Source organism: Paenibacillus sp. VCA1, from assembly GCF_031583795.1.
Taxonomy (GTDB): domain Bacteria; phylum Bacillota; class Bacilli; order Paenibacillales; family Paenibacillaceae; genus Paenibacillus_AQ; species Paenibacillus_AQ albilobatus.
The window spans coordinates 1-57,514 of the sequence record NZ_JAVLSX010000023.1 but is presented as its reverse complement, the minus strand read 5'-3'; the positions used below and the strand labels follow the sequence as shown (position 1 = coordinate 57,514).

Below are 57,514 nucleotides of genomic sequence, written 5' to 3'. Positions count from 1 at the left end.
ACCCATCCCGAACACGACCGTTAAGCCCTCCAGCGCCGATGGTACTTGGACCGAAGGGTCCTGGGAGAGTAGGACGCCGCCAAGCGAAGGACCACTGTTGATGTATAATCGACGGTGGTTTTTTTATCCCTATTTGTGGATATCTTTTTGAATCCGGAAAATTTCATCCACAATTCTCTCTCTTTTTATATTGGAAAATAGAGTTATGCACAGAAAAAACAATCGATTTTTGTAATTTTGTAGATTTTCACAAAAAGTTCTCCACAAATTCACAAAATAATCCCCATAATACACAGAATGACTTTTAATACGTAATTTGAAGGATCGTATCGTTCCCTGTCTAATATGATATCCACATTGTGAGTAACTTTAGTTGAAAGCGTTTGATGATACACTTCAGCGATGTTTCATGATGTATGGATGATCTGAACCGCTAACTTTACGGACACTTCTCCTCGAATAGATTCCATCCAGGCTACTAGCCTCTGATGACACCTTCTCTCCAATTCCTTGTACTTTTTTAGCAACTACAGCTGTTGTTTCAGATAACAACGATTCTCAGCCTTTACTTGTTCGAGTTCTGAGGCGTACTCAGGACCTTTTCCAAAGCTGTACTGCTAAACTACAGGCTGCTCAAGCCGATGAAGTTCCCTATTACGATACCACGACATCCAAACTTAAAGTTGAGTTACATTCCTGATCCCTAGCTCGTCCATGACCTTCTTCACCGGAATACCTGCTAATCTCATTTTAATCGTCTGCATTTTCACTTCTACAGGGTAACTAACTCGTGTCACCAAAGCAAAAACACCTCCAAGTTGTCCTCCACATCTTACGACATGGTTCCTTTCACTTGAAGGTGTTTTTAATTTGTCTCACATTACGAGGTCAGTCCATTAATGCTGCGACGGGCTTTTTCCATGACTACGATATGGGCAGAAACAGCAGAGTAAACGGCAGGTTGCTGCCAGAGGCCGGGGACAGCCAGATTTCCACCTTTTCCTCCTGGTCCTTCGTTCGGTACAGCACGGTGGCGTTGTTCTGGGAGGGGTCGTTATGCTTGATATCGACGACCCGGTCATTCACCCTCGCTGAGCCCAAGTACCTTCCGCCGCGCGGATTGAAGGCGATGAGCGTGTTCGGCTCGACATGGTTCAGGATGATTTTATACAGGACGCCGTAATTGCCGGAGTTGATGGCAACGCTGTTCAGTATCCCATCCATTCCCTGCTGAAAAGGATCCGTGGTGTTATCGGTGAGCGGCAGGCGCTCCGGCTCTTGTCCAACTTTACCGTCAAACGTGAACACACGGGTAGAATCCGCGAATGTTCCCCGGACGATCGACTCGAATGGGTTCAAGTCAGGCAGGGAGGGCAAAACCGCAATCGGGTCTTGATCCGCCCGGACCATCACCATGGTGTATTCAATCGGCCCGTCACTGGTCAGATCGGCGTTCATCGAGACGATGTCTCCGGGAGGAGCGGCATTGGCATTTAGCTCAGGGAAAAGGGCCACGCTTTCACCAGGTGCAATTTGCTGACTTGGCCGGGCGTTTTCGGTCAGTGTGGACTCCAAATACCTTGATCCGGCCAGCCGCCCGGACAACTCAGGGTATGGTGATGGTCCGGCGAAGCCAACATGCTCAACCTGAATCGATACATCCGTGTCATTCCGATTGGTGGCAATCAGGTAAAATCGCGCTTTGGTGCTGAGGTTGTTTTTGTGATGCACCATCAGGCGGGTCGGCCCGGAAATGGTATCCCGATACAGAATTCCTTCCTGATTGACCGTTTCCGGTCCGCTGGTGCGGAACAAAGTATACGGCTCAGTCTTGTAAGCATACGGCAGTGCCTTATAGGATAAAATCGCCTTGCCGCCAATTTCGAAAGTACTGCCTGGTGGGCCGAAGCGCTTGGCGTATTCTTCCTTGCTGTACATCACGTCGTTTGTAATTTCAATCCGTTTGCTGTATGTCGAGGTTAGCCCGTGTTTGTCGGTCACCGTGAGCTTGATGTCAACCATGCCTGCTTCGAAGAAGGCGGGTTCGTTGTTCACCCATTCGCGGCTGGTAATCGCATCTTCGTCATCGGTACTCTCATCATAGAAGGTCACCGGTTCGCCGATCCGGTATTGATCTTTATCCGTTCTAAAATAAGCATTCGGTGCTTCGTTTTTAGGTGTTTCTGTCGGCGTTTCCGCGCCGGATCCGGAACCCGAGCCTGAATTCAAGCCGCCGGGATACAGTGTGATTTGGTTTCCCGCGAGCGTATATGGGATCTTAAAAGCGGCCGTCAGCGAGGTGAGCGGAACCATCAGGACACCGCGGTCCTCGTAGGCTTCGCCACTCATCATTTGCCGGCTTCCGTTGACATCGTACGTTTTCGTATGTATCCGGTACTGGGCTTCCGTACCGTTTGCGGAGACGCTGATTTTTTTGTCGGCAGCTTGATAGGTGACCTTAAAACCCAGGAACCCGGCGAGGGAGCGGAGGCTGACATAGGTAACCCCTCGCTTCACCACCGAGGAGCGGCTTAAGGTATAGGTAGCCCCGTTATTTTGGATCCGGTTGCTGTTTAGATAGATAACCGTTGCGGGGTTCTGGTTCGCAAGTGAGGCGGAGGCAGACTCTTCTTGTGAGACTTCTGCGAAAACTGGAGATACCTCGTCGGAGGCCAGCAAAATTGAGGCGGTAAGTAGAACGGCTTTTTGGATCTTCATGTTAGTATATAACTCCTTTATGAATTGTAATTGGACAAAATTCAAAAAATACTCCGAGAATACCAAGCGATGGCCTTCATTTTGCGGCGATAATCACCGCTCCCAGCACAATAACGGCGGCCCCGATCCAGCGGTTCAGCGGGACGCTCTCGCCGAAGATATACCAGGCGGCAAAAATGCCGACCGCGTAAGCCAGGCTCTGCAAAGGGTAGGCCAGACTTAAAGGCAGACGTGACAACACGACGAACCACAGCCCTGTGGCCAAGGCGTAAAGCGCAATTCCGAGCAGGATCCATGGCGAGAACAGGACTGAAAAAAAATTGCCGATGTGGATGCCCCCCTGCTGCTGCAGACCGATTTTCCAAACAATCTGCCCGGCGACGAGGAGGATGATGTTGAGCAAAACCATCAGGTAGGCCATGTTAACGAATCACCTCCGCCATCCGGTCGTCGGAGGAAATCTGAGAAGGCTGAACAGACCGGCTATAAGCCTGATCATCGGACCGGTAACGTAACTGCCTGAGTGACGGTTCCGCTGCTTGGTTTGTAACTTTAAGAAGAAGCTCATGGTTTGTATCGAGCGGATCGGTCGAAGCACAATGAAGTCGATTCTCAACAGGATTTTCGATAGACAGCAGCTCATGCTTATTGGTAAAATCATCATCTCGATTAAGAGGTGCCGGATTAGAACCCTCCATCCCCTCGTCCGGATTACCGGCCTTATCTATCGGCATCGCTGCGGCCTCAGCTTCGAGCTTCTTGATGCGCTGCTCTTGCAGCGCTAACGTTTGGGTCAGCACAATAACCCGGTGCGTGAGGGAAGAGACGGCCATCGTCAAATGGAGCAGAATGAACAGCACGGCCACCACGCATAGAAAATAAAGCAGGGACGGGGGATAATAAATATGAATCCACTGCGCGACTACGTCGAGCAAGGACGGAAACAGGGACAGCGCCATCATGATGGCGCTCATCAGGAGCCAAAGCAGCGCGTACTGCTCCCGCAGCTTGCGCTTGCGGATCAAAACCAGGATCGTGCCGGCAAACGCCAGGCTGATGCAAAAACTGATGAAGTAAATATTAAGATTCATAGAGGTTTTCCCACGCTTTCCTTTTCATCGTTTTCATGAGCAGGACGGACAGGATGACCTTGGACATGTAATACACGGACTTTAGCGCCGATATGCTAGACACGCCGCCCTGCCGCTCATTCATGACGACCGGGATTTCGGCAAAGGACAGCTCCCGGTTGTAGAGCAGCATCAGCGCCTCCACCTCGGGATAGTCGGCCGGATATTCCCTTGCAAACAGGGAGATGGCCCTTCTTCCGCACAAGCGGTAACCTGAGGTAGGGTCGGTAACGGTCCTTCCGGTCAACCGGCTCAGAAGGGCTGACAGCAGACCGATGCCCATTTTGCGGGCAAAGGTGGATTGAAAGCCTTGCTTGGTAATAAAACGGGAGCCGATCACCATGTCGGCATCCGTATCGTGCATGGCGGACAGAAGCCGGCTCAGATCGCGCGGATTATGCTGCCCGTCGCCGTCAATCTGCGCGGCGAAGTCGTAATGATGCTCCGCCGCGTAGCGGTAGCCGGTTTGCACCGCGCCCCCGATGCCTAGGTTGCAGGTCAGGTCGATGACATTGGCGCCGGCCGCCCGGGCAATCTGTCCGGTGGCGTCGCTTGACCCGTCGTTGATGACGAGCACATCCGCGTAGGGCGTGTCCTCGTGAAGCCGCTTGATCACCTGTGCGATACCCTCGGCTTCGTTATAGGCAGGCACGATGACGAGAATCTTGAGGGATGGTTTATGAATTTCCGTTCGTCTCGGCATGGGAAACGTCCCCTTTCTGCGAATTGGATGATGGTTGGTCTAGCTTAGTCCATAGCCAGCGGAGGATTGCGGCTCCGATCACCGCATCTATCGTAATAATCAGCGGCATGGCGGTGTAGTTGTAGCGGTACTCGGGCACAAAAGCCAGGCGAGTGACCGTCATGACCGCCAAGATCAGCGTAAGCAGCGTCAACGGCTGCCTCCACTTCCTGAGTGAAGCGATCAAAGCCAGCGGACAGAACCAAACGACCGCCACATGCAGCAGGCTGCCCAGCGGGCTCGGAAGCACGCGGTATAACGGTTTATGGCCGCTGCCGAAGTACATATTAGAATAGATGTACTTGAGCTTGCCGACGGTGTACCATTTCACGAACTGCCACGTGTGCTGCGTAAAGCCGACTTTCAACCGCTCCTTGGCGACTTCCATCTGGGTTTTCCCATGGCGGTCCACCAGGCCGTCTTCGTAGTTTTTATTCGGATAAGTTCCGGCTGCAAACGGATTGACCTGGGTCGAAGCAATGACAACCTCGTGCAGGGATACCATGTTGCGGATCACCCAAGGCGAGAGGACGATGCCCATTCCGATACAGGTGAACAGAAGCAGCTTTATCGTGAGACGGAGTTCTTTTTTCCATAGAAAATGAAACACATACACCGGCGCGATCAGGATCAGAAACTCCGACCGGGTCAGTACCAGCAAGCCCAGGGCGATTCCGCTAAGCAGAGCGAGGGTTCGCGTCTTTTTCTCAAAGGCAGTGAGCTGCAGGCGGATATAGAGAACGAGAAAGAAGCAGGCCAGCGTTTCGGTCAGGACAGCACCGTTGCTCCAGATAAACGGCGGATATACGCTGCTGACGAGCAATACGATCACGGATACCGTTGAACCGGCCAGCTTGCGTGCAGTTGCATACATTAGCCACAACGTCGCCAGACTAAGACCGACCTGGATATACCGAATGTATGGGAACGGGTCATGGTGCTGATAATCCACAAGCTTGTACACAGCTGCCATGAACAGCGGGTACCCCGGGGTAACCTGGGCGTTCGGCTGGGTGTCCTTGTAGGCGTAAATGCCTTTTTCCAGAAGCTGCCGGACCGTGGCATCGTAATTTATGGTGTCGTGCGAAACATGGTGGTTCACCGAGACCAGGAAATCGAGCCGCAAGTACGTTGCCAGTGCAAAAATCAGAAGAACCAGCATCATAAACAGCGGCTTTTTATAAGTGGGTGAAAGCTTCGAAATATTCGTGTTCATTCGGGATTTCTTACTCCTTCCTGGATGGACATGTTATGTACAGGGGATGCGTCCGATACTTAATGTCCTTTTGCTGAATCCAAGAATACCGGAGACTTCTTAATGGGAGCCTACCCAAATGCTTAACAAACGCTTAAGTTTTTCTGTTAAAAATGTGTCTTCGTTCAACTCTTACGGACAGGTTCCGGAAAATCGCCAAAGGGTTTGCCGGCTAAACCGGAGGAATAGTGTTGTGTCAAAAAATCGATATAAACGAAAAAAACTCCCGCCTGACGGCGGGAACGGCTTTTGAGCTTGCTTAGCCCGAACGGAAAGCTCGGGAGAACTCGTTCCAATCCGCTACAAGCAGATCTATCTTTCTGCCGGCAGGGGGATGTATCCTAGAGTCGGTGTATTCCTGCCGGTTGACGAACCGGCCCGCAGCACTTAAGGTGCTCTGTCGACTAGTTCCATGTTATGCATGGTTTAATCATCAGAAAAAAGCGAATGCGTTCAGAGAAACGTAAGGAAGAGAAAGAGAAGGAAGCGAAAAAGGAAAGAAAATAGGAAAGAAAATAGCCGCACTCCTCACACGGGGAGGCGGCTATTTGCCTTGTAACGTATGGAAAAAACCGCTAAGCAGACGCAGCCGGAACGGGGAAACGGGTTTCAAATACGGTTTGCTTGGTAGAACTTTCCACGGAGATTTGTCCTCCGTGTACCTCGATGATGCTTTTCGTGATGGCCAGCCCGAGCCCGGTGCCGCCGGTGGCTTTGGAACGCGATTTTTCGACGCGGTAGAAGCGTTCGAATATATACGGAAGATCCCGTTTTGGAATCGGTTCTCCATAGTTGCAGATGCGCACGCTGACTTGCCCGTCCTCTTGAGCAATGTAAATGTCGATATACTTGCCGCTGTTTCCGTATTTGATCGCATTGGAAATCAGGTTTTCGTAAGCCCGCACCAAATGATCCCCGTCGGCTCGTATCGTCACCGGCTGCTCCGGTGCATGGAGTTGAAGCGTCATGCCCGCCTTATCCAAACTGGGAACGAACTCCTCGGCCAGCTGCCGGAAGAACCCGACCACATCCAGTTCACGCAGATGAAGGGGCAAGCCGTTGTTGATCCGGGTGTATTCGAAAAGATCGTCGACGAGTTTTTTGAGGCTGAGCGATTTTTCATAAGCTATATTCATGTAGTAACGGAGCTCCACCTCATCGGTATAACGATCCTTATCGATGATTTCCAGAAAACCGAGAATGGAGGTCAGCGGGGTTCGCAGGTCATGGGAAACGCCTGTAATCAGATCGTTTTTCGTTTTTTCGGCGTTTCGCTCTTCCTGAATCGAATGGTTTAGCTGTTCGCTCATCGCATTGATGCTGTCCGCAATCCGGCCGAGATCATGATTCTCCCTGACCGGGATTTGATAATCAAAATGCCCCTGAGCGATTTCGGTCAACCCGTGATTTATTTCATCGAGATAGGAGTGCACCTGTTCGGATAAGCTGTTGATGTTTCCTGCGATGGTACCAAGCTCATCGGCGGTTTTTACATCAGTGGAAGCGTGAAATCTGCCGCTTGCCATGTCCTTCAGGACAGCGGCAAGTTCCTTCGCGTAACGAACGAGCGGCCGGGTGGCTGTTATATAGAGAAACGCAAAAAAGCTAACCCCGAATACGACGCCTGTGGTCTTGGAACCGATATGGTTGATCACCCAGATGAGGGGTCGGTTATAGGGCGAATACGTGATCAAATAGGAGGCAAGCAGCCAACCGAGCAGCACGAACAGCAGCGTCAGTCCGGTACAACCGATGAAAATCGCAAGGAACTTCCAACGTATGCCGATATATACCTTGGTGTTCATGGCGTTACACCTCCTTCGCCGATTTCATTTTATAGCCGATGCCCCAGACGGTTTTAATGTAAGCGGGATGCTGGGAGTCTTTTTCGATCTTTTCGCGGAGCTTGCGAATATGGACCATCACTGTGTTTTTTGATTCCATGAACGGTTCGTTCCACACTTCTTCGTAAATTTTATCCATGCTGAGCACGATTCCCTGATTGATCGCAAGCAGTTTCAAAATTTCAAATTCGCGGGGCGTCAGCTTCACCTCCTGGTCATCCACCGTCACGGTATGCGTTGCGATGTTGATCACCAAGTCGTCGATGACGATCTCGTCTTCGGCGGGAGTGCCGCGGTAGTTTAAATGCTTGTACCTGCGGAGCTGCGATTTGACCCTTGCGACCAGTTCCAGCGGATTAAACGGCTTGGTCACATAATCGTCGGCACCGATGCTGAGGCCGGAAATTTTGTCGATATCCTGGCTTTTCGCCGACAGCATAATGATCGGCGTATTGTTCTCCTCGCGGATTTTCATGCATGCTTGAATTCCGTCCATTCGGGGCATCATGACATCGAGAATGATCAGATCCACCGGATGGCTGCGCAGAATGTCCAAGGCTTCCAAGCCGTTGGACGCTTTATATAGAACATACCCTTCATTTTTAAGATAAATTTCAATGAGCTCAATGATTTCTTTTTCATCATCAACAAGCAGGATGGATTCTCTGGACATGCGGTATTTACACCTCTTTGAATAATATAAAGACTAGGAGTATGCTGTATGTATAGAATTATAAACCGGAACCCTTAACATAGAGGGCATGAATTTCTTAACATTTGCTTAATTTCCCGGTTGTTGATGTGGCTTTAGGATAAGCATTCCAATGCTTATTATACATAAAGAAGACTTGAGTCAGGCCGTAATCATGAGGGGAAATTCCGAAAACGAAAAAGGTACGCGCAGGTGTACATGCAATTTTTACTCAAAAGGGAGAGAAAACCATGGGCAACAAGTGGACGGAAACCTATCTGATTCATTCCAACGACATCGATTACAAATCCGAGGCAAGACTGTCAGTGCTCCTGTCATTAGCACAGAGAACAGCCGATGCCGATCTGGAGCAGCTAGGGGCGACGAGAGACCAGATGATCGAAGCGGGCATGGGCTGGATGCTGATAACCATGGATTTGCGCATCGGCCGGATGCCGAAGGCGCTGGAGGAGATCGCGATCGAGACCTGGAATAAAGGACCGAAGGGGGCGCTGTGGCAGCGGGATTTCCGGATCTATGCCGGCGGTGAGATCATTGCTGAAGCATGCAGCATCTGGGCGCTGGTCGACATTCAAAAGCGGAGAATGCTGAGACCTTCCAAATTCCCGTTTGACGTCTATATCAATGAAGAGGACTCTGCCGGTGAAACACCGGATAAAGTCGCCATTCCGGAGGATATCGCCCTTCGGGACGCGTACCGGGCCGTGGTCCGTTACAGCGGGATTGACGCCAATCTGCATTTGAACAACGCCCGTTATGCCGATCTGTGCATGGACACGTTAACCAAGGATGAGCTTGCCGGCCTCACGTGCGCGGGATTCCGAATCACGTATCATCACGAAGCCCGTTTGGGCGATGAAATTCAGGTCAAGAGGTCCGAGGTGGCGGACGGCCGCCTATATGTAAGCGGACAAGCAGCGGACGGAACGCATTATTTTGACGCATACCTTCTATTAAAAGAAACGGACCGCAGCGATGGATAATTCGGCTTGGATCAGGGGATGGCTAAACGGTAAGGGGGGATAAGCATGCCGCATCGTAAACCGCTCAAAATCAACAACCAGCAAAATCGAGCGAGCAGGAAAGAGGAAAACGTAACGCTGCATCCGGATAAAGCTGCTAAATTTCCGCCGAGCCTGAACGAGATTCCGAAGCAGGAACAGGATTAGGCGCACACTGCACCACCCTAAATCCCTTCAGAAAGGTACCGTCACCGGACGTGATGCCCACTGAGGGGATTTTTGTTGTTTTCACGATTTGAACCGAATCGATCAGGAATCGTCCCCTTTGCATTCGCAGCCGCAATCAATGTTATAATAGGACGGAAGAAAGGGTGGATACATAATGAAATCGCTCGTATTAGCCGAAAAACCGTCCGTGGCTCGCGAAATTGCGCGGGTGATGGGCAGCAGGGAAAAGCATAAGGGATATTTTGAAGGCCCACAATATATCGTGACTTGGGCGCTGGGGCATTTGGTCGGCCTTGCCGAACCCGAAGATTACGACCATAAGTACGCAACTTGGAACCTGGAGGATTTGCCGATTTTGCCGAAAACGATGAAGCTGAAGGTGCTTCGTGAAACCAGCCATCAGTTCAAGATCGTGCAGTCGCTGACCAAACGCCAGGACGTGAACAAGCTGATCATCGCCACCGACGCGGCGCGCGAAGGAGAGCTTTTGGCCCGGTGGATCATGAAAATGTCCCACTGGAACAAACCGTTCCAGCGCCTGTGGATTTCCTCGCAAACCGATAAAGCGATCAAGGAGGGGTTTGCTTCGCTGCGTCCGGGCAACCAGTTCGACCGTTTGTACGAGTCGGCGCGCTGCCGGGCCGAAGCGGACTGGATGATCGGGCTGAACGTCACGCGCGCATTGACCGTCAAATTCGGGGCGCAGCTGTCCGCAGGGCGGGTGCAGACCCCGACGCTGGGAATGATCATGAACCGGGAAAATGAAATCGTGAACTTCCGTTCGGAGGAATACGATACGCTGAAGGCGGATTTTGGCAGCTTCACGGCAACCTGGCGCGGCAAAAACGGAGACGCCCGCATCTTCGAACGCCAGCAGACCGATACGATCAAAAAGAAGCTCGAAGGACAATACGGCAAAGTAACCCAAGTAAAAAAATCGGAAAAGGTCGAGCCGCATCCGCTTGCTTACGACCTCACCGAACTTCAGCGGGACGCGAACCGCAAATACGGCTTTTCCGCGAAACAGACGTCCAACGTGCTGCAGCGCCTGTACGAGCAGCATAAGCTGGTCACCTACCCGCGAACGGACAGCCGGTATTTAACGTCGGATATGGTTCACACGCTGAAGGAACGCCTGGAAAGCGTGGCCGTCGGCCCGTATGCGCAGCTGGCCCGTCCGCTTTTGCGCAAAAACCTGCCAACGTCCAAACGGATCGTCGACGATTCCAAGGTCAGCGATCACCATGCCATCATTCCGACGGAAGAGACGGTGCTGCTGAACCAGTTAAGCACGGAAGAGCGCAAGCTGTACGATTTGATCGTGCGCCGGTTTATCAGCCTGTTTTATCCGCCTGCGCGTTATGACAACGTCAGCGTGGTCGTGCAGGTCGAAGGAGAGCAACTTCACGTCAAAGGCACCACAATCAAGGATGCCGGTTGGCGCGAAGTGTACGGCGCGGATGCGGATGATTTGTCCGACGACGACAACGACGGGGATGACGACGACAGTCCGGTATTGCTCCCCGAGCTTCGCGAGGGCGATTCGGTGAAAGTGCAGCGCGTGCACGTCCAGAAAGGAAGAACGCTTCCGCCGAAGCGTTACACCGAAGCCAGCCTCCTCTCGCAGATGGAAAAGCATGGACTTGGAACGCCTGCAACGCGGGCCGACATCATCGAGAAGCTGATCAACTCCGACACGATCGAACGCCAAGGCAACCTGCTGCATCCAACGGGAAAAGGAAAACAGCTGATCGAGCTGGTGGCGCCCGAGCTGCGCACGCCGGAACTGACCGCCCGCTGGGAAGCCGAGCTTGAAAAAATCGCCCGCGGCCAAGGCAAACCCGACCCGTTTATCGAGGGCATTCGCAAAATGTCCAAGGAATTGGTGTCCGAAGTCAAAAACAGCTCTGCAGGCTATAAGCCGCATAACGTCTCGAACAGCCACTGTCCGCAGTGCGGAACCCGGTTGCTCGAGAAAAAAGGCAAACGCGGCAAAATGTTGGTATGCCCGAGCGAGGACTGCGGCTACCGCCGTTCGGACGAAAAAAGGCTGTCGAACCGCCGCTGCCCGACATGCCACAAAAAAATGGAGCTCAAGGAAGGCAAGGCCGGCATGTACGTGCAGTGTCTGCCCTGCGGCTTTACGGAAACGCTCAATAAGGACCATAACCATGTCAACAAAAAAGAAGCGCGCAAGCTTGTTGAAAAATACGCCAAACAAGAATCTGCGGCCGTATCCAATCTGGGTGAGCTGCTGAAGGCCGCCATGGAGCAGAAAGACGGCAAATAAGGAAGGTTTTTGATCCATAATGGCTGTATGCGACAAGGGAACACGGAATCGTTTGGAGTTTGTCCATTGTTTCCGCCCGAACGCGGATTTATAATGGAAGTAGGCAGTAAGAACGGAGGTGGTTGCCCGGGTGAGAACAGCCCTTTGGGTATGGTTTATTTTCATCAATGCAGTGGGCTACCTGGTCATGTCGGAAGACAAGAAAAGGGCAAGAAACAGGCGCGACCGCGTGCCGGAAAAAACGCTGTTTTTGCTGGCGGCCATCGGCGGGGCGCTTGGCGTATGGATCGCCATGTACCGCAAACGCCATAAAACCCGCCATTTAAGCTTCCGAATCGGCATCCCTCTGCTGCTGTTTATCAATGCCGTTCTTTACGCCTACTTTTTAAGGTGAGTTTTGGCTTCAATGGAGGCAACAGCATTTTGCCGGGCATCATCGCATTTTCTTTCTGTTATAACGGTAGCGGAGTTTTATGACTCGTAACGCTTGCGCTAAAGTTTACTCTTTCGTCTAAAGGTTTAATAAAAAGGGACGGTACTTAAGCTTTAGCCAAAGTTGCGGCGGTTCTACAAAAAGAGAAAGAAGAGGTGGGTTCACATGTTATTCTCCAAAATCCTTCTGGCATACGACGGTTCCAAAGCTTCCAACCGGGCGCTCGACCGCGCGGCGGAACTCGCGCAAGCGGTTCCCGGCTCGGTTATCCAAGTCGTGCATGTGTTCGATTTTCCGCGCGTGTTTATCGGCGAGGGGCTCGCTCCGATTCCCGCCTCCGTGAACAAGGATTATTACGACCTTGCGGAACAGACGATCGAGGAAGCGAAGAAGCGGCTGAACGACGCGGGCGTCAATTACAGCACGGAGCTCATTCAGGGCGCGCCTGCGGAAACGATTTTGAAATATGCCGGAGATCATGATTCGGACGTAATCGTCATCGGCAGCCGGGGACTTGGCGGAATCCGTGAATTCGTGCTCGGCAGCGTCAGCCATAACGTGGTGCAGCATGCGCGCATACCTGTTCTTGTGGTCAAATAAAGTGAAAATATGAAAAATGTAAGCCAGTGTGCCGGATTCGAACGGTATGCTGGCTTGCTTTTTAGATGGATGGACGAAAAAACGAACATTATAATCGTTATTGATTCAATTGTTCGTGTTTGAGTTGACATGTGATGTAGGGGATTGTTAAACTGTAGGTGTAAGCCGCCTCATTCGGTGGACTTCGACAATCATCAACCATTTTCAACTAAAAATGACTCGTATAACGCCGGGGATAAGGCCCGGAAGTTTCTACCCGGAAACCGTAAATTTCCGGACTACGAGGGAATACCGCTAGGAGAGGCTGAAGGCCTTTTTTCGGTCTTGGCGTCTGTCTTTTTGCCCGCGAGTTTTTCGGCGCGCCTTGCGTATTCCTGACATGGTCCGGTATCCTGAAAATCGACATTTTCCTGGGACCGGGCCTTTCGTTCTTTTCCGGCTTTCACTAGATCAAACGCTTCACTTTAAAGACACACGCGCTTTGGCAAAAACCACAAAGAAAGTAGGTCGAAAACATGTCAGCATCGGTTGCAGTGATCATGGGCAGCAAATCGGATTGGGAAACGATGCAGCACGCTTGCATGGTGCTCGATGAATTAAACATTCCATATGAGAAAAAGGTCGTTTCCGCGCATCGCACGCCGGATTTGATGTTTTCCTATGCGGAGGAGGCCGCGCAGCGCGGGATTAAAGTCATTATCGCCGGGGCAGGCGGAGCCGCGCATTTGCCGGGGATGGTCGCTTCCAAAACGGTGCTGCCGGTGATCGGCGTGCCGGTGCAGACGAAAGCGCTGAACGGCTTGGATTCGCTGCTGTCGATCGTGCAGATGCCTGGTGGCATTCCGGTGGCGACGGTAGCGATCGGGCAAGCCGGGGCGACCAACGCGGGACTGTTGGCGGCCCAAATCATCGGAGCATCGGACCCTGTGATCCAGAACCGAGTACAGGCACGGCGGGATCACATCCGCAATGAAGTGCTGGAAAGCAGTGATTCGTTATGAGCAGCGTACAGCAAAGCCAACCTCAAGCGAAAACGCTCCTTCCGGGGGCGACGATCGGCGTATTGGGCGGAGGGCAGCTTGGACGGATGATGGCGCTCGCCGGAACGGCGATGGGCTATCGGTTCGTAACGCTCGACCCGACTCCCGATTCCCCGTGCGGACAGGTGACGCCGCAGATCGAAGCGGGCTACGGCGATGAAGAAGCTGCGCGGAAGCTGGCTGCCGGGTCGGACGTCATTACGTATGAATTCGAAAACGTCGACGCGGGCGTCGCCGCCCTGCTGGAACGGGAATCCTACGTGCCGCAAGGCAGCGCTCTGCTGTATACGACGCAGCACCGGCTGCGCGAAAAACAAGCGATCGAAGCGGCGGGCGTTCCTGTCGCCCCTTATCGCGAAGTAACCGATTTGCAAAGCCTGATCATCGCGGCCGGAGAGCTCGGTCTCCCCTGCGTGCTGAAAACGGCAACCGGAGGGTATGACGGCAAAGGGCAAGCGGTTATTCGCACGGCAGACGAATTGGAGACGGCATACCGGGAGCTGGAGGCATCCGGGAGAGAGCTGGTTTTGGAAAAGTTTATCGCTTTCGCCGCCGAAATTTCCGTTATCGCCGCTCGCAGCCCGAAAGGGGAAATCAAAAGCTTTCCCGTATCGGAAAACATTCACGTGAACGGTATTTTGCATCTGTCGATCGTCCCTGCAAGAGTCGAGGAAAGCATTCAGCGGGAAGCGCGGAAGCTGGCGGAACGGCTGGCGGAAAGCCTGAACGTGGCCGGACTTCTGGCCGTCGAGATGTTCGTGGCGGAGGACGGCGGACTGTACGTCAACGAAGTCGCGCCGCGTCCCCACAACTCCGGGCATTACACGATGGAAGCATGCGCCACCTCGCAGTTCGAGCAGCACATCCGGGCGATTTGCAACCTCCCGCTGGGCGATACGACGCTGCTCAGCCCGGTCGTCATGGTGAATGTGCTTGGACAGCATTTGGAAGAAGCCGTGAAGCTGGCAGGCGTTTCGGATCCTTCGCTGAACGAATTCGGCGTCGTGCCTAAGCTTCATTTATATGGAAAGACTGAAAGCAAGACCGGCCGCAAAATGGGCCATATCAACGTATTGTGCAAAGACGTCCAGCATGCGCTGGATTGGGTAGAACAAACTCATATTTGGAGGCAAGGATAATTCATGATCGAACGTTACAGCAGACCGGAAATGCGGGCCATTTGGACCGAGGAAAACAAGTTTAAAGCTTGGCTGGAAGTCGAGCTTTGCGCTTGCGAGGCGTGGGCGGAGCTCGGCGTCATTCCGAAGGAGGACACCAAGCTGCTGCGGGAGAACGCTTCTTTTAATATCGACCGTATCTACGAAATCGAGCAGGAAACGCGCCACGACGTGATCGCTTTTACGCGTACCGTGTCCGAAAGCCTTGGGGCGGAGCGCAAATGGGTGCATTACGGCCTGACCTCGACCGACGTGGTCGATACGGCGCTCGGCTACCTGCTGCGGCAGGCAAACGAGATCATCGAGCAGGATTTGATCCGCTTCATCGACATTTTGAAGGACAAAGCGATCGCCTACAAAGACACGCCGATGATGGGGCGCACGCACGGCGTACACGCCGAACCGACAACGTTCGGACTCAAAATGGCTTTGTGGCATGAAGAAATGAAGCGGAACCTCGAGCGTTTCCGCCACGCGGCGAAAGGCGTGGAATTCGGCAAAATTTCCGGCGCGGTCGGCACATACGCGAACATCGATCCGTTTGTCGAAGAGTTCGTCTGCCGCAAGCTGGGTATCAGCCCGGCCCCGATTTCGACGCAAACGCTGCAGCGCGACCGCCACGCCGAATATATGGCAACGCTAGCGCTGATCGCGACGTCGATGGACAAATTCGCGACGGAAATCCGCGCCCTGCAAAAGAGCGAGGTTCGCGAGGTGGAAGAAGCTTTCGCAAAAGGCCAAAAAGGTTCGTCGGCCATGCCGCATAAACGCAATCCGATCGGCTGCGAGAACATTTCCGGCCTGTCCCGCGTCATCCGCGGCCACATGGTCACGGCGTACGAAGACGTGGCGCTGTGGCATGAACGCGATATTTCGCATTCCTCGGTGGAGCGCATCATTTTGCCGGATGCAACGATGCTGATCAACTACATGCTGAACCGCTTCGGCAATATCGTGAAAAATTTGACGGTATTCCCGGAAAACATGAAGCGCAACATGAGCCGCACTTTCGGCGTGCCGTTCTCCGGACGCGTCATGACCAAGCTGATCGACAAGGGCTTCAGCCGCGAGCAGGCGTACGACACCGTGCAGCCGCGCGCAATGCAGGCATGGGAGGAGCAGCGCCAATTCCGCGAGATTATCGAGGCTACGCCGGAAATTACGAGCGTGCTGAGCGCGGAAGACATCGAAGACGCGTTTAACCCTACCTGGCATTTGAAGCATGTGGATACGATTTTCAAGAGACTTGGTTTGGTATAAAGAAAAAAAGTGGATCAACATTGGACTTTTGATTTTAATGAGGCGAAAGTAGCGAAGGGGACGGAATCGTTCTGAAGAAGCGTTAGCGCTCGCCTAAAAGCTTTCCGTAGGAAAGCTAGCATCGAAAGCAAATGCTTTGTGAGCGGATTTCTACCATAATAATGTAGGTTGAATCATTGAAATCCGGGAACAACAGCGATCGGAAGAACGATCCGTAACCGCAGCGGTCAACTTCGCCAATAAGCTAATTTCAGTGTTGATCCACAACATGGGGAGGATTCACATGACATCACCGGCCGTATCCACCGCAGTGGAACTTGTTGATGCGCCGCTGTTTTACAAAGGCAAGGTTCGCGAGCTGTACGATCTGGGGGAACATACGCTGATCGTTGTCACGGACCGGATATCCGCGTTTGATTACGTGCTCGAGCCCGCCGTGCCGGAAAAAGGAAACGTCCTGAACCGGCTCAGCGCCTTCTGGTTCGACCAAACCCGGGAGCTGATGGATAACCACGTAGTGCATACCGATGTGGAGCGCCTGGGCGAGATTGCAAAGGACAAAACGCTTCTGAAGAACCGGATCATGGTCGTCCGCAAAGCGAAGCGCATCGATATCGAATGCGTGGTCCGGGGTTATATCACCGGAGGCGGATGGAAGCAGTATCAAGCGACGGGCGAGATTAACGGGATCAAGCTTCCCGAGGGCATGCGGAAAAACGAAGCTTTTCCGGAGCCGATCTTTACGCCGGCCGCGAAAAACGACGTCGGACACGACGAAGACATTTCGATGGACCGGATGAAAGAGATGGTCGGCGAGGACCTTGCCCTCGAGCTGCAGGAGAAAAGCCTGAAGCTGTACAGCTTTGCCAGAGATTACTGCGCGGAGCGCGGCATCATTTTGGCGGATTGCAAGTTCGAATTCGGTATTTTGGACGGCCGGGTCATCCTCATTGACGAAATTTTCACTCCGGATTGCTCCAGGTTTTGGGCCAAGGAAAAATATGCGCTGGACATCGAGATCGACAGCATGGACAAGCAGCCTGTCCGCACGTACCTGGCGTCAACGACGTGGGATCAAAACAGCCAGCCACATCCGCTTCCTGCGGATGTGGTAGAGGAAACCACCCGCCGGTACCAGGACATTTATCATCGGTTGACCGAGCGGGCGTAAGGCCGCTTAGATATTTTTCTTCAAAATATAGTATTTATCATAAGCTCATTCTATCGATCTAACCTGAGGAGGAACTAGAGGAATATGTTGAAAGCTACGGTCTATGTCACGATTAAGCAGGGCGTACTTGATCCGCAAGGCGTTGCGGTGCAGGGAGCGCTGCATTCGATGGGTTTTCAGGAAGTAGAGAGTGTGCGCATCGGCAAATATATGGAGCTTAGCCTGGACACGAATGACCGTGCCGAGGCCGAGCGCCGCGTCAAAGAGATGTGCGAAAAGCTTTTGGCGAACACGGTGGTTGAGGATTACCGTTACGAATTGGAGGGCTAACATCCATGAAATTTGCAGTTCTCGTTTTTCCTGGCTCCAACTGCGACATCGACTGCTACAAAGCGGTGCAGGAAGTTGGAGAGCCTGTCGATTACGTGTGGCATACCGCGACCGATCTTTCCGCATATGACTGCATTTTGGTTCCGGGCGGATTTTCGTATGGCGACTACCTGCGCTGCGGGGCGATTTCCCGGTTTGCGCCGGTCATGAACGAAGTGGCGAAAGCCGCGGAAGAGGGCAAATACATTCTCGGCATCTGCAACGGATTTCAAATTTTGACGGAAGCAGGATTGCTGCCCGGCGTACTGCTTCGCAACAACTCGTTGAAATTCCGCTGCCATGACACGGTGCTTAAGGTCGTGAACAATAAAAACCCGTTTACGAACGATTTTGCGCCGAACGAAGAGATCGTCATCCCGATCGCGCATGGCGAAGGCAATTATTATTGCGACGAAGAGACGCTGAAAGAGCTTCAGCAAAATAACCAAATCGTGTTTACGTACAAAGACAATCCGAACGGCTCCCTGGCCGATATTGCCGGCATTTCGAACAAACGAGGCAACGTCGTCGGCATGATGCCGCATCCGGAGCGGGCGGTCAAGGACCTGCTCGGCTCGGCGGACGGAAAACGCATGTTTACATCAATCCTGAAAGCTTGGAGGGATACCCATGGCACAGCAAGTGTCCGCTAAGGAACCGACCGCACAGCAGATTGCGGAACAGAAAATTTATCAGCAGTTTGGCGTATCGGACAGCGAATACGAACTGATTTGCTCGTTTATGGGCCGCCTTCCGAACTACACGGAGATCGGCGTTTTCAGCGTCATGTGGTCCGAGCATTGCGCCTATAAAAACTCGAAGCCGCTGCTTCGCCGCTTCCCGACCAGCGGACCGCGCGTCCTGATGGGACCGGGCGAAGGCGCGGGCATCGTCGACATCGGCGACAACCAAGCCGTCGTGTTCAAAATCGAAAGCCATAACCACCCGTCGGCGGTTGAACCTTACCAAGGCGCAGCGACTGGGGTAGGGGGCATTATCCGCGATATTTTCTCGATGGGCGCAAGACCTGTTGCCCTCTTGAACTCGCTTCGTTTCGGCAAACTGGCGAGCGATCGCGTCAAATACTTGTTTGAACATGTCGTTTCCGGCATCGCGGGGTATGGCAACTGCATCGGCATTCCGACCGTGGCGGGCGAAGTGATGTTCGACAACAGCTATGACGGCAATCCGCTCGTTAATGCGATGTGCGTCGGCCTGATCGATCATGACAAAATCCAGCGCGGCGTCGCCAAAGGCGTCGGCAACCCGGTATTTTACGTCGGACCTCCGACGGGCCGCGACGGCATTCACGGCGCGACATTCGCCTCCGTTGAGCTGAGCGAAGAGTCGGAAGCCAAGAAAACGGCCGTTCAGGTCGGCGATCCGTTCATGGAAAAACTCGTGATGGAAGCCTGCCTCGAACTGATCGACACCGGCATCGTGCTCGGCATCCAGGATATGGGCGCGGCGGGCCTCACCTGCTCCAGCGCGGAAATGGCGAGCAAGGCGGGCAACGGCCTCGAGCTGTATCTGGACCAGGTGCCGCAGCGCGAAGAAGGCATGACGCCTTACGAAATGATGCTTTCCGAATCGCAGGAACGGATGCTTTTCGTCGTTGAACCGAAGGACGAAGCGCAGGCGATGGAAATTTTCGAGCGTTGGGGCGTCATCTGCGCCAAAGTCGGCAAAGTCACCGACGACGGACGTTTGAAGCTGTTCCATCATGGCGAGCTGGTCGGCGACATGCCGGTACAGGCGCTTGTCGACGAATGCCCTGTATATGAGAAACCATCGAGCGTGCCTGCTTATTATGTAGAAAATGAAAACGTAGATACGCTGCGTTATAACGAAGTCAAAGATTTGGGCGGCGCCTTGAAAAAGGTGCTGGCTTCCCCGACCGTAGCGAGCAAGGCGTGGGTGTACAACCAATACGACTATATGGTCCGCACCAGCACGGCGGTGCGCCCGGGTTCGGATGCGGCGGTGATCACGATCGACGGCACGCGCAAAGGGCTCGCCATGACGACGGACTGCAACGGCCGTTACGTGTACCTCGATCCGGAAGTCGGCGGCAAAATCGCCGTCAGCGAAGCAGCGCGCAACATCGTTTGCTCCGGAGCGGAGCCGCTGGCGATTACGGACAACCTGAACTTCGGCAGCCCGGAAAAGCCGGACATTTTCTGGCAAATGGAACGCGCGGTCGACGGTATGGCCGAAGCCTGCCGCGTGCTGGATACGCCGGTCATCGGCGGCAACGTCAGCTTGTACAACGAAAACGCAAGCGGCGCGATTTACCCGACGCCGGTGGTCGGCATGGTCGGCCTGCTGCATGATACGGACCATATTACAACCCAAGGCTTCAAACAGGAAGGCGACGTCATCTTCCTGCTCGGCGACACGAAAGCCGAACTTGGAGGCAGCGAATTCCAATATGCCGTTCACGGCGTGACGGAAGGACGTCCTCCGGCATTGGATTTGAATACGGAGAAAACACTGCTTGCAGGTGTGCTCGGCGCCATTCAAGGCGGACTCGTGCAGTCCGCGCATGATTTGTCCGAAGGCGGCCTCGCGGTCGCATTGGCGGAATCCTGCATCAGCGGCTCCGTAGGCGCCCAAGTATCCCTTAGCACGGAATTGCGCAGCGATGTGGCGCTTTTCAGCGAATCGCAATCCCGCATTCTGCTGTCTGCAAGCCAAGAACTAGCCGACAAGCTGGAGGCGTATTTGACCGAACGCGGAGTACCCGTGGTACGGATCGGCTCTGTCGGCGGCGAAAGTCTCGTAGTGACGATTAACGACGCGCAGGCATTGAACGAACCGGTGGCAGGACTGCGCCAAGTCTGGGAGGATGCGATCCCATGTCTCATGAAATAGCATCTCAGCCGCTGTGGACCGGAGACTATTATAACGAAGGAGCGGGCAAAGAAGGCCTGTTCGACAAATTAAAAGAGGAATGCGGCGTATTCGGGGTGTATGGACACCCCGATGCCGCATCCCTTTCCTATTACGGGCTGCACGCCCTACAGCACCGCGGGGAAGAAAGCGCCGGGATTTGCGTCAGCGACGGGGAGGAGTTTCATTTTCACCGCGGGATGGGTTTGGTGAAGGAGGTCTTCGACAAAGACCTGTTGTCGTCTCTTACCGGCTCCATTTCCATCGGCCATGTCCGTTATTCGACCAGCGGCGACAGCAAGCTGGCGAACGCGCAGCCGCTTGTGTTCAAATACCGCGCAGGCGATCTCGCCGTGGCGACGAACGGCAACATCGTCAATGCGCCGCAAATCCGGCGCGAGCTCGAGGAAAGCGGCTCCATCTTCCAGACGACCAGCGACACCGAAGTGATCGCGCATCTGATCGCCCGTTCCTCGAAGGACTTGGTCGAGGCGGCCAAGGACGCGTTTAACCGCATCGTCGGCGGTTATGCATTCCTGATCATGACCAACGACAAGCTGCTGGTAGCCTCCGATCCTCACGGGCTGCGTCCGCTCAGTATGGGCAAACTCGGCGATGCGTACATTTTTGCTTCCGAGACTTGCGCGTTTGAGACGATCGGCGCGGAATTCGTGCGCGATATCGAGCCGGGTGAGCTGCTCGTGCTGGACCGCGAAGGACCTCATGAGGGACGTTTTGACGAGAAAAAACACCGCAAAGCGCTGTGCGCGATGGAATACATCTATTTTGCCCGTCCCGACAGCGACATGAACGGCTCGAACCAGCACGCGGCGCGCAAGCGCATGGGCAGTCAAATGGCGCTCGAATCGTTTGTCGATGCGGACATCGTGACCGGCGTTCCGGATTCGAGCATTTCGGCGGCCATCGGTTATGCCGAGCAAACCGGTATTCCTTACGAGCTGGGCCTCATCAAAAACAAATACACCGGCCGGACGTTCATCCAGCCGAGCCAGGAGCTGCGCGAGCAGGGCGTGAAGATGAAGCTGAGCGCCGTCCGCCGCGTAGTGGAAGGGCAGCGCGTCGTCATGATCGACGACTCGATCGTGCGCGGCACGACCTCGAGACGGATCGTCAACCTGCTCCGCGAAGCGGGCGCCGTCGAGGTGCATGTGCGGATTACGTCTCCGCCGTTCAAAAATCCTTGCTTTTACGGCATCGACACGCCGGACCGGCGCGAGCTGATCGCTTCGTCACGAACCGTCGAAGAAATTTGTCGCGAGATCAATGCGGATTCGCTGGCGTTTTTAAGCCCGGAAGGCTTGATCACGGCGATTGCGGGCAATAACGAGGCGGATTATAAAGGCGGGCTCTGCATGGCGTGTTTTGATAACGATTACCCGACGCGCCTGGATTTCGACGGCGAAGAGAAGTTCGGTTGCGGCTGCTGATCGGATCATGCAGGGCTTGAGGCTCGAAAGTTCAATATATAAAACATTTATCTCGTATACTTTAAAGCCTGTAATCGGAATTCTTTCATAAAAAAGCAAATTCCTGACTTTAAGCTGCATTTATCAATTCATATTATCCATTGGAAGGGAAGTGTCGTGGGAAGTGTCTGAAGCCTACAAAAACGCCGGCGTCGATATCGCGGCAGGGAATGAAGCGGTAGAACGCATGAAAAAGCACGTGAAACGGACGTTCCGTCCCGAAGTGATGACCGATCTCGGCGGCTTCGGTGCATTGTTCGGATTAAACAAGGATAAATATGAGGAGCCGGTGCTCGTGTCGGGCACGGACGGGGTCGGCACGAAGCTGAAAATCGCTTTTGCGATGGACCGCCATGATACGATCGGGATCGACGCTGTCGCCATGTGCGTGAACGATATCGTCGTGCAGGGCGCCGAGCCGCTGTTTTTCCTGGATTATCTTGCATGCGACAAAGTCGTGCCCGAAAAAATCGAAGCCATCGTGGCCGGCATCGCCGAGGGCTGCCATCAGGCGGGTTGTGCGCTGATCGGCGGCGAAACGGCTGAAATGCCCGGCATGTACGCCGAAGGCGAATACGACATTGCCGGCTTTACCGTAGGCGTCGTCGACAAAAGCAAAATCATTAACGGCGCGGACATCGCCCCTGGAGACGCGGTGATCGGACTTTCGTCCAGCGGCGTGCACAGCAACGGCTTTTCCCTGGTCCGCAAGCTGCTTCTGGAGCAGGAAGGCTACAGCCTGCAGGATTCGGTTCCGGAGCTCGGAGGCACTTTGGGAGACGCGCTTCTCGCGCCTACAAAAATTTACGTCAAACCGCTGTTGGCCCTTCTGGAGCAGCTGCCGGTCAAAGGCATGGCGCACATCACGGGCGGCGGATTCATCGAAAATATTCCACGGATGCTGCCGGATGACGTCAACGTCGACATCGAATACGGCTCCTGGCCGATTTTGCCGATCTTTGAGCTGATGCAGCGTAAAGGTTCCATTTCCAGCCGGGATATGTTTACGACCTTTAATATGGGTATCGGCCTTGTGCTTGTTGTCAAGGCTGAAGACGCAGAGAGAGCGGTCGCCTTTTTGAAAGAACAAGGGGAAGAGGCTTATCTCATCGGCAAGGTGACTGAAGGCGAATCCATCGTGACGTTTACGGGAGCTGAAGTTTAATGGGCGTTTACCGTATTGCCGTCTTTGCCTCGGGCGAAGGCAGCAATTTTCAAGCGTTGGCCGAAGCGGCAAATGCAGGCAAGCTGGGCGGGGCGGAGATCGCGCTGCTCGTTTGCGACAAACCTTCCGCTCCCGTCGTGGGCCGGGCCGAGCGGCTGGGCATTCCAGCTTTTCTGTTCAAACCGAAGGATTACGACTCCCGGGAAGCTTATGAACGTGAAATCGTCGAACAGCTTGAAGAGCATCGCGTGGATCTTGTCGTGCTTGCGGGATACATGCGGTTGTTGACACCCGTCATCGTCGAAAAATACGCCGGGCGCCTCATCAACATCCATCCGTCGCTGCTGCCGGCTTTTCCCGGCAAAGATGCGATCGGACAGGCTTTGGCATACGGCGTGAAGGTGAGCGGGGTTACGGTTCATTTTGTCGATGAAGGGATGGATACCGGACCGATTATCGCTCAGGCGGCGATTCCGATCGCTTCGGGCGAAACGTCCGAGTCTTTTGCGGAGGCGGTTCATGCGGTAGAAAGAGAACTGTACCCCGAGGTCGTATCCTGGTTTGCCCAAGGACGGGTCAAGCTTGAGGGTAGGCAGGTTACGGTTTCGAATTTTTAAAGGCGATGATTGCGCTTCACAAAGACGACAAGTTCGGCTATGGAATGTGAACAATCCGATGTTTTGTCATGATGGGCATGTTGAGGGAGAGAAACACGGAGACCATTCGATATTTCTCGGGAAATAAAAGACGATCACCCGAATGTTAGCGTATTACGCGAGGATGATGGAGAATCGGCTTGCGAAGCCGTGATGGAAGGGACTCCACCATTCTCTACGACAAAGGAGGAGCATATTGTGGGTATTAAAAGAGCGCTGGTAAGCGTTTCGGATAAAAAGGGCATCGTAGATTTTTGCCGCGAGCTGTCTGCACTTGGCGTGGAAATCATTTCGACGGGAGGAACAAAAAGCCTGTTGGCGAAAGAAGGCGTGCCGGTCATCGGCATTTCCGACGTGACGGGATTTCCCGAAATTTTGGACGGTCGCGTCAAGACGCTTCATCCCGCGGTTCACAGCGGCCTGCTGGCTATTCGCGACAGCGCGGAGCATCAACAGCAGATGAAGGATTTGGGGCTGGGTTACATCGACCTCGTCGTCGTCAATTTGTATCCGTTCCAGGAAACGATCGCCAAACCGGATGTGACGTATGAAGACGCCATCGAAAACATCGATATCGGCGGACCGACCATGCTCCGTTCGGCTGCCAAAAACCATGCGTTCGTGACGGTCGTCGTTGATTCGGGCGATTACGGCACCGTGATCGAGCAAATCCGCGAGCAAGGGGATACGACCCTGGACACGCGCAAACAGCTTGCAGCCAAAGTCTTCCGCCATACCGGCGCATACGACGCCCTGATCGCCGATTATTTGTCGAACGTGACCGGCGAGCCGCTTCCGGAGCGTTTTACCGTGACCTACGAAAAAATCCAGGATCTCCGCTACGGGGAAAATCCGCATCAAAAAGCGGCCTTTTACCGCAAACCGCTGGCTCCTTCCGGCACGCTAACGACAGCCGAGCAGCTTCACGGCAAGGAATTGTCTTACAACAACATCAATGACGCCAATGCGGCGCTGCAAATCGTGAAAGAATTCGACGAGCCGGCGGTCGTCGCCGTGAAGCATATGAACCCTTGCGGCGTAGGCGTGGGCGAAAGCATTTTTGAGGCTTATGAAAAAGCGTACAGCGCGGACCCGACCTCCATTTTCGGCGGCATCGTCGCTGCGAACCGGATCATCGACAGCGATACCGCGAAGCTGCTGAGCGAAATTTTCCTCGAAATCATCCTTGCGCCGGGCTTCACCGAGGAAGCGCTCGACATTTTGACGAAAAAGAAAAACATCCGTCTGCTCCAAATGGGCGAATTCGGTTCCTCCAGAGAACGCAAAAGCAGCTTTGTCGTCACGTCCATCGACGGCGGCATGGTGGTGCAGGAAAGCGACGTTCACGCGCTGGATGAGGCTGACCTCAAGGTTGTGACCGACCGCCAGCCGACGCCGGAAGAACTCAAGCAGCTGCTGTTCGGATGGAAAGTCGTGAAGCACGTCAAATCCAATGCGATCGTGCTCGCTGCGGACAACATGACCGTAGGCGTTGGCGCCGGACAGATGAACCGCGTCGGTGCGGCGAAAATCGCCATTGAGCAAGCCGGAGAAAAAGCAAAAGGCGCAGTGTTGGCCTCGGATGCGTTTTTCCCGATGGGCGACACGTTGGAACTGGCAGCGAAGGCCGGCATCACGGCGGTCATTCAGCCGGGTGGATCCATCAAGGACGAAGAGTCGATCAAAGTCGCAAACGAGTACGGCATCGCCATGGTGTTTACGGGCGTTAGACATTTTAAACATTAATCATAATTGGGCGAACGGCCAATGTTACGGTAAACAATAGAAAAGTAGCGAAGGGGACGGAATCGATTCTTGCTGAGCAACAGCGATCGTAAGAACATTTCACCCGGCTGCCTTCATTCCCGTACCGTCATTGGTCAACTTATACTATAAAAGCCGGACTCGGCATATCAGTAACGACATATGAAACTTCAGATCGGGCTCCGCCTGCTGCGTTTGAAAGCGAAAGCGGGCGGAGCCTGAATAATATTTTTGGATAATTTACGGGAGGCGGAACATGGATATTTTGGTCATTGGCGGCGGCGGACGCGAGCATGCAATCGTCTGGGCGCTGCGGAAAAGCCCCAAAGCGGGGACGATATACTGCGCGCCGGGAAATGCCGGCATCGGGCAAATCGCGGAGTGCGTGCCGATTGCCGTACATGAATTCGACAAGCTGACCGCTTTTGCAAACGACAAAAATATAGGCCTGGTCGTTGTCGGACCGGATGATCCGCTCGCGGACGGCATCGTCGATGCGTTCGAAGCGAAAAACATTCCGGTGTTCGGACCGCGCAAAAACGCGGCGGAAATCGAAGGCAGCAAAACGTTCATGAAAGACTTGCTCCATAAATACGGCATCCCGACCGCAGCTTACGAAAAATTCGACAACCATGAAGCCGCTTTGGCTTATTTGAATACGCAGCAGGCGCCGATCGTCATCAAAGCGGACGGGCTTGCGGCAGGCAAAGGCGTAACCGTCGCCCGCACGATGGAGGAGGCGCAGCAGGCGCTGCACGACATCATGGTCGCCAAAGTGTTCGGCGAGTCGGGCGCACAGGTCGTCATCGAGCAGTTCCTCGAGGGCCAGGAGATGTCGATTTTGTCCTTCGTCGACGGGGAGACGGTACGTCCAATGCCGGCGGCTCAGGACCATAAGCCGATTTTCGACGGCGACCGCGGGCCGAATACGGGCGGGATGGGCACCTATTCGCCGCTGCCGCATATCGATCCGGCCATCGTGGAGAAAGCGATCGAAACGATCATCAAACCGACCGCCAAAGCCTTGGTGGCCGAAGGCCGCCCGTTCCGCGGCGTGCTGTTTGCGGGGCTGATGATCCAGCCGGACGGAACGCCGACGACGGTCGAGTTCAACGCCCGTTTTGGCGATCCGGAAACGCAGGTGGTGCTGCCGCGGCTGAAAAGCGATCTCCTCGACATCTTCCTCGCGGCCGTAAACGGCACATTGGCCGATGTCGACATCGAATGGAGCGACCGCGCCGCCGTCTGCGTCATCCTCGCTTCCGAAGGTTACCCGGCTTCTTATCCGAAAGGGCTGCCGATTGACGGTCTTGAACCGTCCGCGGACGAAGAAGATGCGGTCGTGTTCCATGCCGGCACGGCTTTGAACGGGCAAGGACAATACGTTACGAGCGGCGGGCGGGTGCTCGGCGTTGTCGGACTGGGCGCCGATATTGCCGAAGCTCGCCAAAAAGCATATGAAAAGGCGGAGCGGATTACGTTTGAGGGCAAGCAGAACCGCACCGACATTGCCGCAAAAGCGTTGGTATAAAGAATTAACAACTCATTTTTAAGAGAATATATGAGATCAAAAAAAGGAGTCTTCGTCATCGAAGGCTCCTTTTTTGTGCTGCACCAATGTTATTGTCTTCTACACGAATAAGCGTAAATTCCAAAGTGTTAATTTATCTTGTATTTATCCGTTGTTTATCTGGAATTTACTTTTCATAGATATAATTCAATATATTACTTTTTCTTACTTAATATACAATGTTGCTTAATTTGTTTAAGACAGCATGAGCAAGTAATCCCAGTCGTTCGTTTGCTGTTCCGCTATGCCGAAGAGCGTCGCACCAATCCCGGCGGCTCCTTCAAGAAGGCCTGCCTTGGTTAGCCATCGTATCGTATCATCCGCAGCCGGCTCGGCATCCGTGAAGCCGAGTGGATGGCTTGGATCGAAACGCTGCAGCAATTCGGCGCTTAATTGATGGATCAAAGGTTCGAGTGCCGGTTCCTTGCTGTTATTCCACATGCGCCAACACATTAGAAGCAATCCGGACAGACCGTGGCATATGGAAGGGGAATTTATATTATTTTGTTCGCATTCGTATTTAACGGATTGGATGAAGGAGCGAAGAGCATGCTGCTTTAATTCTATGTTGTTTAAGCTCTTCGAAGCCGTATATAATGCGCATGCGACCCCGGGTGTACCGTAGCACCAAGCTTCTCTTTGACGCTGTAAGTTATGCTTCGAGTCATTTTTATAGTATTCGAAAGGAATCATGTGGGGCCAATAGGTCCCGTATTCGTCTTCCCCCTGTACATCGAGCAGCCACTCAGCAATACATTCAATGGCTCCATACTGCCCAGGTAGTTCGATTCCGCTATTATAAGCGGTGGATAATAAAGCGAGAGGGCCAGGTATGCCATGCGCCATTCCACAGTTAAGGCTGCCCGTTGGAAACCGTTGTCTGTCTCTTTCCATGAGGTGGAGTTTGCTGGGCGTAAACCAGCCCGGAACCGTTTTGCCATCCAAACGGATCGGCTTTGTCAGATCGATAAGGAAGTTAATCGTCGGTTCGATTAAAGGGGATAAATTGGGATCAGATGGATTCTTCAGCAGATATCTGCCTAAACCGGCAGCACCCGATATGGTGTCGAACATTTCGACCGGAACCCCGTTTTTTTGTTTCATTAGCTCCGTGCTGGTTTGAAGCCGTTCTTCAATCAAAGGCGCCATCCATTGATGGATCTGATTCAAAAATTGATTATAAAATTCGCCATGATTTGATGCGGCCAACACCGAAGAGGCAATACCGGTCCACCCGCTAAATAATGAAATATCGCGCGTTCCATACTTGGCAAGATAAGATTGGATTTCAAGCAGATTCGAATGAATAGCTTCTTGCCAATCGAACGTGTCGTCCATTTCACGCCATAAAGATAAAAGATGAATATTTCCCGGATAACCATGAGATAACGAAATGTCCCCCCAAGGGAAAAGTTCGGAATCCGTGATGACATTGCCTTTGGAGTGAACGGCTTCAAATACGGATTTGGGGTCTCGTAGTCGTACAGCAATTTCTTTGCTGATCTCCTTTGCTTTTCTAGGCAAGCGCTCGGAATGATGCTCTTTGACAATGGATATATCATTTTTCATGAGGTTTATCCTCCTTTAACTGCTCTATCTAATTATGGTAGAACATTTTTCTTCTGTCCTTAAAACGCAATTAAATGTTAATTAATAATTTTTTAATAGATATTCTTTATTTAAGAAATAATTAAGTTGCAAATAAAGACTATTTAATAAATGGAATAATATAATCGAATTGTAAATATAAAGGAGGTGAAATGCTATGAAAACCCAGTTTGATCTGGACTTGCAAGTAGCTAAAAACGAGGTTGCTCCGAAAGACGTACAACCTGCCAGCGGCTTAATCTGTACTCCATCTTGTTTGACTGGAACACTCAACTGTAAAATCAGCTTGTCTTTCTGCAGAACTTGCTAAAGGTAATGCAGACATGCAACCAAAGATATACGGTCAGAAGACACGGTTTGTTCAAACCGTGTCTTTTTCTCACATTTTATTAAATAAAAGGAGACTAAGAGAATGGGATTGTCCAATGATTTAAAAGAACAATCCGTCATCATAAGCAGATGTATAGCGCAAAGAGTCGTTCATCTGCCATTTATAGAAAACGCTGTTATGAAATCTGCCAACTTGTCTCCTTCCAGAGGCCAAGCCCCTTGGAATCCGGCTTCATTGGCCGACGGCATACCCGGAATATGGCTGCTTTTTGCGGAGTGGGACCAGCTTGAACCGGAGAACGGATGGAAAGAACGGATTCACCATCATGTACTGTCTTTATTCGAAAACATGGCGCTCAGGACTTCTGACCTTACGCTTTTTTCGGGAGTAACAGGGTTATCCTATGGATTATTAATAGCATCTGATCAGCGAAGCAATTATTCACAGGCACGCGCCAATCTTAATTATGTTATTGCAAGCCATTTCACAAACCATACGTTGGAAGCTTCGGGTTTGGATGCGCTGGAGATTATCAATGGTTTAAGCGGCGCAGGAAGATATATACTGGAAAGCTATCAAGATGAGGGCATATGTGAGATTGCCGAGCCCTTTTTTGCCATGTTGGTTAAGGAAGCGCATTCATTCATGGACGGTATTCGCTCCAGCGCGCCGGACACGATCCGACTGGGCATGGCTCATGGTCTTGCGGGGACTCTTGCACTATTGGTTACGGCTCTTCACAAAGGTTTTGAAGTGGAAGGTTTACATATTGCAATTGATCGTATGGCCGATTATTTGGCCCAGCAAATTCGCAGAGACCGATTCGGGTTGTATTGGCCTGTTTCTCCCGGGCGAAATCAGCAGTGGAGTAAAGAAGAAAGGGAGGAAACGAGGGAGATTGAAGGATGGTGTCACGGCACGTTAGGGATATCCGTTACGTTAATGAGAGCGGGCATCATTTGCGGCAGGGAACCGTGGAAAGCGCTAGCCGATGAAGCTGCAAGGTCTGTTTTTAGGGTCGGCGACGATGAACTGAACGCGATGACTCCTTCGTTTTGTCATGGCCTTGCAGGTTTACTGCATTTGTCGAACTTCGTTTATAACCTATCCGGCAATGAAGAGGCCGCCCTGTTTTCCGATCGGGTGGCTGGTAAGCTGATCCGGATGTTTGATGAATCTCTTCCCTTCGGTTATCAAGACTTGGAGGACGCCGTCAGCATTGACAATCCAGGCCTGCTTCAAGGGGCCGTCGGCATTGCTTTAAGTTTACTTGACTATGGGAGGTGGGATGATCCGAAATATTTGGGGAAATGGAAGGAAGTATTTCTTGTTTCATGACATGGAGCAAAGCAGGACTATTTGAATAGGGGGTTCATATGAAAAAAACAATCATTTTTGTTGCGCCCGATAGTCCCAACCAAGTGTTTTTTAACCTCATGAATGAATCCAGCCATATCCAAATTTTGTTTTATGACTCATTTCACCAAATAGAATTAGCCATTGACCATCGATGTATAGGCATCATCGTTTGTCAGAAGACTCTTACGCTGAAGGAATTATCCATCTGGTGCAGGCTCAGAGAAAAAAACAGCATTCCATTCATATTTCTTACTCCGGGCGATAACAACCAGCTGGAGCTCGATATTCTGAATCAACTTCTATCCCTTTCCTCCCAATGCAAGGACAAGAAGGCAAGGAGGGAGAGGGAGTGTGTTTATTTATCGCCGGATACGATGTATGACCCCAATGTCAAAATGATTTGGAAGCACGGAGAGGGGCAAATGCTTACGCTGATGGAATACAGGTTGCTGGAATATTTTTTGGAGTCCGGCGATTGGGTCTCCAATATTGATCACATCATCAATAAGGTTTGGGGTGTCGATACCTTCACTTCATCCAATACGGTATATGTTCATATTCGAAAGCTGCGCGAGAAGATCGAGGCTGACCCCAGCAATCCGAAAATACTAGTAACTTGCCACGGACTAGGATATCGATTAAACGTCGTAAACAACCATTTGGAGGAGGCCGGTTATGAAGATGCATACCAGTATAAATCCGTTGAAATCGAAGAGATGGTATAAGCCGTGTGATTTTTTTATCGTCAGGATCCCTTTACTTCCTCTCAACGCCTATTTGCAAGTTCTGTCGCAGCCTTCCTTTCAAGCGAAACCGGCCCAAGAGACGGAAGAGCGCTTAAAAGAGGAAGCAATGAACTCCATCGTTCAAGAAGCTATAGCGGTTGCGTCTCCTTCGCTGAGGTCTTTTTTAAATTGTTTGCATACGACGGCATGTGAATCTGACCGGAAAGCCTTACAAAAATACGAGAAGACACTTGTCAGTTTTCTCCGCTATTTTATTCGAATGTCGACCCGAACCACCCCGTATGGATTGTTTTCAAGGGTAGCCCAAGGGTATTTCGGAGACCGCAGCGACTTGGATGCCGGTTCCGTGGCGGATAACAGGAAAAGGGCAAGGCCGGATATGGAATGGATTTTTCATTTGATCAAACGGCTGGAGTCGGATCCTGTCATTGTTGATGGATTAAAGGTATCTCGTAACAAAACATCCATGCTTAAAGGGAATCGGGTGAAGCTGCCTGTTCGCCCTCAATACGGGATATTAAAACTCGAGACTTCACCTGAAGGGATCAACTCGATCGGGTTTTCGGAAGTCGTTGAATTTGCGCTGAAAGCCGCGGAAGAGCCGATAGAAGTGAAGAAGCTAAAGCAAGTGATTTTGAAGGCTTTTCCGGAAGCAACCGAGGACATCGTTCATCATTTTTTGTCGCAGTTGTTGGAGCAGGAGTTTATGATCAGCGAGCTTCGGCCTCCGTTCATGGATGTATCGCCATTGGAGCACATCAAGGGTGTTCTTGCCGGAACGGACGGGGCTGAAAAATGGATGACGGTATTAAGTGATATCAGCAACCTGTTTCATCTTTACGAGCGATGTCTTATTGGAGAAGGCGAGCCTTTATTCCACCAACTTACCGAAAAGATGAATGAAGTTGTGACAACGGATCATTTGGTTCAGGTTGATGTTACATTGGATAAACATGTTATGCTGTCCCGATCCGTTGCTGATGATGTTGCGCTCGGAGCCGAGCTGATGTGCAAATTATTTGTTCCTGAAGGAGCGGGGTTAGAAGAGTATTTAAATCGCTTTCTCGAAAAATACGGCGTATATCAGGAAATTTCGATCCAAGAGCTGTTTGATCCTGATTGGGGGCTTGGAGTTCCAAAAGCATACCAGCCGGAGTTTAGCCCTGAAGGTCAGCAGAACTTATACGGACGCAACGCTGCTTTATTCCAATTGGTTTCAGAGGCTGTGCGTCAGGGCTCTGTTGAAATTCAGCTGACAGAGGAATATGTTCGGCAACTGACGGTAGTTACGGATCCGAATGAAGCTCCCGAATCGATGGAGATTTATTATACGTTATTGGCCGATTCCGCCCGGCATGTCGATCAGGGGGATTACATGTTGGTATTGGGGGCAAGCGCAGGGTCGAGCGGAGCCGGAAAAACGATGGGGCGTTTTATGGATATGTTTGATTCAACGTTGATTGAAAAATTCAAACAAATTTATGCCCACCATCAACAGTTTCATCCGGACGCCGTCCTGGCGGAACTGGTTTTTATGCCTTCCAGCGGCAGGGTCTCGAACATTATGCTCGGAAAAAACGGGTTGGCGTACGAAATCGTATCGGGCACCACCTCCTCTAAGGATCAGCAGCATACCCTTCATATCGATGACTTGCTTGTCGGGGCTACATATGATCGATTTTATATTAAATCCAAAAGGCTGGGAAAAGAGGTTATTCCGTTGCAAACGCATATGTTTAACCACAGGATCTCACCCTATATATTTAGGTTTCTTAGCGATATATCCAGAAAATTGATGGGAACGTGGTCTTATTTTAACTGGGGACCGTTAGAGCAATCCCCCTTTTTGCCGCGGCTCCGTTACCAAAATATCATCATTAGCTCCGCACAGTGGAGGCTTTCCAAGCTGACTCTTGGCAGCACTGATTCAAGGGAAGAGTGGGACAACACGTTCAACCTGTGGAAGGACAGATGGAAGGTTCCGCGGTATGTCTATTTGACAATGGGCGATAACAGGCTGCTCTTGGATTTAAACAATCCGTTATGCATAGATGAATTGCGGCGTGAAATAGCGAAGCTGCGGGACGGCCAAGAGCTGCTTCTAACGGAGTGCATAGATCACCCGGGTTCCACGCCTCTAACCTCGGATAACGGAAAATATATCGGCGAATTTGTTTTCCCCCTGCTCAAAAGCAAAATCGATCCAAAACCTTCTCCTGACCTCGCCAGGAAAGGAAATCTAAAACATGAGGCAGCCGGTGGTTCTCCATTCGTCTCCAGGGGGATTCTACCCGGTGAGGAATGGCTTTATATAAAATTGTACGGAATTTATGAGAGGGAAAATGATCTTATAGGCTTACATTTGGCGGATTTATGGGACCGGCCCGAGATCAGGCAGTGGGCAGAGAAGTTTTATTTTATTCGCTATAAAGACGACGAAAATCATATTAGGTTAAGATTCTACGGCAATCCGCATGAGTTATGGTCTACGGGGATTCGATACCTGAACCAATGGTGTAATAAGCTGCGTCATGACGGATTGCTGACTCGAATGACGATCGACACTTATGTCCCTGAATTCGAAAGATATGGCGGGATTACATTGATGGAAATGGCAGAGTCGGTTTTTGCCGCCGACAGTAAATTCGTAAGTCTATACCTGGGAGAAGTCCGGAGAAAACAAATCCAACTTGCCGAGGAAGCGGCGGCGGTCATGAACATTTTGGATATTCTCTCCAGTTTCGGACTGAACCTGGAAGAACAGATGAATTGGCTGGAACGCAAAGTTGACGGCAAGGAGCATATGAAGGCATATAGGGAATTAAAAAACGACATCATTCAAGCTATGGAGGCCAAAGAAGCCGGGCTGTTGTTCCAGGCGGATGCTCCAAATTCCCTACTGCATGCATTATACGAAAGACAAACGCTGATCCAGTCGTATTCCAAAATGATTCATGACGCGAACAAGCAAACGGGACTGGCCAATGATTCAAATGATATTCTGGCCAGTTTGGTGCACATGCATATCAATCGCTTGCTCGGCATTAATCGGGAACTCGAAATCAAATGCATGGCTTTGGCCAAATTTTCCGCGGCCCATTTTTATCACGCGAAAGGAGCTCTAAATGTTATCTCCTGATACAAGCATGAAGGATGATTACGTGTCGTTTTCCTCCAAAAATATATTTCGGACATTTCTATTTTGGCCCCGCATATTTAAACTGTTATGGGAAACGCACGCCCCTTATTTGATGGGGATCTTGTTCGTCAGTTTGCTTAAAGGCGTCCTGCCTGCCGTTGTCCTTATTGCTACAAGGGAATTGATTAACCATGTCGTCGGAGGCGTGTCCAAAGGTGATTTTAGACCTGTCCTGCTTGCTTTTGGATTTTTGATTGTACTGAACGTTATATCGGACTTGTTCAACATCGTTGACGGGTACTTTCGAAAAATGTTTCAAAGCCTCCTGTCCAACAGGGTGAACTTAAAGATCATTGAAAAGGCGCATCAAATGACGTTGCAGTCTTTTGAAGACGCCGACGTTCAAAATAAGCTGCAACGCGCGCAAGCGGAAGCAAATTACCGGCCTTTTGAGATCTTTGTGCAAATCCTTGCGATTATAAGCAGTGTCGTAACCCTGTTCTCGGCCTGTGCCATTCTTGTTGCCTGGAAGTGGTGGGTCATTTTTGTCATTTTCCTGATTCCGTGTTTGTCATTTTACTCCTTCTTACGAATCGGACAAAGGGAATTTAATACTTATTACAGGAGGGCGGCAAAGCAGCGGGAATCTTGGTACCTGTCATTTCTGGTGACCCGGGACAACAGCTTTAAAGAAATCAAAATTTTTCAATTAGGGCATTATCTGCGCGGAAGATATATGGCGATATTGAAGGAGTTTTTTAAAGAGGATAAATTTTTGGCTGCCCGCAGATCTTATACATCTTTGGTATTTCAAATTATCAATCAGGGGGCCTGCGGTTTCGTCGTTTTTCTGGCTGTTTATAGTGCGTACATGGGACAAATTTTGCTGGGGAATCTGATCAGTTTCATTCAAGCCATTACGCTGACCCAATCCACCTCGCAAAGCGTCGTTCAAGGAATCCTGAGTTTGTGTCAAAACAATTTGTATGTCAAACAGCTGTTTGATTTTTTGGATTTGCCCGAGGAGGAAGAGGTACAGGGATCGGGCCAAAAAATATCCGATATCCAGAGCCTGGAATTTCGCAACGTGTCCTTTAAATATCCGAATACGGAGAGAAACGCACTTTCGAATGTAAGCTTTACCTTGAATAAAAATGAGAAACTAGCCATCGTAGGCAAAAACGGGTCCGGCAAATCTACCATTGTAAAGCTGATTACGTTATTATATTCGGATTTTGAAGGGGATATCTTGATTAACGGGAAATCTATACGCGATTTGAATAAAGAAAGCTTCCGTGAAAAAATGGGAGTGGTTTTCCAGGATTTCGTACAATATGAAATGACGGTAAGGGACAATGTCGGATTTGGGGATGTAAAGGATAAGGAGAATGATCAGCTTGTATGGAACGCCGTTGAGCAATCCGGAATTACCGAATTGGTTCAACGCCTGCCGAATAAATTGAATACGGTTCTGGGAAAATGGTTTGAGGATGGCCAGCAATTGTCGGGCGGGCAGTGGCAGCGTGTTGCCATTGCGAGAGCTTTTATGCGGAATGCGGATATCTATATTTTAGATGAGCCGAGTTCTTATTTGGACCCTCATTCCGAGCGGGAAGTATTCGGAAAATTCGAGCAGCTGACCTGCGATAAAATTGGAGTATTCATATCCCACAGACTTTCCACGGCCAGAACGGCGGACAAAATTATTTTATTGGAGAACGGCCGAATTATTGAAGAAGGCACGCATGAAAGCTTGATGAGGTTAAACGGCACCTATTCTGAAATGTTTGAAATCCAAGCCTCCTCTTATCGTTCAACTGACGATTCCGGGTCTACGGAGAAAAACGCTTATTGGTCGCCACTCGTTAGCACTTCGGCTGAATAGTGCATGCTCCAATCCTAAGCGCTCATGCTGGTTGTTGATCCAAACGTGGGCGCTTTTTTTATATTCCCATAGATGATGAAGAAATGGCTGAGTGCTTCTTTCTCCCTTATTTGTTATATAATACATATATGCCGATGCGCAATCCGACCATTTTGGGCATCGGCTAAATACGATGTCGAACTAAAAGGAATCAAAGAATGATGGAGAAAAACTTTATCGATCAAATTTCCATATTGCTGGTGGACGATGAGCAGGGGTTGTGCGACATGCTGACCGCCGTGTTAAAGAAGGAAGGCTTTCGGCAGATCCGCAGCGCGGGAACCGGAAGCGAAGCGCTTCAAATGTTGGCCGTGCTCACGGTGGATGTCATCGTGCTGGATGTGATGCTCCCGGATGAAGACGGCTTCGAAGTGTGCCGGAAAATGCGCAAAATGACCGAAGCGCCGATTCTTTTTTTGACCGCCAGGGACACCGATTTGGACAAGCTGATGGGATTTGGCATCGGCGGAGACGATTATATCACCAAACCTTTTAATCCATTGGAGGTTGTTGCCCGCATTAAAGCCCGCTTGAAATACAAGATGCGGGAGGAAAAGGCGGCAGCGGCCCAGTCAGGAACACTGGATTATAACTATTTCCGGGTTGAGCCTGAAGCCGGGGAGCTCATCGTGGACGGGAAGCGGGTGGAATGTCCGGCGCGCGAATGGGAACTGCTCGTATTTTTATGCCGTCATCCGAACCGTATTTTCAGCACGCGCCACTTATACGAAGCGGTTTGGAACGAACCTTATTTCGGAGATGAGAAGACCGTTGTAATCCATATCTCCCGGCTGCGGAAAAAGATTGAACCCGACCCGGGCCATCCCCGCTTTCTTGTGAACGTCAGGGGGCTTGGCTACAAAATGGTAGCCCCGAGGAAGGGGCAGGAATGAAGTCATGATCAAAATGGCGATTCGGTTTATTCAGTTCATCCTCATGTTGGTGGCGGCTTCCGTTGCTTGCTTTATTATACTTTCGATTGTCCTTATATATCTTCGGGAAGTCATGACTCCGCTGCAGTTCATATCTACTAGAACATTACTGTTTTCAATCGGGCTCATTCAAATCGTCTTATTCATCTTGGCTTGCGGCTGGAGCGTTGGCAAACCCCTGATCTATTTAATTCGTTGGATCAATCGTTTATATGATGGGAACTACCATCAGCCCGAAGAACATGTTCGGACGCAATCCAAGAATCCCGTACAGGAAAAAAACTATCGTTATCCTTATGCTTTATATAAAGAATTGTTCGAAGAGATGAGCCAGTTATCGGAGCAGCTGCATCACAGCGAAACGGAGCGGCTGAACATGGAAGCCAAAAAGCAGGAATGGATTTCGTCCATCAGTCACGACCTGAAAACGCCGCTGTCCTATATTGAGGGTTACGCCCATATGCTAACCGCAGCCGAATATCATTGGACCGATGAAGAAAAGTCGAACTTCAGCAGGCAGATCAGCGACAAGACGGCCGACATCAAAAGGCTGATCCAGGATTTGAATCATACGAACCGCTGGCCGGTAGAGCAATTTCCCATGGACCGTAAAAGGGAAGATGTGGTGAATTTTCTGCGCGATGTGGTCATTGATATCGCTAACCACCCTTTGGCAGAGCATACCCTGTTTACTTTTACGGCTTCGGAAAGCGTGTATAGGATGGATTTTGACAGCAAGCTGCTCGGGAGAGCCGTTCAAAACGTACTGATGAACGCCGTAATCCATAATCCTCCCGGAACCCGGGTTACATGCGAATTTGCAGTTCAGGATAACAGCGGGTTTATTGTGATCGAGGACAACGGAGTCGGGATCGACGAAGACGTGTTGATGGAGGGGATGGTTCATTCCGGCAAAGGAATCGGGATAGCCAGAGCTTTTGTCGAAGCGCATTCCGGAAGGATGAACATCACGAAGGCCGACGGCGGGGGCACCCGGGTTGAGATCACATTGCCGAATTAGGCCGATGAATTATGCTGCCGTTTATTCCTTGTTTACCTGTTATTTACCCTGCATTGCTACACTTGAGATGTTCGTTAAGATGCAAGCAGGGAGGAATAAGCGATGACGGATTATGCAATAGACACCCATCAGCTAACGCGAAGGTTTGGACAACGGGAGACGGTGAAGCGGATTGATCTGAAGGTTCCGAAGCGGGAAATCTATGGATTTTTGGGGCCGAACGGAGCCGGGAAAACAACGACGATCCGGATGCTCCTTGGCTTGATCCGCGCTTCGTCCGGAGATATCCGCATTTTGGGTAAAGATCTGAACAAGAACCGAATGGAGATATTAAAAGATGTAGGTTCGCTCGTCGAATCTCCGTCTTACTATGCCCATCTTTCAGGTTATAAAAATTTGAAAATCGTAACGCTGATGCACGGGATTCCGGAATCCCGAATCAACGAGGTTTTGCAATGGGTCCGGCTGGAGCAGGCCGCCCATCGCCCGGTGAAGGGGTATTCGCTTGGCATGAAGCAGCGGCTCGGTATTGCGATGGCGCTGATTACGGAGCCCAAGCTGCTGATTCTGGACGAGCCGACAAACGGCTTGGACCCATCCGGCATACAAGAAATACGCGAGCTGATTTCGCGGCTGCCCCGTGACTTTGACATCACGGTTTTGCTCTCCAGCCACCTTTTAAGTGAAATTGAGCAAGTGGCAACCTATGTAGGGATTATTAACCATGGAGAATTGATCTTCCAAGGGCCGCTTCAGGAATTAACCGAACGGAGCAGGCCTTATGTATGGATGGAAATCGACCAGCCTATGGAAGCGGCTGTCGCCTTAAGCGGCAACGGATGGGATGCGGAGCCGGATGCAGCGACAGGCCAGCTTAGAACCTCCGTGACCGACCGGCGGGAATCGGCTGAAATGATTCGATATCTTGTTGAGCAGCAGCATGATGTCTACCGGGTAACGGAGAAGAAGAAGACCCTTGAGGAAATTTTCCTTGAATTGACCGGGCAGGAGCAAAGCTTATGAATCTGGAGCTTATACGTGCCGAGGGCCTCAAACTGAAGAGATTATGCCGCTTGATCCCTTTTTTGCAGGGCATCATTTTGATCAGCATGACGGCGCTGGAGTGGTATCTCTATTTTCGTCAAGGACCCGGGGGAGTCTATGCAGGTTTTGCCGTCATGTATATGTTTATCTCGTTTGTTTTTTTATTGGGCATTACGCTTCTTGCCAGCATTATGGCAGGTACGGAGCACGAAACGAAGGCTTGGAAGCAGCTGCTGGCCATGCCGATCCCCAAAGGATCGATTTATCTGACGAAATTGCTGTGGATTTTCATTTTGCAGCTGTGCACTGTAGCGATTACGGTCGTTGGTATGTGCATCATTTGGTTTTTATATACGAGCGAACCGCTGCCGTGGACAATCTTGATCTTACAGCCGCTTTTCGTCTGCTTGTCTTCCCTGCCGATGATGGCGATCCAGCTGTGGTTTTCCACCGTGTTTTCCAACCAGGCGTTGCCGCTGGCTATAGGAATATTCGGTTCCATTTCCAGCCTGTTTTTGGCTCGAAGCAGTTCTTCCATCATTCATCTTCTTCCTTGGTCATATCCCGCTTTATCCAGTCCGCTTATTCCCGGTCATGTACAGTGGATTTGGATATCGCTTGGCGTGGGATTATTGTTGTCCATCCTGGGAGCTTTCATGTTCGCCAGAAGAGAGTTTGAATAGGAGGAACAGAAGACATGAAAATGCTTTTGCGTGCCGAAGCGATGAAAATCCAATGGAAAATCGTTTTTTTGCTGGCTTTGCTGGATACGCTGATCAATGCAGCCATGGGCGTGGAGCAGCTCCAAAGTTTGAAGGAATTTTTTGCGCCGAGCTGGACGACCCTTTATATCCACAGCGTGAATCTTCATTCGATGTTTTTCTATCCTCTTTATTGCGGGATTCTGGCTTCATTATTGTGTATGTACGAGCACCGGGACGGGGGCTGGAAGATCGTGCTCGGATCTCCCGGTCCGCGGCATAACATTTTCTATGCCAAATACTTGGTATTAATCGGGATTCTGGCGCTGGTGCAGGTTGTATTCATGTTGGGGTACCTTGCCGCAGGCAAGCTGGCGGGTGCTCCGGGAGGCATTCCTTGGGGAACGTTGCTGTATACCGGGCTGGGGGGATGGATCGGCATTCTGCCGCTCGCCGCCCTGCAGCTGATCGTTTCCATTAAAGTGCGTAATTTCGGGGCTTCCCTCGCGTTGTCCGTAGGTTATGTCGTTCCGAACATCGTGCTGACCGGTTTTCATTCCTCGATCGGGGCTTGGCTTCCGTTTACGATTCCCTACTATGTGATGATGCCGCAGGCGGCCATCTATGCCCCAAGGGTCGAACCTTATAGCTTGTGGGCGATTACGTTGGTTACGGGAGCGGCTTATTTGCTTATCGGCCAGCGCTTTTTTGAAAAAAGAGACTGGTTATAAATGATCGATTGTGGCATTATCAGCGGGCGTAACCTTTCGGGGCATGCTCATGGTAATGCCTTTTCGCATTCATCGTTTTTTCCACCAGGCAGCTTACTCTTGCTGCCGCGAAAAAAACACCTTCAAAGATGCTTCCATACCTTACGAGATGGTTGCATGTTCTTGAAGGTGTTTTATTTTGCCTTTTTAAATTGCCACTTATCTACAACGGATTTCGGTAAAGGCGGCGCTTTGAAGGCATCGTCTGTTATAGATTGTCAAGCAGGTTGTCCGCAGTGAGTTGGATGTGCGTTCTAAAGATGTCGACGGCACGATCGCTGTCGCGGCTAAGAACGGCATCGGTTAATGCTTTATGTTCGGCGCGGCCATCGCGGGTTGGCTGCTGTTGGAACGACCAATGTCGATAAAATTCGCTCAAATCCCAAAGGCGTCTGCAGATATCCAGGAGAAGCGCATTGGGGCATGCAGCGATAAGCTGGTAATGAAATTGACGGTGGATATCGGACCACTCTTCGCGAATGGCAAGCTTTTGATCCACTTCCTCGTATTCGGCCGTTTGCGATAATTTGTGGTGAAGGGCGATGACATTGGATTCCCATGTGAGATCGCCATGGGCGATGGACAGGCGTAATGCTGCGGATTCATTGATCAACCGCGCCTCTATGATGCTTTTCAATTCTTCTTCCGACGCCGTTTTCACGGAAAAGCCGTGATTCGGGTTTTGCAAAACGAGGCCTTGGGTTGCTAACCGGGTCAGTGCTTCCCGAACGACGGCAACCGAGACATCAAAACTTTTGGCTAGTTCCGAAACGGTTAATGGAGAGCCTGGTTCATATTGCCCGGCCAAAATATCATGCCTCAGTTTCTTTGTAACATTTTCACTTAAAGTGGACGAACCGTTTCTTTTCGCCATGAAGCCGACACCATCCTTTATAACATCGGGATAATCCACGTTTAAATAATTTACACTGAAACTTATAAAAAAACAAGCTGAAATTCGAAAATACAATAACAAAAATATTTATGTTTACAGAATCGATTCTTGGATATATAATCGAATCGTACAAAAAAGGAGGAGTTTACAGTGAACAACAACCCATTTGCCAAATTGCCGGAAGTCGCGGCCTTTCAGGTAACGAGTAACGATATTGTAGAGGGCTTTCCCTTGCCTCTCCAGCAATACGCGTCTGGAGTGGAGGGGGGCAAAGATCTTTCGCCTCATTTGAAATGGTCGGGTGCGCCCGAAGGCACGAAGAGCTTCGCCGTCACCGCGTATGACCCGGATGCCCCGACCGGATCGGGCCTGTGGCACTGGGCGGTCATCAACATCCCTGCCGGCGTCAGCGAACTGCCGGCCGGCGCAGGCGACGAACATGGCAGCGGCTTGCCGGAAGGCGCTTTGCAACTGCCGAACGATTTGCGGCTTGAACGGTTTATCGGTGCGGCGCCTCCAGCGGGACACGGTCCTCATCGGTATTATTTTGTCGTTCATGCGCTGGATGTCGAGAAGATCGGCGTTGACCCAAGCGCCACGCCGGCTCTCCTGGGATTCACCATGCTGGGCCATACGCTGGGAAGAGCCGTTCTCATGGCAACAGGTGAAATGAAGTAACCCGAGTGTTCGCAAGCTGCAAAAGGATAGGAACGCCTGATGCTTCAACCGAAGCATCGTCATATAAGGAAGGAGAGGTGAAGCAAAACGGTTCGTCATCGAATTGTATGTCCCGTATGCCGCCAACCGATTAAAAATTTGAAGCATACGATCATTTGCGGCTGTGGGAGCAAAATCAAAAACAAAATTGCCATTAAGAAGGCGGGAGCATCATGAAGCCGATCCATGAACAAACGATTCTTGTTACGGGAGCGACGGACGGCATCGGCAAACAGACCGCGATCGATTTGGCGTCGCGGGGAGCGACCGTTATCGTGCACGGGAGAAATGACGAGCGGGGAAGGGCTGCGGTAGAGCAGATCGTCCGGTTAACGGGAAACGATAACATTCGTTTTCATAAGGCGGACTTTTCGTCGCTTGCGGAAGTGCAGCGGTTCGCAGGGGAGGTACAGGCCGAGTATGCAGGTCTCGATGCGCTGATCAACAACGCGGGTACCGGTGGATCAGGAGAGCGCGCCTTAAGTCGGGACGGATATGAGCTTATGCTTTCCGTCAATTATTTGGCCCCGTTTCTGCTGACCGGTTTGCTGCTGCCCATGTTGAAAGAAAATTCGGCGCGGGTCGTAAATGTTGCGTCCGCAAGTCAGAAACGGATCGAGTTATCCGACTTAATGCTGGAAAGAGGTTATTCGCCGTTAGCGGCCTATCAGCAAAGCAAGCTGGCCCTCGTAGCGTTCACGTTCGAGTTGGCCGAAACTTTCCGGAGGACGGGGATCACCAGCAACTGCTTGCATCCCGGAACTTACCTCGATACGAAAATGGTGCGCGAAAGCGGCGTTACTCCGCTAGGCAGCGTTCATACCGGAGCAGATGCGGTCGTCCATTTGGCTGTTTCGACCGAACTCGAAGGAGTCACGGGGAAATACTTCGATCGAAAAAGGGAAGCAACTGCCGACAAGCAAGCCTATGACGGCCAATTTCGCCGCAGGCTGTGGGAGCTCAGCGCGCGCTTGACCGGCTTGGATCAAACAAGGCAGCTGCAATGATAGCCCAGTGGAACAAGTGGCGCTGCGGACTTTGAACGATATACGAATGTTTTGGAGAATCGAAAGACCGGGATTCCTTGATGAGCAAGGAGTTCCGGTCTTTTACTTTATTATTCGTGAGCAACGATTCACTTCGCGTAGGGTTTTCACTTATTGTTGGCAGGCCCGCTAAATCAAACCACTTGCTATTTATCTTCAAATCACATATTATATAATTAATAATCTTAAGTTAAAGATTTTATAAAAAGGAGGCATCATGACCATGCTAAAAACGGCAGGTATTCACCATATTACGGCATTCGTCAATAACGCGCAGCAAAACGTCGATTTTCACGCCGGCGTACTCGGATTGAGACTGGTCAAAAAGACGATTAACTTTGACGCGCCGGAAGTATATCATTTATATTTTGGCAACGAAAACGGCAGCCCCGGAACGATCATCACGTTTTTTCCGCAGGATAACGCGAGAACGGGCGTCATCGGCGGCGGGCAAGTAAGCATTACGGTATATGCCATTCCGGCCGGCAGCATGGACTTTTGGACGAAACGCCTCGATTCCTTTGGCATCCGTCATGAAACGACGAACCGGTTCGGGGAGAGCTACCTGCGTTTCTTCGATCCATCGGGATTGCAAATCGAGCTCGTGGAACGCGAGGAAGGAACGCCAAGCCGCTGGTCCTTTAACGGCATTCCGGCGGAGCACGCGATTAAAGGATTTGGCGGAGCGATGCTCAGCAGCATCTCTTCGAAAAATACGATGCTCGTGCTGGAAAGGGTGCTTGGGCTCGAACGTGTCGCCGAAGAAAACGGCCTGGTTCGCTTTAAAGGATTCGGGGACATCGGCAACATCATCGACGTCAACGCCGAAAATGCCCAGTGGGGCGATCCCGGCGCAGGCACGGTGCATCACATCGCATGGCGGGCCAAAGACTATGAAGAACACGAGCAATGGCGCGCGCTGCTGGCGGAAATCGGCTTCCAGCCGACGCCGGTCATTGACCGCCAGTATTTTAATGCGATATACTTCCGTGAACCGGGAGGTATTTTGTTCGAAATCGCGACCGATCCTCCGGGCTTTGCCCGCGACGAAACTTTCGAGGAACTGGGCACGCATTTGATGCTGCCGGAATGGTATGAGCCGCAGCGCGAATTGATCGAACAAATATTGACCAAGATTGAAGTACGTGAAGTGAAGGGGGAATTTCAATGAGCAATCTAAGCATGAAGCATGTTTTTAAACAAGGTTCCGATCCGGCCGCGCCGGTGCTTGTCCTTTTGCATGGCACCGGGGGCAACGAGCATGATCTGCTGCCGCTGGCCGAGATGCTGTCGCCGGAATCCTCCGTGCTGGGCGTGCGCGGCAACGTGCTCGAAAACGGCATGCCGCGCTTCTTCCGCCGATTGGCGGAAGGCGTGTTCGACGAAGAGGATTTGGTGTTCCGCACGAAAGAGCTGAACGATTTTCTTGATGAAGCGGCGAAGGAATACGGCCTGCAGCGCGAGCGCATGATTGCCGTCGGCTTCTCGAACGGCGCCAACATCGCCGCCAGCCTGCTGTTCCATTACGAACATGCGCTGTGGGGAGCGGTGCTGCTCCATCCGATGGTGCCGCTGCGCGGCAAGCAGCTGCCGGATCTGACCGGGGTTCCGGTCTTTATCGGCGCAGGCAAAAACGACCCGCTCTGCTCCGTATCCGAAACGGAAGAGCTGCAGTCGCTGCTGGCCGGGGCGGGAGCCGAGGTTCAAGTGCATTGGGACAACCAGGGCCATCAGCTGAGCAAAAGAGAGCTGTACGCCGCCTCCGACTGGCTGGATAACCGTTTCTAATCAATAAAGGGGGAACCTCCTGTCCCGACATGGGACGGGAGGTTTTTTGCATTCGGGCGATCCGCGTCTCCGAACCGATTTTTCCTAAATTCCTCTTGAAAAATGGCAGCAAAAAAGGTACGGTACTGAGTAATAAACTTTTAAGGCGAGAATCAAAGCCCGGAAACGATAAAAAAAGGCGGGCTGATGGAGTGAGGGGAACAAAATGAAGGAACATGTTCAAGAAACGACCGGCAGCGGAGCCCATACGGCAGCACAAACAACGGAATCGATCGGCCATTCGGTTTCGATGGAGGATATCGTGCGCGCGCATCACGTCCTGCGCGAGGTGATCGTCCGCACGCCGCTGCAGCTCGACGCGGTATTGTCGGCAAAATACAAATGCAACGTGTATTTGAAAAGGGAAGATTTGCAGGTGGTGCGGTCCTTTAAAATCCGCGGCGCCTACAACATGATCCGTAATTTATCGGATGAGGAACGGGCCAGAGGCATCGTGTGCGCAAGCGCGGGCAACCATGCCCAAGGCGTGGCTTTTTCCTGCAATGCCCTTGGCATCCAGGGCAAAATTTATATGCCAAGCACGACGCCGAACCAGAAGGTGAAGCAGGTCAAGCGTTTCGGCGGCAGTAACGTCGAGGTCGTCCTGACCGGCGACACGTTCGACGACGCATTCGAACAGGCGATGAAAGCTTGCGAGGAGCAGGGCATGACGTTTATCCATCCGTTTGACGCTCCGAAAATCATTGCGGGCAACGGCACGATCGCGATGGAAATCATGGAAAGCATGGACGTCCCGGCGGATTACGTGTTCGTGACGATCGGCGGCGGCGGTTTGGCGGCAGGCGTAAGCACGTACATCAAAACGGTAAGCCCGGCCACGAAAGTGATCGGCGTCGAGCCGTCGGGCGCGGCGTCGATGAGCGAAGCGCTGCGGCGCCATGAGGTCGTGACGCTGCAGGAGATCGACAAATTCGTCGACGGCGCTGCGGTCAAACGAGTGGGGGACATGCCGTACGCCATATGTGCAAGCAATCTCGACGACATCGTGAAGGTGCCTGAAGGCAAAGCCTGCACGACCATCCTCGACCTGTACAACGAAAACGCGATCGTCGTTGAGCCGGCGGGCGCCCTGCCGGTCGCGGCACTCGATCTGTACAGCGAGCAGATCCAAGGCAAAAACGTCGTCTGCATCATCAGCGGCGGCAACAACGACATCGACCGGATGCAGGAAATCAAAGAACGTTCCTTGATGTACGAAGGCATCAAACATTACTTTATGATCAATTTCCCGCAGCGTTCCGGCGCGCTTCGCGAATTCCTCGAGGACGTGCTCGGTCCCGGCGACGACATCACCAACTTCGAATATACGAAAAAACATAACAAAGAAAACGGCCCGGCCCTCGTCGGCATCGAGCTGAACAGCAAAGAGGATTACTTGCCGCTGATCGAGCGCATGAACCGCAAAGGGCTGCAGTATACCGAGCTGAACAAGGACTCGAACCTGTATAATATTTTGATCTGATCGCATGGAGTGCTTTACAGAAAACGTTCTTCCTTCACGGAAGGGCGTTTCTTTTTTAGATATAAGACCTCCATGCCGCTTCGCGGCACCACTGATGGATGAAAATTTAGGTCAGAATGTAAGTTTCGGAGTCCGCTATAGCAAGCAAAAATGCCGCCAGTATCGCAGTCAGCCTTCTATGGAAGCAGTTCGATAGATGCTGTTCTTGTGCAACGGACCGGAATCTCGATAAAAACTTCAATTTTTATATTGACCGAACAGTCACCCAATAATAAAATGGAGTTGTATTCCAAATTCAATGTGATGATGGAGGAATTAATATGGACTTGTATTATGAGGTTAGCGGAAGCGGAAAACCTGTCGTGCTCCTTCATAGCGGCGGTGCGGATTTACGGGATTGGACGTATGTCGCGCCTTTGCTTGCACAACATTATAAAGTGGTCGCTTTTGACGGCCGCGGCGCAGGGAAGTCTCCATCGCCCTTGGAACCGGCGAACTATGTTGCAGACCTGCTGGCCCTGCTTGATCATCTGGGGTTTGAAAAGGCTGCGCTTGTCGGCCATTCGATGGGGGGCAGGATCGCCGCGGATTTTGCGCTTGAGTGCCCGGACCGGGTTTCGGAGTTGGTTCTTGTCGGTCCCTCATTATCAGGTTTTAACCTGTCCCAAGAATTTCAGGATTGGATGCAATGGATCAATGAAGCCTTCCCTGATATCGACAAGGTGATCGAGCGTTCCTTTGACGCTCCGTCGTACCGCATCATTAAGTCCAGCGAGCATTGGGAATTGATGCTTGATATGTTCCGCCATCATTTAAAGAAAACTTCGGAATGGGGCAGCTTTGAATCGATTTGGCCGGAACCGCCCGCCATTGAAAGGCTAGGGGAGTTGGTACCCAGAACCATGCTTTTGATTGGCGATGAAGAACTGCCCGATAACGTTCGGATGGCAGAGTGTTACCGGGAAATCCCCGATTTCCGTTTGGTCACGGTTCCCGGCGCAGATCATATGGTTACGCTAACCCACCCTGATGAGCTATGCCGCCATATCATCCGTTTTTTGGGAGAGTGAACATATGCCGCGCACACCGGAAGAAAATGAACGCATTCGTCAGATTTCCAAAGAGAAAATTCTCATGTCCGCCATGGAGTTGTTCATGAAGCAAGGGTACCATGCGACATCCATTGACGAGGTAGCCAAACATGCGGATATATCCAAAGGCCTTTTATACAACTACTTCAAAGGGAAAGAAGAATTGCTCGCGACCATGGTCGAGGCGAGAATCGGCGAATTGGTGGAGGTGATGGAAGCAGCAGCCTCAAAAAAGACGCCGGCCGAGCAGCTAAAGTATATCGTTGAAGGCGCCATCGATAATGTCCGGGACAAACCGGAAGTATTCCGGTTTTATCTTCATTTGCAGACCCAGCCTGAATCTGACGAAGTGTTGGTGAAATACAGCAAAATGCTGATCGAAGAAAGCGCCAGACAGTTCAATTTGCAATGCGAGATGTTTGAAAAGCTTGGGGTCAAAGAGGCTAGAAAACGCTCATTGTATTTTTCATCCACGCTTCAAGGCAGTATGTTGATGATTTCAACGTATCCTGAGCAGTTTCCGATCGAAGAGATAAAGGCACAGATTATTCAAGAATTTTGCGGATGAAGCAGGTTTGAACAAGGGAAGAAAGCTTCCGGGATAAAAAAAGAAAAACGCCATCGTGTACCCGATAAACCGCTGCGAACAGCGGTCCCTCTTTCGGGGGAATCACGCAGGCGTTTTTTAATATTTTTCGTGTTATGAATCCATTTCATAATGGGTTAAACATGCGATAACGAAACGATATATAGACAAATAAAACCGTTTTGATCTATATATCGCCCTGATTAAAGCTGCTAACGGTATTATGAAATTGATTCGTTATAAATAATAATTCGTCATCGACTGATCGCTGGCCAACACGGCTTCGCTGTCGAGTTTCTTTTTCAAATAAGACTTGTCCGACGAGATAAAGATGCTCATGATCAAATCGACGACAAACAGGAACGTGATGTGATTCGACAGGAGCGCACTGTTATTCACTGATATTTTATCCGGCACGATAATTTTCTCATCCGCATGTTCCGTAATCGGCGACGAATCATAACAGGTGATGGCAATCGTTTTGACCTGATGGACCTGCGCGATCGCTACCGTCTCCACAATTTCTTTCGTCGAACCGGAGCGGGAGAAAGCCACAACGGCATCTTCTTGGCCGCACTGGGCGGCAGCGATCTTCATGGCACGGCTGTCATTAACCGCCTCGGCCATCATGCCGATGATGGACAAGCGGTTCTTCAGGGCGATGGCGGCCAGATACGAATCGAACATGCCGATAATATAAATGCGCCGTGCTCCCTTCAACATATCCACCACGCGGCGAAGCTGCTCCTCGGTAACGAGCGCGGACGTATTGACGATCAGTTCGTTATAATCGAGCGCCAGCGCATCGATCGGGTTGATTTCCCGTCTTTCTTTTTTCTTGGCTTGCATATCCCGATAAAAAGCGTCCTGGGCAAAAGCGATCTTGAAATCGTTAAAGCCCTTGTAGCCGATTTTTTTGCAGAAGCGGTTGATGCTCGTTTCCGATACGCCGATTTCATTGGCAATGGCCGTAATCGTGTTGCGCGTAATAAAATCCGGATTGTGTATAACGAAATTGGCGATCTGGTTTTCGCCGAAGGTGAGTTTTTGGGTTTGGGACACGATTTTGGCGATGACGGCCGGAATCTGTGAAGACATGATACCTCCTCCTGATCTAACGCGGGAAAAACTAATCCGGCGGGGCTGACGATAACTTTTCCCATTATATCATACTGCGTGAGGTATGGAGAGAGCGTCATATCCATTATTTACAAGCTTCGATCTGCCGCATGAACTCATCCGCCGGAAGCTGCCGCTCCCGGATCAAATAGGCATAGTCCAGCAAATTGGGCAGGCAGGGGAGCGCAAGCAAATCCTTGCAAAACGCATGCGCGGCGATCTCGCAGCACTGCACCACGCTTGATTTTTTCGTAAACGGCCCCAGCTTAAAAACCTCGATACTGTCGAGTTTTTCATTCGTAAACACCTGATCCCGGTACTCCAGCCAATGGTAGAACTCATGAGCCAAATGAATATCGACCAGAAGATCCAGCTCGTTTTTGCCGGTAATGCACTGTTCGCCAAGAAGCTCTTGGCATACCGTTTGCATGCCTTTCAGGGAAGAGGCGTACAACATAATCTCCGGCGGCGTTTTGGCAAAATCGATCTGCGCGCGAAAAGAGACGTTATGAAATGTCCCGGAAGCTTCCGTGATTTCATACCGAAGGCCGGCGTCCCTGTACATGTCCCGAATGCCGAGGCCTTTATACGCTGACGCCGCCAGGCGTCCGGCCTGAAGGGACTCATGGACATAGTAGGGGATTTTTGCAGGCGGTATTTTGTGAAAAAGCGGATCCTGCCTCAGCTCCATGCAGCCTAAAACTTCATCGGACAGACCGGACAAGCAGTCGGGCAAAAGGGTTTGAACCGGCATTCGCGGCGACCTCCTTGCTAACTTAGAAGATTTTCCCCACGTTAGATGTAATTCGGGATCCCTGAATCGATCATGCACCCGAATCCACACGCAAAGCTATTGTTTTACTGATAAGCCACAACCAGCATTTCATCCTGCGGCGCAAGCATTTCGGTTTCGATCTCCAGGATGGACAAAAGCTGCTCTTTAGTCTGCATGCCGGTTAAATCCAGCATTTTTTCCTTGTAAAAGACAAACACCTTCGGAATCGTGGCATTGGCGTCGGAATAAATGGTATTGTCGTCCAAAAACGAGCTTAGCGCTTCCTGCGCGGATTTATTCAGCTTCGTAAAATGGACATTGTTTTTCTTGAAGCGGACAACGCCTTCGCGGTCCAAAACGCTGACGGCATTGGATTTTTTCTTCAGCAGTCCGAACAACGACTTCTTTACGCTTTCGCTGGCAAACAGATGCCAACGACCGGTTTGTGCGGCAAGTACGGTCGTTTCCACCGGACTGTCGATGGAACCGGCGGCAATCGCCCGCATGTCTTCCTCGGATATCGCTTCCTGGGCCAAATCCTTGGAACGCAGCTCGGTGGAGCCGGTGGCGATGGCGCGGAGAATATTTTTCTGGCTGTCGATTTCGATCGTCACTTCAACGGTATCCTCGGAAGCGCCGGATTGAACGATCCGTTCGATGATATCGGCGCGGATGCGTTTGATATCCTCATCGGTCGGATTGACGACGGTCCGCTCCAGCTGTTCCTTGACCATAGCAAGCGCCACGCCGATCGTTGAAACATAGGGCGCATTGTTGGCGATTTGGAATTTGAATCCTTCGCGCTCTGCCATCGCCGGGACAAGCACCGCGCCGCTGCCGCCGCCGCCCACCAGCGTAACGAAGCTGCGGTCCAGCTCATAGTCTTCGATCATCTCGTTAACGGTTTTCATCGTTTTATCGATGGCGATGTTCATCACCTGTCTGGCGGCTTCTTCCACGGTGACACCGACGTATTCCGCCAGCGCCTGCCAGGCTTTCAGCGCGGCTTCGGTATTTCCTCTGGCATAATCGCCCTCGGGAACGTAATTCAAAATATTGGCCGCTCCGGCCAGCGTATACGAATATTCCTTGCCTCCGGCGCATTCGCAGATGACGTATTCGGCAGGGTCCCCTTCACGCGGGCTGATGAATTTCACTTTCGGATCGACGATGTTTTCTGCAGCTGCGAAAGCCTCATATTCTTTGCCGGCAATATGCGCGCTGCGCGGTCCGACATCCGTAATTCGTCCACCGGCTACCTTGATCATGCTGCCGCCGGCAATGCCAAGCGTCCGTACATCCAGGGATTGTAGGTAGGTGCGGTGGCCGCCGACCTCGGCGTTTTTGATCATGACCTTGCCGTTTTTGATGACGGAGATGTCGACGCTGGTCCCGCCGACCTCAAAGAAAATGCCGTCGGAAATTTTTTCGTACATCAGCGCGCCCGCTACACCGGCAGCCAATCCGGACAACATCGTCAGGATCGGGCGCTTGCGCACCTCGTCGATGCTCATGACGCCGCCGTCGCATCGCATAATCATCAGCTGCGACTTTATGTTGGCGTTTTTGACGGACTTTTCCGTCATGTTCGCGGTCTCCATCATCTTCGGGATGAGCGAGGCGTTGATCACGGCGGTGCGCGTCCGCGTCTTCAGGCCGTACAGCTGGCTGATCTCATGTCCGCCCGTGGCGTACAGGCCTTTGCGGTTCGCAAGCTCTACGACGCGCAGCTCATTGGCCGGATCGTCCACGCTGTAGGCTTCGGAAGCGACGATCACCTCGGCTCCTTGCGCGGCCAGTTCATCAATGGCGGTATTGATTTGCTCATCCGTCATGTTTTTGGAGTCCAGATACGTATGAAACGTCCGCAAATATTTGCCCGGCGCCAGCTCGATATCTCCCGGATTGGATTCGGAGCGGGCGCTGAGTCCGTCAAGACCCGAACCCATGCCGATGATGCCGACACGGGCGACGTCTCCCTCCAGCAGGGCATTGGTTGCTTGCGTCGTTCCGTGTGCGATGAAGGTAACGTCTTCGGGATCGATGCCTTTGCTGCTCAGAATGCGATTCAAAATTTGCACGATCCCTTTCGCCACCCCGTCCGGGTCATGGTGCGTGGTCGGGATTTTCATTTTTTCGATGACTTCGAATGTTTCATTGTCGATGAGAGCCGCGTCGGTAAACGTACCGCCAACGTCAATGCCAACCCTTACTTTTGTTCTCCCCATTATGTCCTCCTCCGGATGACGGGCAAAGAACCTTCTGCCGGAGCTTTCCCTAAGCTTTTCGCAGGGCCCTTGTGCCCGGTGTGATCTAAATAAGTTGAATCTAATTCATGTAAAAATCCGCTCAAAAAGCATATGCTTACGATGCTATAAAAGTTGAACCAATGATTATGAATGGAAAGGAGGCAGCCGGGTGAAATGTTCTTACGATCGCTGTTGCTCCCGGATTTCTATGATTTGAACCTAATCTATGGTAGAAATCCGCTCACAAAGGCGAACGCAGTATACGCTTCCGAAGTAGCTTTTTTTCAAAAAGCTTTCAGCTTCTCCAGAATCATTTCCCCTAGGTTCAATATTCTAAATGCATCTTCTGTAGAATATTGAACCCTCTTGCCTGTTCCTTTTCATTATCTTTAGTTCAACTTATATAGCTTTCTGTAGGAAAGCTTTTAGGCGATCGCAGCTAAGCTTCCGGAGTAGCTTTTTTTCAAAAAGCTTTCAGCTTCTTCAGAATATTTGTTCCAGGTTCAATTTCTAAAACGATCTTCTTTAGAAGATTGAACCCTATTGCCTATTCCTTATTTCTTTCTGGGTTCAACTTATATAAGCTGTTTTTCTTTTTTCTTTTACAACTGCGTTCACAGGTTTACTGGTTCTTTGTTTTGACACAGACGGTTAAAATACCAAGAATGCTCCAATAACTACTGAGATGAGGACAGAGGCCATCGTCCATGGCAGCGTCTTTTTCAAAATCTCGTTGATATCGCTTTTCGTAAAATCGGCCACCCACACGTTATGCGAGTTGGTAGGGTCGGATACGGACTGCACGTTGCTGACGGCGCGCAAGGCGAGCATCGCGGCCACTGGCGTCATGCCAGCGGAAACGAACAGGGCGGCGATGCCGCTGCCAAGCCCCCATACGTTCAGCGGTCCACGGTAGATCGCAAGCGGCGACAAAATCGTGAAGAACAGAATGTACGTCAGCGGGTTGCCCGGCAGCACGGACTTGATCAGCGGCGAGATGACAGCCGATACCTGCGGCGACATGACGGAGCTCAACAGGATGCCGATGCCGATCATAAGCCCCATGGCGCCGGCGACGTCCTGAATCCCTTCCACCAGCGCGCTGGAGAGAATATGGATCGGACGTTTGGGCCAGGTGAGCAAAATGGTGACGATTGCGCCGATAATAACGGCCGGAACGATGTCAATTTTGAAAATGAAGACGAGAAGCACCGGCACCAGCGGACTGATCAGCGCAATTGCTGGCACTTTTTTGTTGTCGCCTGGCGTTGCGGCCGGCATTGCCCATGCTTTGCGGCCTTTGCCGTCTTTTTGGATGTAAAATACGATCATGATGAGCGAAATAACGAAAAGAGGGAGGGCGACGACCATGGTGTAGTTGGCGATTTTATCGACGGAAAGGCCCAGCACGTCGACATAAACGGCCCAGTTGGAAACGTTGAAGAGGGAGCCGACCCCGACGGCCAGCAGGACGACGATCGAAGCGACGAATTGGGAAATGCCTGCCGTCAGCATGATCGGAATGACGATCGTACCGACCAGGATCACCATGCCAAGTCCGCCTGCCGCCGAAAAAATGATGGATGCGGTAATAAAGAAGAGAATAGCTATAAGTACGGGTTTATCGCCGGCCAGCTCGGCCGCCTTGCGGATGATGGATTTGGTAATGCCGACCTTGTTCAGAATCTGGCCGAACCAGGCGCCGAATATAAGGCCGGCGATGGCGCCGGATAACTTCATGGAGCCGGATGCCAGAATGGTTTTGGCGATGGTGGTCGCCTCCGGATTATTCGACAGCAGCGGCACGCCCGCGATAATGGCGAACAGTATCGCCATGCAGGGCAGAGCCAGAATGGTCGGCAGCTTGCGCGCCATCATGAGTCCGACAAACACCAGAAAAACGAGAAGAATACCGATTGCTTGGAACCACATTGCCGTTGTCATCCAATTTTCCCCTCTCGAAATGGGTGTTTTATACAAGTTGAACCAATGATTATGAACGGAAGGAGGCAGCCGGGTGAAATGTTCTTTCGATCGCTGTTGCTCACGGATTTCTGGATTTAGCAAATTTCAATATGTAGAAATCCGTTCACAAAGCATATGCTTCCGATGCTAGCTTTCCGTAGGAAAGCTTTTAGGCGACCACTCCGTTTCTCCAGAATCATTTCCTCCTCTTGCCTATCCCTTTTACTTTAGTTCAACTTATATAGCTTGCATTCGGAAAGCTTTTAGGCAGCCGCAGCAAATGCTTCCGAAGCAGCTTTTTTCAAAAAGCTTTTAGCTTCGTAAGAATCGATTCCGTCCCCTCCGCTACCTTTGCTTTTTAAGAACTAATTATGATGTTGAGCCCTTTCTTTAGTACAACTTTTAAACTTCTAGGTAAGCTCCTTGCTCTTTTAAAATTGTCTGCACTTTCTTGATGTCGATGTCCTGTACATTTTTACCCTCCAATGCCGCGAGTGCCGCGGCAACGCCGCCGCCGTGACCGATGGCGCCCGTTGTCGGTGTAGTTCTCATCGCTGCCTGCGCTTCGAAGGTGGCCGAAATGCAGCGGCCGATGATGATCAGGTTATTCACGGAGCCGGTAATCATGCAGGAGTAAGGTATGCTGTATACGCCGCCCCATTCCAATTTTTGATGTTTCGTGCCCTCGCCGTCCGGACTGTGGATATCGATCGGATAACCGGAGTGGGCGATGGTATCTTCGAACAGGCGCTGCTCTAAAATATCCTCAGCGGTCAGCGTGTAGATGCCCTTGATTTGGCGCGAGCCGCGGACGCCGATGTTTGGCCCGGTAGACTCAACAACCGCATTCTCGAATCCTGGAATGTATTTACGGACAAAAAGCTCAAGCTCGCGGCACTGCTTGCGGCCTTCCATTTCCGCCTGGCTCAGGCTATGAGCGTCGGTTGCGTCATAACCGAGTATACGGGTGGTGTTCAGGATGACCTCGCCGGGGTTATTCGTTTCGAAGAACAAAATATTTTCGCGCGGAATGGAAATTTCACCCCGTTCTTTGGCTTTGCGAAACAGGCTGTCGAATCCGCCGACCGAAAGGCGGGGGGCTTTCTCGATAATGGAGGTATCCCCGTTATAAAGCGGAAAGTCCTCCGGGTGGCTGTGAATGTATTCCTTAACCTTTGGAATGTCGACATTGTACATTTTCATTTTTAAGGTCATCGGCTGCGTTGCGCCGTCGGATTCGCGTCCTTTCGTGTATTCCACGCCGGCAAGAGCGGAGAGGTCGCCGTCTCCCGTCGCATCGATGAAAACAGAAGCGTGGATGTCACTAAGTCCGGATTTATTGCATACCCGTATGCCCGTAATCCGGCCGTTTTCCGTAGTAACGCCTGCCAGCATCGTATGATATAAAATCTCGCCGCCGGCTTCCGTGACCATCAGCTCAAGTTCATGTTTCATCGCTTCGGCGTCAAAAGGGGTAACCGAATATGTAAAACCTACCGTATCAAAAATATGCCCGGGAGATTTGCCCAACCGCTTTAGCCGCTCGATCAGCTCCCCGGTGAAGCCCTGAATGACCTGTTTATCGCCGGCATGGAAGGTCATCATGGGTCCAACGCCGTTTGCGGTAAGCGTGCCGCCAAGAAATCCGTGGGACTCGATAATCAGCGTTTTCGCGCCGGTTTTGGATGCAGCGATGGCCGCCATCGTACCGGAGATGCCCCCACCCATTACAACTACGTCGTACTGCTGCATGTTCCTCGCTCCTTTTTTCCAAGATGTAATCCTTTGATGCCTTTAGGCTAACAAAGAAAAATTACTTTGTAAACGCTTTTAGAAAATAATTTTCTTAATGTACGGAAATGCTGAAAGTTATTTGCTGAAGTGTGATAGTACATTTTTATGTGAACTTGGTGTGGAAATATCATAAAAAAAGAAGACTCCCAAGGACGGAAGTCTTCTTTATTTTGCGTTTAAGTTATACATGCTCAAATAACATAATTATATCGTCGAGTAAACAATCAACGGTATGTACCATTCATGATTTTTAGTATCGAGATAGAGGTTGGCCCAATGAATTATTATGAGCATGTATTATCAAGGTCGTTTGGAGTCGTTCGTTTGGCCAAGAATGTAATCAATGCTTACGTTATAAAACTTGGATAATTTAATTAAGACAGAGCTAGGCACATCCAACTCCCCGCTTTCGTATCGGGAGTAGGTTGCTTGTGAAATGTTTAGATGATCAGCCAATTTTTGCTGCGTCAAATCTCTGTCCTCTCGCAAATCACGTATTCTCTTATACACTCTTCATCACCTAAGCCAAGTTTAAATTATGCGAAAATTGCATATTGTATTTTATGCATTTTTCGCATAAAATCTACGTGGAAAGTATTGGATGATACGAGGATGGGATGTTCTAATTACCAATTTCCACTAAGGGGAGAGTCGTAATGAAGAGTATTTTGGAGGAAATATACTACGGCAACCTGCGTCCCGAAGAGCAAATTGTCCCCACAGATCCTAAATATCGATCGATTAACAGAAAACTAACGGAATTGATAGAAGAAGCCAAACAAAGATTTTCGGAGAGCGATTTTGCAGCCCTTGAGGAAATTCTGGATTTGAATGGGGAGTCTAACTCTATACTAGCGAGTGCTTCTTTTGTTCAAGGGTTTAGGATGGGGGCTTTGGTGATGGTGGAGGTGTTTTGTGGGGAGGGG

Annotated in this window: 50 protein-coding genes, 1 rRNA gene and 1 riboswitch; of the genes, 36 read left to right on the top strand and 15 right to left on the bottom strand. The window is 51.2% G+C overall.

The window, feature by feature from the left end:
* Nucleotides 1-85, top strand: a 5S ribosomal RNA gene (gene rrf / locus RJP21_RS29695); the annotation flags it as partial.
* An 839-nt stretch (nt 86-924) separates the two neighbouring features.
* Here rrf and RJP21_RS29690 read toward each other — a convergent pair.
* The 7 genes from RJP21_RS29690 to RJP21_RS29660 all read right to left on the bottom strand — a co-directional run bounded on the left by RJP21_RS29690 (nt 925) and on the right by RJP21_RS29660 (nt 8,362).
* Nucleotides 925-2,718, bottom strand: coding sequence for a stalk domain-containing protein (locus tag RJP21_RS29690; protein WP_310862403.1), 1,794 nt, complete (start codon nt 2,716-2,718; stop codon nt 925-927).
* A gap of 76 nt (nt 2,719-2,794) precedes the next feature.
* Nucleotides 2,795-3,139 carry an EamA family transporter gene (locus RJP21_RS29685; RefSeq protein WP_310862402.1) on the bottom strand — a complete coding sequence of 115 codons (345 nt, stop codon included), beginning with the start codon at nt 3,137-3,139 and terminating at the stop codon, nt 2,795-2,797.
* Nucleotide 3,140: 1 nt separating this feature from the next.
* A complete protein-coding gene (locus RJP21_RS29680) occupies nt 3,141-3,809 on the bottom strand; it encodes a DUF2304 domain-containing protein (protein ID WP_310862401.1) in 669 nt (222 codons plus the stop codon).
* Entirely contained in the window at nt 3,799-4,551 is a 753-nt protein-coding gene (locus RJP21_RS29675; protein WP_310862400.1) for a glycosyltransferase family 2 protein, read from the bottom strand. Before RJP21_RS29675 ends, RJP21_RS29680 begins: the two co-directional genes overlap by 11 nt.
* Complete coding sequence (locus RJP21_RS29670; RefSeq protein WP_310862399.1) at nt 4,526-5,806, bottom strand: ArnT family glycosyltransferase; 1,281 nt, start codon at nt 5,804-5,806, stop codon at nt 4,526-4,528. Before RJP21_RS29670 ends, RJP21_RS29675 begins: the two co-directional genes overlap by 26 nt.
* Before the next feature lie 614 nt (nt 5,807-6,420).
* Nucleotides 6,421-7,650, bottom strand: coding sequence for a sensor histidine kinase (locus tag RJP21_RS29665; protein WP_310862398.1), 1,230 nt, complete (start codon nt 7,648-7,650; stop codon nt 6,421-6,423).
* Between the two features lie 4 nt (nt 7,651-7,654).
* Entirely contained in the window at nt 7,655-8,362 is a 708-nt protein-coding gene (locus RJP21_RS29660; RefSeq protein ID WP_310862397.1) for a response regulator transcription factor, read from the bottom strand.
* Between the two features lie 269 nt (nt 8,363-8,631).
* Between RJP21_RS29660 and RJP21_RS29655 the strand changes: the two genes are divergently transcribed.
* The 17 genes from RJP21_RS29655 (at nt 8,632) to purD (ending at nt 27,427) form a co-directional block, all read left to right on the top strand.
* On the top strand, nt 8,632-9,384 hold the full coding sequence (locus RJP21_RS29655; RefSeq protein WP_310862396.1) for an acyl-[acyl-carrier-protein] thioesterase: 753 nt from the start codon (nt 8,632-8,634) through the stop codon (nt 9,382-9,384).
* A 45-nt stretch (nt 9,385-9,429) separates the two neighbouring features.
* Entirely contained in the window at nt 9,430-9,570 is a 141-nt protein-coding gene (locus RJP21_RS29650) for a hypothetical protein (RefSeq protein WP_201452252.1), read from the top strand.
* A 175-nt stretch (nt 9,571-9,745) separates the two neighbouring features.
* The gene (locus RJP21_RS29645) at nt 9,746-11,881 is read left to right on the top strand and encodes a DNA topoisomerase III (protein ID WP_310862395.1); all 2,136 of its coding nucleotides are present in this window, start codon (nt 9,746-9,748) and stop codon (nt 11,879-11,881) included.
* Between the two features lie 130 nt (nt 11,882-12,011).
* A complete protein-coding gene (locus RJP21_RS29640) occupies nt 12,012-12,275 on the top strand; it encodes a DUF1294 domain-containing protein (protein WP_160045055.1) in 264 nt (87 codons plus the stop codon).
* Between the two features lie 204 nt (nt 12,276-12,479).
* Entirely contained in the window at nt 12,480-12,914 is a 435-nt protein-coding gene (locus tag RJP21_RS29635) for a universal stress protein (RefSeq protein ID WP_160045054.1), read from the top strand.
* Between the two features lie 199 nt (nt 12,915-13,113).
* Nucleotides 13,114-13,215: riboswitch (purine riboswitch) on the top strand.
* Between the two features lie 214 nt (nt 13,216-13,429).
* Nucleotides 13,430-13,915, top strand: a complete 486-nt coding sequence (gene purE / locus RJP21_RS29630; protein WP_160045053.1) for a 5-(carboxyamino)imidazole ribonucleotide mutase — start codon at nt 13,430-13,432, stop codon at nt 13,913-13,915.
* Nucleotides 13,912-15,093 (top strand): 5-(carboxyamino)imidazole ribonucleotide synthase, encoded by a 1,182-nt coding sequence (purK, locus tag RJP21_RS29625; protein ID WP_310862394.1) that lies wholly within the window; start codon nt 13,912-13,914, stop codon nt 15,091-15,093. The genes purE and purK overlap by 4 nt, the downstream gene beginning before the upstream one ends.
* Nucleotides 15,094-15,096: 3 nt before the next feature.
* Nucleotides 15,097-16,392 (top strand): adenylosuccinate lyase, encoded by a 1,296-nt coding sequence (gene purB, locus RJP21_RS29620; protein WP_310862393.1) that lies wholly within the window; start codon nt 15,097-15,099, stop codon nt 16,390-16,392.
* Between the two features lie 283 nt (nt 16,393-16,675).
* On the top strand, nt 16,676-17,563 hold the full coding sequence (locus RJP21_RS29615) for a phosphoribosylaminoimidazolesuccinocarboxamide synthase (protein ID WP_310862392.1): 888 nt from the start codon (nt 16,676-16,678) through the stop codon (nt 17,561-17,563).
* Nucleotides 17,564-17,647: 84 nt separating this feature from the next.
* Nucleotides 17,648-17,893 carry a phosphoribosylformylglycinamidine synthase subunit PurS gene (purS, locus tag RJP21_RS29610; RefSeq protein WP_160045049.1) on the top strand — a complete coding sequence of 82 codons (246 nt, stop codon included), beginning with the start codon at nt 17,648-17,650 and terminating at the stop codon, nt 17,891-17,893.
* 5 nt (nt 17,894-17,898) lie between these two features.
* Complete coding sequence (gene purQ / locus RJP21_RS29605; RefSeq protein WP_160045048.1) at nt 17,899-18,585, top strand: phosphoribosylformylglycinamidine synthase subunit PurQ; 687 nt, start codon at nt 17,899-17,901, stop codon at nt 18,583-18,585.
* Nucleotides 18,563-20,806 (top strand): phosphoribosylformylglycinamidine synthase subunit PurL, encoded by a 2,244-nt coding sequence (gene purL, locus RJP21_RS29600; RefSeq protein ID WP_310862391.1) that lies wholly within the window; start codon nt 18,563-18,565, stop codon nt 20,804-20,806. The genes purQ and purL overlap by 23 nt, the downstream gene beginning before the upstream one ends.
* On the top strand, nt 20,791-22,272 hold the full coding sequence (gene purF / locus RJP21_RS29595) for an amidophosphoribosyltransferase (RefSeq protein ID WP_310862390.1): 1,482 nt from the start codon (nt 20,791-20,793) through the stop codon (nt 22,270-22,272). The genes purL and purF overlap by 16 nt, the downstream gene beginning before the upstream one ends.
* A gap of 163 nt (nt 22,273-22,435) precedes the next feature.
* Nucleotides 22,436-23,476, top strand: a complete 1,041-nt coding sequence (gene purM, locus RJP21_RS29590; protein ID WP_310862389.1) for a phosphoribosylformylglycinamidine cyclo-ligase — start codon at nt 22,436-22,438, stop codon at nt 23,474-23,476.
* Nucleotides 23,476-24,093 carry a phosphoribosylglycinamide formyltransferase gene (gene purN, locus RJP21_RS29585; protein WP_310862388.1) on the top strand — a complete coding sequence of 206 codons (618 nt, stop codon included), beginning with the start codon at nt 23,476-23,478 and terminating at the stop codon, nt 24,091-24,093. The genes purM and purN overlap by 1 nt, the downstream gene beginning before the upstream one ends.
* Before the next feature lie 237 nt (nt 24,094-24,330).
* Nucleotides 24,331-25,878: a bifunctional phosphoribosylaminoimidazolecarboxamide formyltransferase/IMP cyclohydrolase gene (gene purH / locus RJP21_RS29580; protein ID WP_310862387.1), complete on the top strand. Its 1,548-nt coding sequence runs from the start codon at nt 24,331-24,333 to the stop codon at nt 25,876-25,878.
* Between the two features lie 274 nt (nt 25,879-26,152).
* Nucleotides 26,153-27,427 carry a phosphoribosylamine--glycine ligase gene (gene purD, locus RJP21_RS29575; protein WP_310862386.1) on the top strand — a complete coding sequence of 425 codons (1,275 nt, stop codon included), beginning with the start codon at nt 26,153-26,155 and terminating at the stop codon, nt 27,425-27,427.
* Between the two features lie 234 nt (nt 27,428-27,661).
* On the opposite strand, the gene RJP21_RS29570 is transcribed toward purD, so the two are convergent.
* A complete protein-coding gene (locus RJP21_RS29570; RefSeq protein ID WP_310862385.1) occupies nt 27,662-29,035 on the bottom strand; it encodes a lanthionine synthetase C family protein in 1,374 nt (457 codons plus the stop codon).
* A 196-nt stretch (nt 29,036-29,231) separates the two neighbouring features.
* Between RJP21_RS29570 and RJP21_RS29565 the strand changes: the two genes are divergently transcribed.
* The 10 genes from RJP21_RS29565 to RJP21_RS29520 all read left to right on the top strand — a co-directional run bounded on the left by RJP21_RS29565 (nt 29,232) and on the right by RJP21_RS29520 (nt 41,002).
* Complete coding sequence (locus tag RJP21_RS29565) at nt 29,232-29,384, top strand: FDLD family class I lanthipeptide (protein ID WP_310862384.1); 153 nt, start codon at nt 29,232-29,234, stop codon at nt 29,382-29,384.
* Nucleotides 29,385-29,486: 102 nt separating this feature from the next.
* Nucleotides 29,487-30,743 (top strand): lanthionine synthetase C family protein, encoded by a 1,257-nt coding sequence (locus tag RJP21_RS29560; protein ID WP_310862383.1) that lies wholly within the window; start codon nt 29,487-29,489, stop codon nt 30,741-30,743.
* Nucleotides 30,744-30,781: 38 nt separating this feature from the next.
* Entirely contained in the window at nt 30,782-31,489 is a 708-nt protein-coding gene (locus RJP21_RS29555) for a winged helix-turn-helix domain-containing protein (protein ID WP_310862382.1), read from the top strand.
* The gene (locus tag RJP21_RS29550; RefSeq protein ID WP_310862381.1) at nt 31,440-34,649 is read left to right on the top strand and encodes a lantibiotic dehydratase; all 3,210 of its coding nucleotides are present in this window, start codon (nt 31,440-31,442) and stop codon (nt 34,647-34,649) included. Before RJP21_RS29555 ends, RJP21_RS29550 begins: the two co-directional genes overlap by 50 nt.
* Nucleotides 34,636-36,534, top strand: coding sequence for an ABC transporter ATP-binding protein (locus RJP21_RS29545; RefSeq protein ID WP_310862380.1), 1,899 nt, complete (start codon nt 34,636-34,638; stop codon nt 36,532-36,534). Before RJP21_RS29550 ends, RJP21_RS29545 begins: the two co-directional genes overlap by 14 nt.
* Nucleotides 36,535-36,749: 215 nt before the next feature.
* On the top strand, nt 36,750-37,466 hold the full coding sequence (locus tag RJP21_RS29540) for a response regulator transcription factor (protein WP_310862405.1): 717 nt from the start codon (nt 36,750-36,752) through the stop codon (nt 37,464-37,466).
* A 4-nt stretch (nt 37,467-37,470) separates the two neighbouring features.
* A complete protein-coding gene (locus tag RJP21_RS29535) occupies nt 37,471-38,526 on the top strand; it encodes a sensor histidine kinase (protein ID WP_310862379.1) in 1,056 nt (351 codons plus the stop codon).
* A gap of 102 nt (nt 38,527-38,628) precedes the next feature.
* The gene (locus RJP21_RS29530; protein ID WP_310862378.1) at nt 38,629-39,549 is read left to right on the top strand and encodes an ABC transporter ATP-binding protein; all 921 of its coding nucleotides are present in this window, start codon (nt 38,629-38,631) and stop codon (nt 39,547-39,549) included.
* Nucleotides 39,546-40,253: an ABC transporter permease gene (locus RJP21_RS29525; RefSeq protein ID WP_310862377.1), complete on the top strand. Its 708-nt coding sequence runs from the start codon at nt 39,546-39,548 to the stop codon at nt 40,251-40,253. Before RJP21_RS29530 ends, RJP21_RS29525 begins: the two co-directional genes overlap by 4 nt.
* Nucleotides 40,254-40,267: 14 nt before the next feature.
* On the top strand, nt 40,268-41,002 hold the full coding sequence (locus tag RJP21_RS29520; protein ID WP_310862376.1) for an ABC transporter permease: 735 nt from the start codon (nt 40,268-40,270) through the stop codon (nt 41,000-41,002).
* Nucleotides 41,003-41,249: 247 nt separating this feature from the next.
* Here the strand turns inward: RJP21_RS29520 and RJP21_RS29515 are convergent, their stop codons facing one another.
* The gene (locus RJP21_RS29515; protein WP_160045032.1) at nt 41,250-41,915 is read right to left on the bottom strand and encodes a GntR family transcriptional regulator; all 666 of its coding nucleotides are present in this window, start codon (nt 41,913-41,915) and stop codon (nt 41,250-41,252) included.
* Nucleotides 41,916-42,086: 171 nt separating this feature from the next.
* Here RJP21_RS29515 and RJP21_RS29510 point away from each other — a divergent pair, with 171 nt between their 5' ends.
* From RJP21_RS29510 to RJP21_RS29480, 7 genes are all read left to right on the top strand, one after another.
* A complete protein-coding gene (locus tag RJP21_RS29510; RefSeq protein WP_310862375.1) occupies nt 42,087-42,614 on the top strand; it encodes a YbhB/YbcL family Raf kinase inhibitor-like protein in 528 nt (175 codons plus the stop codon).
* Nucleotides 42,615-42,826: 212 nt separating this feature from the next.
* Entirely contained in the window at nt 42,827-43,660 is an 834-nt protein-coding gene (locus RJP21_RS29505; protein ID WP_310862374.1) for an SDR family NAD(P)-dependent oxidoreductase, read from the top strand.
* Nucleotides 43,661-43,922: 262 nt separating this feature from the next.
* Nucleotides 43,923-44,870 carry a ring-cleaving dioxygenase gene (locus tag RJP21_RS29500; RefSeq protein ID WP_397386304.1) on the top strand — a complete coding sequence of 316 codons (948 nt, stop codon included), beginning with the start codon at nt 43,923-43,925 and terminating at the stop codon, nt 44,868-44,870.
* Nucleotides 44,871-44,881: 11 nt separating this feature from the next.
* Entirely contained in the window at nt 44,882-45,487 is a 606-nt protein-coding gene (locus RJP21_RS29495; protein ID WP_081992707.1) for an alpha/beta hydrolase, read from the top strand.
* 289 nt (nt 45,488-45,776) lie between these two features.
* Nucleotides 45,777-47,009: a threonine ammonia-lyase IlvA gene (ilvA, locus tag RJP21_RS29490; protein ID WP_310862404.1), complete on the top strand. Its 1,233-nt coding sequence runs from the start codon at nt 45,777-45,779 to the stop codon at nt 47,007-47,009.
* A 320-nt stretch (nt 47,010-47,329) separates the two neighbouring features.
* A complete protein-coding gene (locus tag RJP21_RS29485) occupies nt 47,330-48,079 on the top strand; it encodes an alpha/beta fold hydrolase (RefSeq protein ID WP_310862372.1) in 750 nt (249 codons plus the stop codon).
* Nucleotides 48,080-48,083: 4 nt separating this feature from the next.
* A complete protein-coding gene (locus tag RJP21_RS29480) occupies nt 48,084-48,668 on the top strand; it encodes a TetR/AcrR family transcriptional regulator (protein WP_310862371.1) in 585 nt (194 codons plus the stop codon).
* Nucleotides 48,669-48,923: 255 nt separating this feature from the next.
* Here RJP21_RS29480 and RJP21_RS29475 read toward each other — a convergent pair whose 3' ends face one another.
* From RJP21_RS29475 to RJP21_RS29450, 6 genes are all read right to left on the bottom strand, one after another.
* Nucleotides 48,924-49,784, bottom strand: a complete 861-nt coding sequence (locus tag RJP21_RS29475; protein ID WP_310862370.1) for a MurR/RpiR family transcriptional regulator — start codon at nt 49,782-49,784, stop codon at nt 48,924-48,926.
* Between the two features lie 106 nt (nt 49,785-49,890).
* On the bottom strand, nt 49,891-50,559 hold the full coding sequence (locus RJP21_RS29470) for a C1 domain-containing protein (protein ID WP_310862369.1): 669 nt from the start codon (nt 50,557-50,559) through the stop codon (nt 49,891-49,893).
* A gap of 104 nt (nt 50,560-50,663) precedes the next feature.
* A complete protein-coding gene (locus RJP21_RS29465) occupies nt 50,664-52,808 on the bottom strand; it encodes a hydantoinase/oxoprolinase family protein (protein ID WP_310862368.1) in 2,145 nt (714 codons plus the stop codon).
* A gap of 672 nt (nt 52,809-53,480) precedes the next feature.
* Nucleotides 53,481-54,773, bottom strand: coding sequence for a citrate transporter (locus tag RJP21_RS29460; protein ID WP_310862367.1), 1,293 nt, complete (start codon nt 54,771-54,773; stop codon nt 53,481-53,483).
* Nucleotides 54,774-55,196: 423 nt separating this feature from the next.
* Complete coding sequence (locus RJP21_RS29455; RefSeq protein ID WP_310862366.1) at nt 55,197-56,546, bottom strand: FAD-dependent oxidoreductase; 1,350 nt, start codon at nt 56,544-56,546, stop codon at nt 55,197-55,199.
* 342 nt (nt 56,547-56,888) lie between these two features.
* Entirely contained in the window at nt 56,889-57,098 is a 210-nt protein-coding gene (locus RJP21_RS29450; RefSeq protein WP_310862365.1) for a helix-turn-helix domain-containing protein, read from the bottom strand.
* A gap of 146 nt (nt 57,099-57,244) precedes the next feature.
* Here RJP21_RS29450 and RJP21_RS29445 point away from each other — a divergent pair.
* A partial coding sequence (locus RJP21_RS29445; RefSeq protein ID WP_310862364.1) for a DUF6809 family protein occupies nt 57,245-57,514 on the top strand: 270 nt, incomplete at its 3' end.

Coding starts and splice junctions, on each gene's coding strand:
- RJP21_RS29690 (WP_310862403.1), bottom strand. CDS start 2,718: ATGAAGATCCAAAAAGCCGTTCTACTTACCGCCTCAATTTTGCTGGCC.
- RJP21_RS29685 (WP_310862402.1), bottom strand. CDS start 3,139: ATGGCCTACCTGATGGTTTTGCTCAACATCATCCTCCTCGTCGCCGGG.
- RJP21_RS29680 (WP_310862401.1), bottom strand. CDS start 3,809: ATGAATCTTAATATTTACTTCATCAGTTTTTGCATCAGCCTGGCGTTT.
- RJP21_RS29675 (WP_310862400.1), bottom strand. CDS start 4,551: ATGCCGAGACGAACGGAAATTCATAAACCATCCCTCAAGATTCTCGTC.
- RJP21_RS29670 (WP_310862399.1), bottom strand. CDS start 5,806: ATGAACACGAATATTTCGAAGCTTTCACCCACTTATAAAAAGCCGCTG.
- RJP21_RS29665 (WP_310862398.1), bottom strand. CDS start 7,650: ATGAACACCAAGGTATATATCGGCATACGTTGGAAGTTCCTTGCGATT.
- RJP21_RS29660 (WP_310862397.1), bottom strand. CDS start 8,362: ATGTCCAGAGAATCCATCCTGCTTGTTGATGATGAAAAAGAAATCATT.
- RJP21_RS29655 (WP_310862396.1), top strand. CDS start 8,632: ATGGGCAACAAGTGGACGGAAACCTATCTGATTCATTCCAACGACATC.
- RJP21_RS29650 (WP_201452252.1), top strand. CDS start 9,430: ATGCCGCATCGTAAACCGCTCAAAATCAACAACCAGCAAAATCGAGCG.
- RJP21_RS29645 (WP_310862395.1), top strand. CDS start 9,746: ATGAAATCGCTCGTATTAGCCGAAAAACCGTCCGTGGCTCGCGAAATT.
- RJP21_RS29635 (WP_160045054.1), top strand. CDS start 12,480: ATGTTATTCTCCAAAATCCTTCTGGCATACGACGGTTCCAAAGCTTCC.
- purE (WP_160045053.1), top strand. CDS start 13,430: ATGTCAGCATCGGTTGCAGTGATCATGGGCAGCAAATCGGATTGGGAA.
- purK (WP_310862394.1), top strand. CDS start 13,912: ATGAGCAGCGTACAGCAAAGCCAACCTCAAGCGAAAACGCTCCTTCCG.
- purB (WP_310862393.1), top strand. CDS start 15,097: ATGATCGAACGTTACAGCAGACCGGAAATGCGGGCCATTTGGACCGAG.
- RJP21_RS29615 (WP_310862392.1), top strand. CDS start 16,676: ATGACATCACCGGCCGTATCCACCGCAGTGGAACTTGTTGATGCGCCG.
- purS (WP_160045049.1), top strand. CDS start 17,648: ATGTTGAAAGCTACGGTCTATGTCACGATTAAGCAGGGCGTACTTGAT.
- purQ (WP_160045048.1), top strand. CDS start 17,899: ATGAAATTTGCAGTTCTCGTTTTTCCTGGCTCCAACTGCGACATCGAC.
- purL (WP_310862391.1), top strand. CDS start 18,563: ATGGCACAGCAAGTGTCCGCTAAGGAACCGACCGCACAGCAGATTGCG.
- purF (WP_310862390.1), top strand. CDS start 20,791: ATGTCTCATGAAATAGCATCTCAGCCGCTGTGGACCGGAGACTATTAT.
- purN (WP_310862388.1), top strand. CDS start 23,476: ATGGGCGTTTACCGTATTGCCGTCTTTGCCTCGGGCGAAGGCAGCAAT.
- purD (WP_310862386.1), top strand. CDS start 26,153: ATGGATATTTTGGTCATTGGCGGCGGCGGACGCGAGCATGCAATCGTC.
- RJP21_RS29570 (WP_310862385.1), bottom strand. CDS start 29,035: ATGAAAAATGATATATCCATTGTCAAAGAGCATCATTCCGAGCGCTTG.
- RJP21_RS29565 (WP_310862384.1), top strand. CDS start 29,232: ATGAAAACCCAGTTTGATCTGGACTTGCAAGTAGCTAAAAACGAGGTT.
- RJP21_RS29560 (WP_310862383.1), top strand. CDS start 29,487: ATGGGATTGTCCAATGATTTAAAAGAACAATCCGTCATCATAAGCAGA.
- RJP21_RS29555 (WP_310862382.1), top strand. CDS start 30,782: ATGAAAAAAACAATCATTTTTGTTGCGCCCGATAGTCCCAACCAAGTG.
- RJP21_RS29550 (WP_310862381.1), top strand. CDS start 31,440: ATGAAGATGCATACCAGTATAAATCCGTTGAAATCGAAGAGATGGTAT.
- RJP21_RS29545 (WP_310862380.1), top strand. CDS start 34,636: ATGTTATCTCCTGATACAAGCATGAAGGATGATTACGTGTCGTTTTCC.
- RJP21_RS29535 (WP_310862379.1), top strand. CDS start 37,471: ATGATCAAAATGGCGATTCGGTTTATTCAGTTCATCCTCATGTTGGTG.
- RJP21_RS29530 (WP_310862378.1), top strand. CDS start 38,629: ATGACGGATTATGCAATAGACACCCATCAGCTAACGCGAAGGTTTGGA.
- RJP21_RS29525 (WP_310862377.1), top strand. CDS start 39,546: ATGAATCTGGAGCTTATACGTGCCGAGGGCCTCAAACTGAAGAGATTA.
- RJP21_RS29520 (WP_310862376.1), top strand. CDS start 40,268: ATGAAAATGCTTTTGCGTGCCGAAGCGATGAAAATCCAATGGAAAATC.
- RJP21_RS29515 (WP_160045032.1), bottom strand. CDS start 41,915: ATGGCGAAAAGAAACGGTTCGTCCACTTTAAGTGAAAATGTTACAAAG.
- RJP21_RS29505 (WP_310862374.1), top strand. CDS start 42,827: ATGAAGCCGATCCATGAACAAACGATTCTTGTTACGGGAGCGACGGAC.
- RJP21_RS29500 (WP_397386304.1), top strand. CDS start 43,923: ATGCTAAAAACGGCAGGTATTCACCATATTACGGCATTCGTCAATAAC.
- RJP21_RS29495 (WP_081992707.1), top strand. CDS start 44,882: ATGAAGCATGTTTTTAAACAAGGTTCCGATCCGGCCGCGCCGGTGCTT.
- ilvA (WP_310862404.1), top strand. CDS start 45,777: ATGGAGGATATCGTGCGCGCGCATCACGTCCTGCGCGAGGTGATCGTC.
- RJP21_RS29485 (WP_310862372.1), top strand. CDS start 47,330: ATGGACTTGTATTATGAGGTTAGCGGAAGCGGAAAACCTGTCGTGCTC.
- RJP21_RS29480 (WP_310862371.1), top strand. CDS start 48,084: ATGCCGCGCACACCGGAAGAAAATGAACGCATTCGTCAGATTTCCAAA.
- RJP21_RS29475 (WP_310862370.1), bottom strand. CDS start 49,784: ATGTCTTCACAGATTCCGGCCGTCATCGCCAAAATCGTGTCCCAAACC.
- RJP21_RS29470 (WP_310862369.1), bottom strand. CDS start 50,559: ATGCCGGTTCAAACCCTTTTGCCCGACTGCTTGTCCGGTCTGTCCGAT.
- RJP21_RS29465 (WP_310862368.1), bottom strand. CDS start 52,808: ATGGGGAGAACAAAAGTAAGGGTTGGCATTGACGTTGGCGGTACGTTT.
- RJP21_RS29460 (WP_310862367.1), bottom strand. CDS start 54,773: ATGACAACGGCAATGTGGTTCCAAGCAATCGGTATTCTTCTCGTTTTT.
- RJP21_RS29455 (WP_310862366.1), bottom strand. CDS start 56,546: ATGCAGCAGTACGACGTAGTTGTAATGGGTGGGGGCATCTCCGGTACG.